The sequence below is a fragment of the Streptosporangium sp. NPDC001681 genome (assembly GCF_040298085.1).
In the GTDB taxonomy this organism is placed as follows: Bacteria; Actinomycetota; Actinomycetes; order Streptosporangiales; family Streptosporangiaceae; genus Streptosporangium.
The window spans coordinates 1-56,111 of record NZ_JBEOZN010000022.1 but is presented as its reverse complement, the minus strand read 5'-3'; the positions used below and the strand labels follow the sequence as shown (position 1 = coordinate 56,111).

General features: G+C 68.8%; 59 protein-coding genes (1 of these 59 running past the window's edge). 14 read left to right on the top strand and 45 right to left on the bottom strand.

Translation table 11 applies throughout. The features are described from left to right. Positions 1-577, top strand: the end of a protein-coding gene (locus ABT130_RS13280) for a pectate lyase-like domain-containing protein (RefSeq protein WP_350955413.1). The gene continues 1,922 nt to the left of window position 1, outside the view; only the last 577 of its 2,499 coding nucleotides appear in the window; the start codon falls outside the window, past its left edge; it ends in the stop codon at positions 575-577. Positions 578-813: 236 nt separating this feature from the next. On the opposite strand, the gene ABT130_RS13275 is transcribed toward ABT130_RS13280, so the two are convergent. Further along, the gene (locus tag ABT130_RS13275; protein WP_350955412.1) at positions 814-2,073 is read right to left on the bottom strand and encodes an RNA polymerase sigma factor; all 1,260 of its coding nucleotides are present in this window, start codon (positions 2,071-2,073) and stop codon (positions 814-816) included. A gap of 197 nt (positions 2,074-2,270) precedes the next feature. Here ABT130_RS13275 and ABT130_RS13270 point away from each other — a divergent pair, with 197 nt between their 5' ends. Both ABT130_RS13270 and ABT130_RS13265 read left to right on the top strand, forming a co-directional pair. Beyond that, positions 2,271-2,903, top strand: coding sequence for a TetR/AcrR family transcriptional regulator (locus tag ABT130_RS13270; RefSeq protein ID WP_350955411.1), 633 nt, complete (start codon positions 2,271-2,273; stop codon positions 2,901-2,903). Next, positions 2,900-3,580, top strand: a complete 681-nt coding sequence (locus ABT130_RS13265) for a VC0807 family protein (protein WP_350955410.1) — start codon at positions 2,900-2,902, stop codon at positions 3,578-3,580. The genes ABT130_RS13270 and ABT130_RS13265 overlap by 4 nt, the downstream gene beginning before the upstream one ends. A 41-nt stretch (positions 3,581-3,621) precedes the next feature. Here the strand turns inward: ABT130_RS13265 and ABT130_RS13260 are convergent, their stop codons facing one another. The 4 genes from ABT130_RS13260 to ABT130_RS13245 all read right to left on the bottom strand — a co-directional run bounded on the left by ABT130_RS13260 (position 3,622) and on the right by ABT130_RS13245 (position 11,244). Then, positions 3,622-4,785 (bottom strand): FAD-dependent monooxygenase, encoded by a 1,164-nt coding sequence (locus ABT130_RS13260; RefSeq protein WP_350955408.1) that lies wholly within the window; start codon positions 4,783-4,785, stop codon positions 3,622-3,624. Between the two features lie 52 nt (positions 4,786-4,837). Next, positions 4,838-7,888, bottom strand: a complete 3,051-nt coding sequence (locus tag ABT130_RS13255) for an AfsR/SARP family transcriptional regulator (RefSeq protein WP_350955405.1) — start codon at positions 7,886-7,888, stop codon at positions 4,838-4,840. Positions 7,889-7,955: 67 nt separating this feature from the next. After that, positions 7,956-9,323, bottom strand: coding sequence for a PAS domain-containing protein (locus tag ABT130_RS13250; protein ID WP_350955403.1), 1,368 nt, complete (start codon positions 9,321-9,323; stop codon positions 7,956-7,958). A 364-nt stretch (positions 9,324-9,687) separates the two neighbouring features. Continuing rightward, positions 9,688-11,244, bottom strand: coding sequence for a hypothetical protein (locus ABT130_RS13245; protein ID WP_350918367.1), 1,557 nt, complete (start codon positions 11,242-11,244; stop codon positions 9,688-9,690). Positions 11,245-11,449: 205 nt separating this feature from the next. Between ABT130_RS13245 and ABT130_RS13240 the strand changes: the two genes are divergently transcribed. Further along, positions 11,450-12,250 carry an AfsR/SARP family transcriptional regulator gene (locus ABT130_RS13240; protein WP_350918370.1) on the top strand — a complete coding sequence of 267 codons (801 nt, stop codon included), beginning with the start codon at positions 11,450-11,452 and terminating at the stop codon, positions 12,248-12,250. 229 nt (positions 12,251-12,479) lie between these two features. Here the strand turns inward: ABT130_RS13240 and ABT130_RS13235 are convergent, their stop codons facing one another. Both ABT130_RS13235 and ABT130_RS13230 read right to left on the bottom strand, forming a co-directional pair. Next, complete coding sequence (locus tag ABT130_RS13235; RefSeq protein ID WP_350918373.1) at positions 12,480-12,854, bottom strand: YciI family protein; 375 nt, start codon at positions 12,852-12,854, stop codon at positions 12,480-12,482. A gap of 56 nt (positions 12,855-12,910) precedes the next feature. After that, positions 12,911-13,603, bottom strand: a complete 693-nt coding sequence (locus tag ABT130_RS13230; RefSeq protein ID WP_350955401.1) for a DUF998 domain-containing protein — start codon at positions 13,601-13,603, stop codon at positions 12,911-12,913. Between the two features lie 267 nt (positions 13,604-13,870). Here ABT130_RS13230 and ABT130_RS13225 point away from each other — a divergent pair, with 267 nt between their 5' ends. Beyond that, entirely contained in the window at positions 13,871-15,010 is a 1,140-nt protein-coding gene (locus ABT130_RS13225) for a sensor histidine kinase (protein WP_350955399.1), read from the top strand. Then, a complete protein-coding gene (locus ABT130_RS13220) occupies positions 15,007-15,663 on the top strand; it encodes a response regulator (protein ID WP_350918382.1) in 657 nt (218 codons plus the stop codon). Before ABT130_RS13225 ends, ABT130_RS13220 begins: the two co-directional genes overlap by 4 nt. Positions 15,664-15,851: 188 nt before the next feature. Here ABT130_RS13220 and ABT130_RS13215 read toward each other — a convergent pair whose 3' ends face one another. Next, a complete protein-coding gene (locus ABT130_RS13215; RefSeq protein ID WP_350955397.1) occupies positions 15,852-16,493 on the bottom strand; it encodes a DUF2306 domain-containing protein in 642 nt (213 codons plus the stop codon). A gap of 386 nt (positions 16,494-16,879) precedes the next feature. On the opposite strand from ABT130_RS13215, the gene ABT130_RS13210 reads away from it, so the two are divergent. Continuing rightward, entirely contained in the window at positions 16,880-17,866 is a 987-nt protein-coding gene (locus ABT130_RS13210; protein WP_350955395.1) for an NAD(P)-dependent alcohol dehydrogenase, read from the top strand. A 184-nt stretch (positions 17,867-18,050) separates the two neighbouring features. Here the strand turns inward: ABT130_RS13210 and ABT130_RS13205 are convergent, their stop codons facing one another. Next, on the bottom strand, positions 18,051-18,593 hold the full coding sequence (locus ABT130_RS13205) for a CGNR zinc finger domain-containing protein (protein ID WP_350918397.1): 543 nt from the start codon (positions 18,591-18,593) through the stop codon (positions 18,051-18,053). A gap of 25 nt (positions 18,594-18,618) precedes the next feature. Here ABT130_RS13205 and ABT130_RS13200 point away from each other — a divergent pair, with 25 nt between their 5' ends. Continuing rightward, positions 18,619-18,807: a hypothetical protein gene (locus ABT130_RS13200; protein ID WP_350955394.1), complete on the top strand. Its 189-nt coding sequence runs from the start codon at positions 18,619-18,621 to the stop codon at positions 18,805-18,807. A 560-nt stretch (positions 18,808-19,367) separates the two neighbouring features. Here the strand turns inward: ABT130_RS13200 and ABT130_RS13195 are convergent. From ABT130_RS13195 to ABT130_RS13165, 7 genes are all read right to left on the bottom strand, one after another. Then, positions 19,368-19,724, bottom strand: a complete 357-nt coding sequence (locus ABT130_RS13195) for a hypothetical protein (RefSeq protein ID WP_350955393.1) — start codon at positions 19,722-19,724, stop codon at positions 19,368-19,370. After that, positions 19,721-20,191, bottom strand: a complete 471-nt coding sequence (locus ABT130_RS13190) for a hypothetical protein (protein ID WP_350955391.1) — start codon at positions 20,189-20,191, stop codon at positions 19,721-19,723. Before ABT130_RS13190 ends, ABT130_RS13195 begins: the two co-directional genes overlap by 4 nt. Positions 20,192-20,728: 537 nt before the next feature. Then, the gene (locus ABT130_RS13185; protein WP_350955389.1) at positions 20,729-21,607 is read right to left on the bottom strand and encodes an SDR family NAD(P)-dependent oxidoreductase; all 879 of its coding nucleotides are present in this window, start codon (positions 21,605-21,607) and stop codon (positions 20,729-20,731) included. Positions 21,608-21,747: 140 nt separating this feature from the next. Continuing rightward, positions 21,748-22,326 carry a TetR/AcrR family transcriptional regulator gene (locus tag ABT130_RS13180; RefSeq protein ID WP_350955387.1) on the bottom strand — a complete coding sequence of 193 codons (579 nt, stop codon included), beginning with the start codon at positions 22,324-22,326 and terminating at the stop codon, positions 21,748-21,750. Positions 22,327-22,390: 64 nt separating this feature from the next. Next, the gene (locus tag ABT130_RS13175; protein WP_350955385.1) at positions 22,391-22,654 is read right to left on the bottom strand and encodes a GNAT family N-acetyltransferase; all 264 of its coding nucleotides are present in this window, start codon (positions 22,652-22,654) and stop codon (positions 22,391-22,393) included. Further along, positions 22,651-23,025: a hypothetical protein gene (locus tag ABT130_RS13170; protein ID WP_350955383.1), complete on the bottom strand. Its 375-nt coding sequence runs from the start codon at positions 23,023-23,025 to the stop codon at positions 22,651-22,653. The genes ABT130_RS13175 and ABT130_RS13170 overlap by 4 nt, the downstream gene beginning before the upstream one ends. A gap of 440 nt (positions 23,026-23,465) precedes the next feature. After that, positions 23,466-23,795: a helix-turn-helix domain-containing protein gene (locus ABT130_RS13165; RefSeq protein WP_350955381.1), complete on the bottom strand. Its 330-nt coding sequence runs from the start codon at positions 23,793-23,795 to the stop codon at positions 23,466-23,468. Positions 23,796-23,858: 63 nt separating this feature from the next. On the opposite strand from ABT130_RS13165, the gene map reads away from it, so the two are divergent. Continuing rightward, on the top strand, positions 23,859-24,641 hold the full coding sequence (map, locus tag ABT130_RS13160) for a type I methionyl aminopeptidase (protein ID WP_350955379.1): 783 nt from the start codon (positions 23,859-23,861) through the stop codon (positions 24,639-24,641). Positions 24,642-24,751: 110 nt separating this feature from the next. Here map and ABT130_RS13155 read toward each other — a convergent pair whose 3' ends face one another. Next, the gene (locus ABT130_RS13155; RefSeq protein ID WP_350955377.1) at positions 24,752-25,237 is read right to left on the bottom strand and encodes a hypothetical protein; all 486 of its coding nucleotides are present in this window, start codon (positions 25,235-25,237) and stop codon (positions 24,752-24,754) included. A gap of 145 nt (positions 25,238-25,382) precedes the next feature. Continuing rightward, entirely contained in the window at positions 25,383-26,045 is a 663-nt protein-coding gene (gene msrA, locus ABT130_RS13150) for a peptide-methionine (S)-S-oxide reductase MsrA (protein ID WP_350955376.1), read from the bottom strand. 136 nt (positions 26,046-26,181) lie between these two features. On the opposite strand from msrA, the gene rarD reads away from it, so the two are divergent. Next, entirely contained in the window at positions 26,182-27,099 is a 918-nt protein-coding gene (gene rarD / locus ABT130_RS13145; protein ID WP_350955375.1) for an EamA family transporter RarD, read from the top strand. A 3-nt stretch (positions 27,100-27,102) separates the two neighbouring features. Here rarD and ABT130_RS13140 read toward each other — a convergent pair whose 3' ends face one another. The 19 genes from ABT130_RS13140 to ABT130_RS13050 all read right to left on the bottom strand — a co-directional run bounded on the left by ABT130_RS13140 (position 27,103) and on the right by ABT130_RS13050 (position 46,613). After that, positions 27,103-27,504 (bottom strand): MarR family winged helix-turn-helix transcriptional regulator, encoded by a 402-nt coding sequence (locus ABT130_RS13140; RefSeq protein ID WP_350918442.1) that lies wholly within the window; start codon positions 27,502-27,504, stop codon positions 27,103-27,105. A 150-nt stretch (positions 27,505-27,654) separates the two neighbouring features. Further along, entirely contained in the window at positions 27,655-28,650 is a 996-nt protein-coding gene (locus ABT130_RS13135) for a polyprenyl synthetase family protein (RefSeq protein ID WP_350918445.1), read from the bottom strand. Positions 28,651-28,664: 14 nt separating this feature from the next. After that, positions 28,665-30,215 carry an NADH-quinone oxidoreductase subunit NuoN gene (gene nuoN / locus ABT130_RS13130; RefSeq protein WP_355615097.1) on the bottom strand — a complete coding sequence of 517 codons (1,551 nt, stop codon included), beginning with the start codon at positions 30,213-30,215 and terminating at the stop codon, positions 28,665-28,667. Beyond that, the gene (locus tag ABT130_RS13125; RefSeq protein ID WP_350918448.1) at positions 30,212-31,741 is read right to left on the bottom strand and encodes an NADH-quinone oxidoreductase subunit M; all 1,530 of its coding nucleotides are present in this window, start codon (positions 31,739-31,741) and stop codon (positions 30,212-30,214) included. The genes nuoN and ABT130_RS13125 overlap by 4 nt, the downstream gene beginning before the upstream one ends. Beyond that, positions 31,741-33,603 (bottom strand): NADH-quinone oxidoreductase subunit L, encoded by a 1,863-nt coding sequence (gene nuoL, locus ABT130_RS13120; protein ID WP_350955460.1) that lies wholly within the window; start codon positions 33,601-33,603, stop codon positions 31,741-31,743. The genes ABT130_RS13125 and nuoL overlap by 1 nt, the downstream gene beginning before the upstream one ends. A gap of 66 nt (positions 33,604-33,669) precedes the next feature. Continuing rightward, a complete protein-coding gene (nuoK, locus tag ABT130_RS13115; protein ID WP_350918451.1) occupies positions 33,670-33,966 on the bottom strand; it encodes an NADH-quinone oxidoreductase subunit NuoK in 297 nt (98 codons plus the stop codon). Further along, the gene (locus ABT130_RS13110) at positions 33,963-34,799 is read right to left on the bottom strand and encodes an NADH-quinone oxidoreductase subunit J (protein WP_350955374.1); all 837 of its coding nucleotides are present in this window, start codon (positions 34,797-34,799) and stop codon (positions 33,963-33,965) included. Before ABT130_RS13110 ends, nuoK begins: the two co-directional genes overlap by 4 nt. Continuing rightward, complete coding sequence (gene nuoI / locus ABT130_RS13105; protein ID WP_350955372.1) at positions 34,792-35,307, bottom strand: NADH-quinone oxidoreductase subunit NuoI; 516 nt, start codon at positions 35,305-35,307, stop codon at positions 34,792-34,794. Before nuoI ends, ABT130_RS13110 begins: the two co-directional genes overlap by 8 nt. Next, complete coding sequence (gene nuoH, locus ABT130_RS13100) at positions 35,294-36,643, bottom strand: NADH-quinone oxidoreductase subunit NuoH (RefSeq protein WP_350918459.1); 1,350 nt, start codon at positions 36,641-36,643, stop codon at positions 35,294-35,296. Before nuoH ends, nuoI begins: the two co-directional genes overlap by 14 nt. Further along, positions 36,643-39,126, bottom strand: a complete 2,484-nt coding sequence (locus tag ABT130_RS13095; RefSeq protein WP_350918462.1) for an NADH-quinone oxidoreductase subunit G — start codon at positions 39,124-39,126, stop codon at positions 36,643-36,645. Before ABT130_RS13095 ends, nuoH begins: the two co-directional genes overlap by 1 nt. 67 nt (positions 39,127-39,193) lie before the next feature. Continuing rightward, complete coding sequence (gene nuoF / locus ABT130_RS13090; RefSeq protein WP_350918465.1) at positions 39,194-40,480, bottom strand: NADH-quinone oxidoreductase subunit NuoF; 1,287 nt, start codon at positions 40,478-40,480, stop codon at positions 39,194-39,196. 115 nt (positions 40,481-40,595) lie between these two features. After that, positions 40,596-41,258: an NADH-quinone oxidoreductase subunit NuoE gene (nuoE, locus tag ABT130_RS13085; RefSeq protein WP_350955458.1), complete on the bottom strand. Its 663-nt coding sequence runs from the start codon at positions 41,256-41,258 to the stop codon at positions 40,596-40,598. An 86-nt stretch (positions 41,259-41,344) separates the two neighbouring features. Next, entirely contained in the window at positions 41,345-42,601 is a 1,257-nt protein-coding gene (locus ABT130_RS13080) for an NADH-quinone oxidoreductase subunit D (RefSeq protein WP_350918691.1), read from the bottom strand. Positions 42,602-42,666: 65 nt separating this feature from the next. Further along, positions 42,667-43,344 carry an NADH-quinone oxidoreductase subunit C gene (locus ABT130_RS13075; protein WP_350955370.1) on the bottom strand — a complete coding sequence of 226 codons (678 nt, stop codon included), beginning with the start codon at positions 43,342-43,344 and terminating at the stop codon, positions 42,667-42,669. Positions 43,345-43,423: 79 nt separating this feature from the next. Further along, positions 43,424-43,975 (bottom strand): NuoB/complex I 20 kDa subunit family protein, encoded by a 552-nt coding sequence (locus ABT130_RS13070; protein WP_030916695.1) that lies wholly within the window; start codon positions 43,973-43,975, stop codon positions 43,424-43,426. A 2-nt stretch (positions 43,976-43,977) separates the two neighbouring features. Further along, positions 43,978-44,337, bottom strand: coding sequence for an NADH-quinone oxidoreductase subunit A (locus tag ABT130_RS13065; protein ID WP_350918475.1), 360 nt, complete (start codon positions 44,335-44,337; stop codon positions 43,978-43,980). A gap of 2 nt (positions 44,338-44,339) precedes the next feature. Continuing rightward, entirely contained in the window at positions 44,340-44,462 is a 123-nt protein-coding gene (locus ABT130_RS13060; protein ID WP_350955369.1) for a hypothetical protein, read from the bottom strand. Beyond that, complete coding sequence (locus ABT130_RS13055; protein ID WP_350918481.1) at positions 44,459-45,736, bottom strand: geranylgeranyl reductase family protein; 1,278 nt, start codon at positions 45,734-45,736, stop codon at positions 44,459-44,461. The genes ABT130_RS13060 and ABT130_RS13055 overlap by 4 nt, the downstream gene beginning before the upstream one ends. 151 nt (positions 45,737-45,887) lie before the next feature. Further along, positions 45,888-46,613, bottom strand: a complete 726-nt coding sequence (locus tag ABT130_RS13050) for a demethylmenaquinone methyltransferase (protein WP_350955367.1) — start codon at positions 46,611-46,613, stop codon at positions 45,888-45,890. Between the two features lie 78 nt (positions 46,614-46,691). Here ABT130_RS13050 and ABT130_RS13045 point away from each other — a divergent pair, with 78 nt between their 5' ends. Beyond that, positions 46,692-47,957 (top strand): delta-60 repeat domain-containing protein, encoded by a 1,266-nt coding sequence (locus tag ABT130_RS13045; protein WP_350955366.1) that lies wholly within the window; start codon positions 46,692-46,694, stop codon positions 47,955-47,957. Here the strand turns inward: ABT130_RS13045 and ABT130_RS13040 are convergent. Further along, positions 47,941-48,138, bottom strand: a complete 198-nt coding sequence (locus ABT130_RS13040) for a DUF4229 domain-containing protein (protein WP_350918490.1) — start codon at positions 48,136-48,138, stop codon at positions 47,941-47,943. The two genes, ABT130_RS13045 and ABT130_RS13040, sit on opposite strands and share 17 nt — an antisense overlap. A 267-nt stretch (positions 48,139-48,405) precedes the next feature. Between ABT130_RS13040 and ABT130_RS13035 the strand changes: the two genes are divergently transcribed. Then, complete coding sequence (locus ABT130_RS13035; protein ID WP_012887349.1) at positions 48,406-48,645, top strand: BldC family transcriptional regulator; 240 nt, start codon at positions 48,406-48,408, stop codon at positions 48,643-48,645. A gap of 122 nt (positions 48,646-48,767) precedes the next feature. On the opposite strand, the gene ABT130_RS13030 is transcribed toward ABT130_RS13035, so the two are convergent. Beyond that, positions 48,768-49,007 (bottom strand): hypothetical protein, encoded by a 240-nt coding sequence (locus ABT130_RS13030; RefSeq protein WP_350918495.1) that lies wholly within the window; start codon positions 49,005-49,007, stop codon positions 48,768-48,770. Between the two features lie 10 nt (positions 49,008-49,017). Continuing rightward, entirely contained in the window at positions 49,018-49,800 is a 783-nt protein-coding gene (locus ABT130_RS13025; RefSeq protein WP_350918498.1) for a hypothetical protein, read from the bottom strand. Positions 49,801-49,991: 191 nt separating this feature from the next. Here ABT130_RS13025 and ABT130_RS13020 point away from each other — a divergent pair, with 191 nt between their 5' ends. After that, a complete protein-coding gene (locus ABT130_RS13020) occupies positions 49,992-50,291 on the top strand; it encodes a PLDc N-terminal domain-containing protein (protein WP_350955364.1) in 300 nt (99 codons plus the stop codon). 59 nt (positions 50,292-50,350) lie between these two features. On the opposite strand, the gene ccsA is transcribed toward ABT130_RS13020, so the two are convergent. Genes ccsA through ABT130_RS12995 form a run of 5 tightly spaced genes read right to left on the bottom strand, consistent with a single transcriptional unit; the run spans position 50,351 to position 55,020 of the window. Continuing rightward, entirely contained in the window at positions 50,351-51,337 is a 987-nt protein-coding gene (gene ccsA / locus ABT130_RS13015; protein ID WP_350955362.1) for a cytochrome c biogenesis protein CcsA, read from the bottom strand. After that, positions 51,327-52,994, bottom strand: a complete 1,668-nt coding sequence (gene resB / locus ABT130_RS13010; RefSeq protein ID WP_350955360.1) for a cytochrome c biogenesis protein ResB — start codon at positions 52,992-52,994, stop codon at positions 51,327-51,329. Before resB ends, ccsA begins: the two co-directional genes overlap by 11 nt. Continuing rightward, positions 52,994-53,728, bottom strand: a complete 735-nt coding sequence (locus ABT130_RS13005; protein WP_350918510.1) for a cytochrome c biogenesis CcdA family protein — start codon at positions 53,726-53,728, stop codon at positions 52,994-52,996. Before ABT130_RS13005 ends, resB begins: the two co-directional genes overlap by 1 nt. 27 nt (positions 53,729-53,755) lie before the next feature. Next, a complete protein-coding gene (locus ABT130_RS13000) occupies positions 53,756-54,325 on the bottom strand; it encodes a TlpA family protein disulfide reductase (RefSeq protein ID WP_350955358.1) in 570 nt (189 codons plus the stop codon). Positions 54,326-54,381: 56 nt separating this feature from the next. After that, positions 54,382-55,020: a histidine phosphatase family protein gene (locus ABT130_RS12995; RefSeq protein WP_350918516.1), complete on the bottom strand. Its 639-nt coding sequence runs from the start codon at positions 55,018-55,020 to the stop codon at positions 54,382-54,384. Positions 55,021-55,155: 135 nt separating this feature from the next. On the opposite strand from ABT130_RS12995, the gene ABT130_RS12990 reads away from it, so the two are divergent. Further along, positions 55,156-56,022: an EamA family transporter gene (locus ABT130_RS12990; RefSeq protein ID WP_350918519.1), complete on the top strand. Its 867-nt coding sequence runs from the start codon at positions 55,156-55,158 to the stop codon at positions 56,020-56,022. Positions 56,023-56,111: the final 89 nt, after the last annotated feature.

The window sequence follows — 56,111 nt, the reverse complement described above, 5'->3', positions numbered from 1 at the left end:
CGTGTTCGTCCGGATCGGCGGCGCCTTCGCCGGCAACGCCACCACCAGCGTGGTCGTCAACAGCGACGATGTGATCATCGACCACACCTGGCTGTGGCGCGGTGACCACGGCGACGGCATCGGCTGGAACGTCAACACCGCCGAGACCGGCCTGATCGTCAACGGCGACGACGTCCTGGCGACCGGCCTGTTCGTCGAGCACTACCGCAAGTACGACGTCGAGTGGTACGGCGAGCGCGGCCGGACGATCTTCTTCCAGAACGAGAAGGCGTACGACCCGCCGAACCAGGCGGCCTACATGAACGGCAGCACCAAGGGCTGGGCCGCCTACAAGGTCGGCCCCGCGGTCAACACCCATGAGGGCTGGGGCCTCGGCAGCTACGTCTACTTCAACGTCGACCCGACGATCGAGGTGGAGAACGCGTTCGAGACCCCGGTGAAGCCCGGCGTCAAGTTCCACAGCCTGCTCACCGTCTCCCTCGGCGGCAACGGGCGGATCAACCACGTGATCAACGGCACCGGCGGCCCCGCCTTCGGCACGGCCACGATCCCGTCCAAGCTCGTCTCCTACCCCTGAGGCACTCTGAGCCCGCCTGATCAGCGGTGGTCAACGCGCTCTCCTCGCTGATCAGGCGTTTCACCCCACGCCGTGGGTCTCCGCTGTCGCAGGGAGGCCCACGGCCTCGGCGTGGGCGGCGGTGCCGAGGAGGTCAGGCCGGAGCAGGGCCCGGCGACTACCTTCGCCACCTGGCTGGAGCGGGTTCGAGGTCACGGACCGCCCCTGACATCGTCCGACGGGGGTGCCGCTTTCGTTCACCCGTGGGTGGCGGCCGCCCGGGTGAGGAAGAGGGTCCGCTCGCGCTCGTTGCGGGTGAGTTCGGCGGCCCGTTCGAACTCCTCGCGCGCCTCGTCGAGACGGCCCAGTCTCACGAGCAGATCACCCCGTACGGCGGGCAGTTGCGGATAGCCCCTCAGCGCACGCTCCGCCGCCAGCCCGTCCACGATCTCCAGGCCCCGCGCCGGGCCGTACGCCCTGCTCACCGCGACCGCGCGGTTCAACTCCACCACGGGTGAGGGGGCGAGGTGGGCGAGCACCCGGTAGAGGGCGGCCATCCGTTCCCAGTCGGTGTCGTCGGTGGACCGCGCGCGGGCGTGGCAGGCCGCGATCGCGGCCTGCAGGCCGTAGGGACCGAGCGTGCCGAGCGCCTCGGCACGTTCGAGCGCCTCCAGCCCCCGGCGGATCAGTAGCCGGTCCCACAGCCCCCGGTCCTGGTCGGGAATCAGGACCGGCTCACCGTCCGGCCCCGTCCTGGCCCGGAGGCGCGACGCCTGGATCTCCATCAGGGCGACGAGGCCGTGCACCTCGGCCTCCCGCGGCATCAGACCCGCCAGGATCCGGCCCAGGCGCAGCGCCTCCTCGCAGAGCGAGGGGCGCATCCAGTCGTCACCGGCGGTCGCCGAGTAGCCCTCGTTGAAGATGAGATAGACGACCTCCAGCACCGATGCGAGACGCTCGCCCAGCTCGGCCGGGGCGGGCAGCTCGATGCGCACCCGCTTCTCGGCGAGGGTGCGCTTGGCCCGGAAGATCCGCTGCCCGACCGTCGGTTCCGGCACCAGGAAGGCACGCGCGATCTCCTCGGTGGTCAGGCCGCCGAGCAGGCGCAGGGTGAGCGCCAGGCGCCCCTCGGTGGACAGCACCGGATGGCAGGCGGTGAAGAGCAGGCGCAGCACGTCGTCACCGATGTGGTCGTCGAGGGCGTCGTCCAGCTCGGCCTCGGCCTCCTCCTGACGGATCTCCATGTCCCGGCCGACCTCTTCGAGCTTGTGCTCGTAGCGGGTCCTGCGGCGGAGCAGGTCGATCGCCCGGTGCTTGGCGGTCAGCATGAGCCAGGCCCCTGGATTATCCGGTACGCCGGATTTCGGCCACTGCTCAAGCGCCAGGACCAGGGCGTCCTGCGCGAGCTCCTCGGCCAGGCCGACATCGCGCACCATCCGGGCAAGCCCCGCGATCACCCGCGCGGACTCGATCCGCCAGACCGCCTCGACCACCCGATGAGGATCACCAACCGCCATGCCTCCCGATCCAACCATCCCGCCCGCACTCGCGACACCTTTCGATCCCGTCGCCCGAGGGCCCGGACACGACGCGGGCGCGCACGGACCGCGTGCCGCTCACCGGCCGGCGAGCGGCACGCGAATCGGACGGGACAGCCGGCCTTACCGGGCCCGGCACGCTTGCCTGCATTACTCATATGACGTATTTTTTACTCATGCAAGTAAGTCAGGGCAGGGAAACATCCGCCGAGCGCTCCTTCACCGGCGCGGCCAGGCGCGCCCAGATCATCGCGGCGACCATCGAGACGATCGCCGAGCTCGGCTACGGCCAGGCGTCCTTCGCCCGGATCGCCGAACGGGCGGGGCTGAGCAGCACCCGCCTGATCTCGTACCACTTCGCCGGCAAGGACGAGCTGATGAGCGCGGCCGTCGCCGAGTTCTACGATCACATCGGGCGGTTCATGGCCGGGCGGATGGCCGGCGTGACCTGTGCCCGTGACGCGCTGCGCACCTACATCACCGCGCTGGTCGCGTATATCGCGGACAACCGCCCACGGATGCGGGCGATGATGGAGATCTTCCTCAACTTCCGCGACGAGGGCGGAGCGAGCCGCTCCTACGACGAGGGCGACGAGAACGAGGTCCTCGGCCACCTCCAGCGCATCCTGCGCGACGGGCAGCGCGGCGGCGAGTTCCGCGACTTCGACACCTTCGTCATGGCGGCGACCGTGCAGCGCGCCCTGGACGGCCTGCCGTTCCTGCTGGAGGCCAGACCCGATCTCGACCTCACCGCCTGCGCCGAGGAACTGGTGACGCTGTTCGACCTGGCGACCAGGAGCGGGTCGTGAGCGCCCCGAGCAGGCGGCGCACGCTGCTGCGCCTGCTGGTCGACCTGCTCGTACCGGCCGCCCTGTACTACGTGCTGCGCTCGGCCGGGATGAGCGTCTACCTGTCCCTGCTCGTCACGAGCGTGGTGCCCGCGGCCATGGGCACCTACACGCTGGTCAGGGAGCGCAGGGTCGACGGGCTCTCCGTTTTCATGACGGCCATGATGGTGCTGGGCGTGGGGGCGTCGCTGATCAGCGGCAGCGAGCGGTTCCTGCTCGCCAGGGAAGGGTGGCTGACGGCCGCCGTCGGGCTCTGGTTCCTGGCCAGCCTGCGGGTCGGGATGCCGCTCACCTTCCTGTTCAGCCGGCCGCTGCTGGAGCACAGGTTCCCGGTCCGCGGCACCGGCGAGACGTGGGACGTGCTGTGGGAGCGGATCCCCCGCTTCCGCAGGGCCTGGCGGGTCACGACCGTCCTGTGGGGCGCCGGCACCCTCCTCGACTCCGCGGCGCGCGTGGTCATGGCCTACACGCTGCCGGTCGACGCCGTCCCCGCGCTCGGCACCGCTCTGTACGCCGGCACGTCGATCACGCTCATGGTGATCGCCAACGTCTACTTCGTCACGGTGGGACTCTTCGACAGGCGGAGCGCGATGTACGCGCCACTCGACCGCGAGGGCTCCCCGACACCCTCCACCTGAAGGAGCCCGCCGATGACCGGCGGGTCCTGACCCGCGCCGGGTCAGCGGCGCACCATCGACGGGTAGTCCTTGAGGGTTATGTTGGTCGCGAACCTGTCGGTCAGCCTCAGCATCAGCTTCAGCAGGAATCCGTAGCGGAAAATCCAGTTGCGCATCCGGATCCGGCCCGGGGTGCCGGGGGCGAGGAAGGGACCGGCGTTGCCGTTCCTGGCGATCCTGGCGTAGCCGCGGACCCCCTCCTCATAGCGCCGGAAGGCGACCTGATGGTCCCCGTCCGCCGCCGCGAGCTCTCCGGCCAGGACGTACGCGCCGACCATGGCCAGGCCGGTGCCGAAACCGCCCAGCGTGTTGCCGTAGGCGGCGTCGCCGAGCAGCACGACGCGGCCCCTGGCATAGCGTTCCATCCGGACCTGGCTGATCGAGTCGAGGTAGAAGTCGTCCGCCTGCCGTACCGCGTCGAGGACCGCGGGGGTCTGCCAGCCCATCCCGGCATAGGCGTCGATCACGATCCGCTTCATCGCCTCCACGTCGTAGCGGTCGTAGTCGAGCGGCGGCGAGGCGAAGGCGAAGAAGGCATCGGCTCCGGGCCCCCCGATGGCGACCAGCCTGCCGGGCTCGTTGTACATTTTCGCGATCTTCCCGAAGCGCTGCGGAAGGTCGGCCAGGGCGTAGTAGTGGCCGAGGAAGCGGACATGGTCGGCCTCGGGGCCGAAGGCCAGCCGGCGAACGTTGGAGTGGATGCCGTCCGCGCCCACCACCAGGTCGAAGACCTGCGGAGCGCCGTGCTCGAACGTGACATGGACGCCGCCCTCGGTCTCGGTGAGCGAGGTGATGGAGTCGCCGAAGACGTACCGGCACCCGGCGGTGAGCGTCCTGTCGTACAGCAGCCGGGACAACTCCCCGCGCGGGATCTCCAGATCGCCACCGGTGAACTCGCCGGGCATCACCGCCAGCCTGCGGCCGTTCGCGTCGACGATCTCCTGGTCGGTCCCGCCGGTCTGCAACCGCCGTACGTCCTCCAGGATGCCCATCCGCTCCAGCACCGACAGGTGGGTCTCGCCTTTGAAGTCGACCGCCTGGCCTCCGAGGCGCAGGGCGGGGGCCTTCTCGACCACGGTCACGGTGTGGCCGTAGCGGTTGAGCCAGTAGGCGAGAGCGGGGCCGCCGATACTGGCGCCGGAGATCAGGACGTTGCTGTTCCTCATGTCCCCGAGCCTCACCGGGAGCGCTGACAGGCCGGTGACAACCGGCTGACAGTCAGGAGATGGCTGTCAGCGCATCGTCCCGGCTCAGCGCGGCGCCCCTGGCGAACTCCGCGGCGAAGGCCTCCGCGCCGATGAGCTCCGTGGCGCCCGCGGCGACCCTCGCGACGTCAGGGTCGCCGGTGACGGCCGCACCGCGCAACGCCACCCCCACACCGAGCAGGAACGCGGCTCGCTCCGCCGCGCCTTCGAGCAGGGCAAGCCCCGCGTACCCCTCGGTGACCTGGGCGAGATCCATCGTCACCGCCGGTGACGTGCGCACCAGCGCGAGCGCCTCGCCGTGACGGCGCCCGGCCTCCGCGTGGTCGCCCTCTGCCTCGGCCAGCCGTCCCAGCGCGGTGAGCACGAGCGACGCGATGCTCTCGGTGACGTAACCGCCTGGGCCGGCGGCGTCCAGCGCCGCCGCGTAGTGTTCGCGCGCCCGTGCGTGATCGCGGCACAGCCGGGCGAGTTCACCCCAGCCCAGCTCGATCGGCGACCGGTGCGACGCGCTCGTCCCGCGCGCCAGCTCGGTGGCGCGCCGCAGGTCGGCGCGGGCCGCGGGAACATCGCCCTCGCGCAGCAGCCCGTCGGCCCTCCGGCAGAGCACGTCCACCATCTCGTCCAGAGCGCCGAGCTGTTCGTGCAGATCCAGGGCCTCCCCCCACAGCCGCCTGGCCCGCGCCCAGTCCCCCCGCCAGCCGGCGATCACTCCCAGCCATTCGAGCCCCTGCGCCATCCCCCAGCGCTCGCCCACGGAGCGGAAGCTCGCCAGTGTCGACTCCAGCTCTCCCTCGGCATCGGCCACGTGGCCGTCAAGCAGGTGCATCAGGGACACCCCGAGCATGACCACGGCCCGGCTCCACGGGTCGGAGCCGAGCAGCCGCTCCCGCATCAGGCCGGCCCCGGGAGCCGGTGGCCCCGCGACCATGCCCCACAGAACGGACGTGAAGGGGTAGCGCAGCTCCCGGTCCAGCGACCGCATGATCTCCTCGGCCCGCGCCCACTGCATCGGCAGGACATGCGGTACGGCCTGCAACACGCACAGGACGTACTCCTCCTCCAGCCCTTCGGGCGGCTCGGTGCCGAACCGTTCGAGCAGCCGGCGCGCCGACGAGACCGCCTGTTCCCGCCGCCCGCTCAGCCACTGGTACGCCGCCAGGGCCGCGATCAGCCGCAGCGCCGTCTCAGGGTCATCCGGTACGGCATGGCCCAGCGCGGCCCGCAGGTTGCTCTGCTCGGCGGAGAGCAGGGCCAGCCATTCGAGCTGCTCGGCCCGGCGCAACCACGGGTCGGCGCGCTGTGCCAGCTCCAGGAAGTAGGCGGCGTACCCGGCACGCACCCGCTCCCGCTCCCCCGCCTCGGCCAGCCGCTCCGCACAGAACAGGCGGATCGTGTCGAGCATCCGGTAGCGGCCGTCGCCTGCCTCGATGAGTGACTTGTCCACCAGGCCGGCCAGCACCTCGCCGGATCCGCAGATCCGTTCGACGGCCTCCAGGGACGAGCTGCCCGAGAACACCGAGAACCGCGCGGCCAGCGCCTGCTCCTCGGGGCTGAGCAGGCTCCAGCTCCAGTCCACCACCGCGTACAGCGTCCGATGCCGTGCCGCCGCGGTGCGATCACCACGGGACAGCAGCGTGAACCGGCCGTACTCCCTCAGGCGCGCGACGATCTCCTCGACGGTGAACGACCTCAGCCTCGCCGCCGCCAGCTCGATGGCCAGCGGCAGCCCGTCCAGCATGCCGCAGATCTCGGCGACCTCGGCTCTCATGACGGAGCCGGGACGTACGGCGGCGGCTCGCTCCATGAACAGCCGCACCGAGGGATAGCCGAGTGCGTCGTCAAGATCCGTGCCGGGGGGCGGTACGGCCAGCGGCGAGAGCGGGACGAGCATCTCGCCGGTGAGCCCGAGCGGCTCGCGGCTGGTGGCCAGCACGGCCAGTTCCGGGCAGGCGTCGAGCAGCCGCCGGACGAGCGCCGCGGCCGGAGCGATCACGTGCTCGCAGTTGTCCAGGACGAGCAGGAGCTCCTGGTCTGCCAGGGCCGCCACGAGCCGGCCCGTGGGGTCGAGCCGGCCCGGCACCGGTGACCGCAGCCTCGCCTCGCGCAGACCGAGCGCGCCGAGCACCGCCAGGGGGATCTGACCTCCGTCGTCGAGCGGGGACAGATCGACGAAGCACACGTCCCGCGTCCGGCGGCGGGCCGCCTCGATGGCCAGCCTCGTCTTGCCGGTGCCGCCCGTACCGGTCAGGGTGATCAGACGGGAGTCCCGCAGCGAGTCGATCCGGTCCAGCTCGGCCTCGCGGCCCACGAAGCCGGTGAGCTGCGCGGGCAGCCGATGCCGTACCGTCCCGGCCCTCTCCGCGCCACGCAGGATCGCCAGGTGAAGCGCCGCCAGTTCTGGCGACGGGTCGGCACCGAGCTCGTCCGCCAGCAGCCGCCTGACCTCGTCGAAGACGGCCAGCGCCGCGGCCTGCTGCCCGGAGGCGTGCAGCGCCCGCATGAGCTGGCCCCACAGCCGCTCGCGCAACGGGTTCTCGGCCGCCAACTGCCGCAACTCGGCTATCGAGGTGCCCTCCGGGAGCGCGAGTTCGGCCTCGACCAGGTCCTCCCGCGCCGCCAGCCGTAGCTCTTCCAGCCGGGCCGCCTGCGGCATGCCGGTCGGCGCGGGCCCTCGCCACAGCGCCAGTCCTTCGCTGAGCACCCTCGCGGCATGCTCATACCGGCCTGCGGTCAGCAGCCGGTGCCCCTCGCGCGCGAGCCGCTCGAACCGGTGCGCGTCGACGTCATCGGGGTCGACCGCGAGCCGGTATCCGGCCCGGTGAAACGTGATCAGGCCGGGCGGCAGGCCGCGGCGGAGCCGGGACACCTGGGCCTGGATCGCGTTGGCCGCACCGGCCGGAGGATCGTCACCGTACTGCCCGTCTATCAACCGGTCCACGCTGACCAGCCGGCCCGCGTCAAGCAGGAGCAGCACCAGCAGGGCACGCGACCGGGGGCCGCCGACGGAGACGGGTTCCCCCTCCTCCGTCCGCACCTCCAACGGCCCCAGGATCCCGAACTGCACGAGACCGATTGTGGCCTATGCGCCCTACTTCATGAGGATCAGCGCGAACCTCGCGGCCGGACCCGGCTCAGAACGCGTCGCGGTACTCGGTGGCCGCGGCCCTGACCCGGTCCACCTGCGCCTCCAGCTCCCGGACATCAAACGGCACGGCCGAGGCCTCGAACTCCCTGCCCAGCGCGTGCAGCATGTCCAGGCCGTCCCAGATCGCGGCGAACTCGTCGTCGATCGGCCGCACCAGATCACCGAGTGCGCCCTCGACCCGGTGACGCAGGACGAGCATCCGCCACTTCCCGAGGAACCAGCGGAACTCCGTGAGCCGCTCGCCCGCCTCGGCGATCTCGGAGACGACCTCGCGCAGTGTCTGGTTCACCTGCTGTGCCCTGGCCGACATCTCCAGCACGCTCTCCTGCACGGCATCGCAGAGCTGGGGCACCTCGCTCAGCGAGGTGCGCGGCGCGAGACCGTCCGCGACCTCGGCGGCGAACGCGGCGACCATGTCGTTGTGCAGGCTCGCCAGCACGATCCGGAAGCGCAGGTCCGTGACGTACGAGCGCAGCGCGGCGAGCCTGGGCACCAGCCGCTCCAGCGTGCCCATCGCGGTGCGCGTCGGCGTGGCCATCACCTGGGCGACGTTGCTCAGCACCGGTACGGTGTCGGCGACCGTCTCGGAGGCGACCTGGGCTCCGGCGACCACCTCGTCGAGCCGGCGGGCGACGTCGAGCACCTGGGTGGACGACCGCATGAGCCGGTCGCTGAACACCCGATAGCTCTCCAGCCGCTCCACCAGGCCGGTCAGCAGCGTTTCCAGCGCTCCGACCCCGGCCAGCACCTCCGCGATCGGTCCCCGCGCCCAGGACCGGGCACAGGTCGCGGAAGCCAACCGGCCGCGTGCCGCGACCTCGGCGGTCAGCGCCTCGGTGAGGAAGTCGTCATGCGAGCCGAATCCGCGCTCTCCCAGCAGCTGTTCGATCTGTTCCCTACCGAACAGCGCCACGTCACGCCGGTTCATCCGACCGCGCTCGGCCGCCTCGGTCTCGACGTCGGCGACATACTTGTATATGCGCTTGACCTCCTCGAACAGCTCGGACCGCGGCGCCATCCGAACCGACAGGAAACCCTCCGCCGAGGGCGTCATGGTGGCGAAAACCCAGTAGTGGCTGCCGTCCTTGGCCAGGTTCCGCACGTAGGCTCCCGCCGGACGCCCGGAGAGCAGGCGGTCCCACAGCAACCGGAAGACCCCGGCAGGCATGTCGGGGTGGCGCACGATGTTGTGCGATGCCCCGGTGAGCTCGTCCAGGGAGAACCTGGAGGTCCGGACGAAGACGGAGTTCCCGCTGCGGATCAACCCGTGCCGATCCGTCGTGGAGAAGAAGAGCTCCTCCGGACCGATGACCTGTTCCAATCCATTGGGCACGATCGACCCGCCAAACCCCATCGTCCACCTTTCTGATCTTGGAAGACGATACCAACCGCACCCCACGGCCCTCAAAGGAAGGTCACGGCCGTCCACCCGAGGAGCCGTGCATTCCTTCTCTGGGGACGCCCGATCTGACTCACCGTTGGCGCCGACAATCCCGTGAAAGACAGCCGGCTGACAGCCAGGAGAGGGCTGTCAGCGCCTGCTGTCGACTCAGCGCGGCGCCCTCGGCGAACTCCGCGGCGGAGGCCGCCACGCCGATGAGTTCCGTGACGCCTGCGGCGACCCCGGCGCGACGGTCGGCTGGCGGACGCCACGGATCCAGAGCTGATCCGCCGACTTTCCGTGCGACCCGCGTCCCGGGGACGCGGGTCGCACGGAGTCAGCCCGTCTTCACCTCGAACGAGTAGCTGGTAGTCCAGACCACTGTGCCGTCGCGATCCAGGGCATCGACGTAGACGGTGTTCCAGTCGGTCGTGGGAGTGATCGTCGCCTTTGCCAGCCCGTTTTCGACTGGAGCCTCCTCCGTCGGAGCATCGTTGTAGGAGTAACGGAAGACCATGACGATGTCCCTCAGATCTCCGGAGTCGAACACGAACTCGCCCGGAATCCCGACGCCGCCACCCGGCTCGCCCTCGCCACCGAATTCGGGATATGTGCTGGAGGAGACAGTGGGCGGGTGCTCCAGCCAGTTGACCTCGAAGCAGTATTCGGCATCGGGGCTGAAGTTGCCCGCCCGGTCGATACCTCGCACCTTGAGGCAGTTGTCGAAGTCGCGAGTCGGTTTCACCGTGACGGTGACAGAGCCGTCCGCGGCCGCCGGCGTGTGCTTGTACTCTCCGTCAAGGCCGTATACGTAAGCCACGATGTCATCGGCGCCGTTGGGTGTGAAGGTGAACGCGCCCGGCAGATAGACGTGCCCGCTCGGCACGTCCTTTGGATAGTCGGTGGAGGACACCAGCGGCGGCTGCGCAGGGGCGGTCAGGTCGACGGTGAACTCCTGCCACGGGGCCCACTCGCCGATGTCATAGTGCAGTTCGCCATCCTCCATGTACGGGTCCTCAGCTCGGACCCGCCAACGATACGACGAGTCGGCGACGAGCTGCCCGGCGGGCACCATCACGCAGTGCCGGGTGCCGGAGTACTCCGTGTCGGTGACCTTCTCCCCCAGTTTGGTCCCGTCCTGGGTCGCCCACTCGAAACGACCCCTTACGACCTGCGGATAGGAATTCCTGTCCGGGTCGGACAGTTTGGCCCCCAGCCAAGGCGTGATCGAATTCACGTACCGCCCGGTCTGCGAGAAGGTACGGCAAGATTCATGGTCCGACGTCACCGAGGTCTCAGCAGGAAGGTCGGGCCGGTCATTGTGGTCGACCCCCAGGCCGCCGTCGTTCCACAGTTCGTGTCTGATCTCCGGGTTGGTCTCGTCGATCGACTTGAGGCCCAGTGTGATGTGATCTTTTCCGGCGGCCACCGCTTCCCGGACAGCCGCGGTGATCCGAAAGTGCAGCCGATCGAGGCAGGTACCGCCCGGAGCGGCCAGGAGCAGTCGCTCCCATTTGGGCTGGTTCTTCCAGCTAGTCGAGGAGTCGATGTCCCCGGTCTCCCAGAGTTCGACATCTCGGCGTCTGCACTCCCAGGAATTGGCCCGCCCCACGCCGAACCAGGCTGTGGTGACCCGCTCGACGTCGGCGATCGGAGTCAGGTCCATCTGGAAGAACGCCCGGGTGATGTCCTTGGGCTTCTCCTGGAAACCGACGAAGACCCGGTCCTCCTGCCAGTGCGTCCTGTTCTGATGCTTGGAGGAGACGTAGGTCCAGTGGGACCGAGGGATGGTCGTGCCCCCTTCGGCCTCCGCCGTCGCCGGGATCACGAGCACCGGCAGCACCGCCATCAGCGCCACGAGGGCGGCCCGTAGTCGTGAGTGTTTCAAAAGCATTCTCTCCCCTGAACAGCGCCTGCGACCCGCCCCCGGTTCCTCCGGAGACGCCCCTGTGATCGCCGCGCATGCTCATGCTGACCGCACCCCGTTGCGGGAACCGTATATTGCCCGCATAAGTTCACCGTGGAAACTTTTCTTATCAGCAATCCGTTATTACCAGGCGCTGGGGGGCTGGCAGAAACATTCACAGGGGGAGCCGGGAGTGGAGTTTCGCGTACTGGGTCGGCTTGAGATACGGCGTGACGGATGGTGCATCGACATCTCGGCGCCCAAACAGCGAGTGCTTCTCGCGACACTGCTGTGCCATGCCAACGAGACGGTCTCACGCGACCACCTCGTCGACGCCCTGTGGGGAGATCGCCCACCCCGCTCGGCCGGCGACAACCTCCGGATCTACGTGTATCACCTGCGGCGGCTACTGGGCGACGAGGGCAGAATCGTCCGGCGCACGTATGGCTACACCCTCGACGTCCGGTCCGGAGAGCTGGATGCCGACAACTTCGGGGAGATGGCCGATCGCGGACTGGTGGCCGGTGCCGCCGACGATCAGGCCGCCGCGAGCCGTCTGTTCGGCGGCGCACTGGCGCTGTGGCGAGGCGACGCGTCGTTTGCGGAGGTACCGCGGCGCGGCGCGGTCAGCGTGATGGCCAATATGCTCGACGAGCGACGCGAGGTCGTAGCGGAGGCGCGGATAGAGGCCGAGCTTCTCCTTGGCCGCTCCGGTGAACTGGTCGGCGAACTACGCCATCTGGTGACTGCCAACCCGCTGCGGGAGAAGCCGTACGCCCAGCTCATGCTCGCCCTCTACCGCGCCGGCCGACGAGCTGAGGCACTCAAGGTCTACCGAAACGCCCGCCAGGTGTTGATCAAGGAACTCGGCCTCGAACCAGGGCCGGAACTGCGGGCCATGGAAGCCGCCGTACTCAACGGCGACTCGGCCCTGCTGCCGACACCGGACCCACGGCAGACGCGCTCTCCGGCAACCCCACTCAGAGCGACGTGACCGTCCCCACGGTGATACTCGTCAGTGGAAACGGCTCTGGCTCAAGATCGACGCCGGACACATCGGGCGATCAAGAGCCAGGACCTGGCTGAAACCTCAGGTCCACGCACCATCCGAGATCAGGCCGACCGGGCATGAGGCCCGAGGCGATTCGATGCGAAAGTGCCGGGAAACGTGTACGGCTCCCGGCCAGGAACTCTGGCCGGGAGCCGTACACACGGTGATCAGATCAGGCGGGGGCGGCGAAGTCCTCGGGGCCGAAGACGCGCAGCACGTCGGCCTCGCCCTCCCAGCCCGCCCAGTGATCCCGGTGGATCTTCAGGAAGCGGGAGGTCCACTCGACGGCCTCCTCCTTCGAGCGGACCTGGTAGAGCGCGTAGCTGATCAGCTCCTTCGCCTCGGCGAACGGGCCGTCGGTGACGCTCAGTCTGTCCCCGGTGATCGCGACCCGCGCGCCCTGCGCGCTCGGGGCCAGCCCGGCGGTGTCCAGCAACGCCCCGGCTGCGGTGGCCTCTCCGCCGAGCTTGGCGATGGCCTCCATCAGCTCTGCCGGCGGCGGGGTGGTGGGCTGGTTGGTGACCCTAAGAATGATCATGTATCGCATCGGATGTCTCCTTCGATCTTGTTTTCTTGACGGTGTGGTGCGGGGATCGGGTGCGCTCAGGCGTGCTGGGGGGTGATGTGCCGGTACAGGTGCAGGGACAGGGCCGAGAGCCAGGCCCAGATGATCACGACCCCGGAGACGAAGACAAGGTTGGCCCACGGGGCACCCGCACTGGTCGCGATGGCGGCGAAGGCCGCGAGGAACAACCCGCCGGTGAGCCGGGAGTAAAGCGCCCACCCGGTACGGCCCGCGGCGGCGAACCGGCGGCCGATGACGAAGCAGGCCACGATCACGCACAGGAAACCCACCGCGCCGCAGGCGAAGTGGAGCGTCCCGGACAGGCTCACCGCCCCGGGCCCCTCCGGCGTCCCCACCGGGAAGCCCATCGCCGGATCCGCCCGGAAGATCCCCGCGCCGATCAGGCTCACCCCGTACATCCCGACGAGCCGGGGAGCCCAGGTCGCGCCCCGCCCGCCGGCCAGGGCCCGGCCCAGGCCGACCGCGCAGGCGATGACCATCAGCCCGGCGGCGACGAAGTTGGTGATCTGGATCCAGCCGAGGCCGCCGTTGGCCAGCAGGCTCCATGCGTGGCGGGAGAGGTCGAATCCCTCCCGGGTCAGCGCCTGGGCCAGGGACACCACGACGTACACCGGCCCGGCGATGATCCCGTAGCCCAGCAGCGACCTGGTGACACTGGTACGCGGGTCGCAGGTCACCGGGTGCGCGGTCCTCGTCGTCTGCTGGGTCATTGGCCGTTCTCCTCACGAGTCACGGGCCGGCTCTCGGGTGTTCCTCTCGGCCCTCTGACCACGCTTCGAACGAGACCACCCCGATTCGACAGCCCGCTCAAATCTTTTTCAAGATCTTTTAGCGCCACTGTGCGGCGCTTCGTCAGAGCGGCGCGGTACGGCCGCACCGCCACACGCGCTCCCACATGTCGGGGCCGCGCGACAGTGAAATGTTCGTCTTGTACTTTGGGCCGCCCCGAGCCGCGTGGGCTTTCGTACCATGGTCATGTGCTCCCCCTTCTTCGCTCCGTGTGGGACGAGCCCCGCCCCCCCAACCCGCCGTCGCGGGCTTGGCGGGACTGGGCACTCGTGGGAGTACTCGTGGCGGTCGCGGTGCTCGAAGGAGTTCTGCGGCCCGATCTTCCATGGCGGGCCGTCTCGGTGACCGTCACCGTCGGGCTGGTGCCCACGCTGTTGTGGCGCCGGACCAGGCCGCTGCTGATGGTCGTGATCGTCTTCGCCACCACGAGCCTGGCCCCGCTGCTGACGGACGGCGACGCCCTGGAGACGTACACGATGGTGTACGTGCTGGTCCTGCTGTACTCGTTGTTCCGGTGGGGGTCGGGACGCGAGGTCGCGATCGGTTTGACGATCACGCTCGTCACGGTCTCCCTCTCGCTGTTCTTCGGCCGCCTCACCCCCGGCGACACGGTCGGCGCGTTCGCCGTCACGCTCTCGGCCATCGCCCTGGGCGGGACGTTCCGCTACCGGGCCGGGGCGAGAATGCGCGAGCTCGACCAGATCAAGCTGCTCGAACGCGAACGGCTGGCCCGCGACCTGCACGACACCGTCGCCCATCACATCTCGGCGATGGCGATCCGAGCGCAGGCGGGCATCGCCACCTCGGCGTCGCGGCCCAACTCCGCGACCGAGGCACTCCACGTGATCGAGGCCGAGGCGGCACGCGCCCTCGACGAGATGCGCGCCCTGGTCCGCCTCCTGCGCCGGGACCAACCCGCGGAGTCGGCGCCCGGCCGTCGCATCACCGACCTCGAACAGCTCGCGAGCCCAGGCCGCTCCGGCCCGTCCGTCGACGTGGAGATCTCCGACGACATCGGTGACCTTCCCCTGCCGGTCGAGGCTGCGATCTACCGCATCGCCCAGGAGTCGGTCACCAACGCTCGACGGCACGCCCGTCATGCCACCCGCATCGAGGTTCGCGTCGCCGCCGACGACACATCGGTGCGCCTGCGGGTGAGCGACGACGGCGACAGCGGCCTGGTACGCCCGGCCGGGTCACCGGGATACGGGCTCATCGGCATGATCGAACGTGCTGACCTGCTGGGCGGCACCTGCGAAGCCGGCCCCGCCCCGGATCGGGGCTGGACCGTGACCGCCGTACTGCCCCGGACCGGAGCGGTGACATGAGCATCCGGGTGCTCGTCGCCGACGACCAGGAGATCGTCCGTACCGGGCTCACCATGATCCTCGACGCCCAGCCGGACATCGAGGTCGTCGGCGAAGCCGCCGACGGGTGGCGGGCCGTCCAGCTCGCGCGGCGCCTACGCCCTGACGTGTGCCTGTTCGACATCCGCATGCCCGGCCTCGACGGCATCGGAGCCACCCGCTCCCTCGCCGGGCCGGGCATCGAGGATCCCCTCGCCGTCGTCGTCATCACCACCTTCGACCTCGACGAGTACGTCTACGCCGCGCTGCGAGCCGGTGCCCGGGGTTTTCTGCTCAAGAACGCCGGAGCCGACCTGCTCTCCCAGGCCGTCCACGCCGCCGCGAACGGCGACGCGCTCATCGCCCCGAGCGTCACCGCCCGACTGCTGGGAACCTTCGCCCGCACCGTGCCCGCCACACCGCCGGTACACCCCATCGAGGCGCTCACGGCCCGGGAGGAACAGATCCTGGCCACCGTGGCACGTGGACGGACCAACAACGAGATCGCCGACGAGCTGCACATCTCTCTCAGCACGGTGAAGTCCCACATCGCCAGCCTGCTGGCCAAGCTGGGCGCCCGCAACCGCGTCGAGATCGCCATGTGGGCCTACGAGACCAACCGGGTCAGGAACTGAGCCGGCTACGGCGACGCCCCCTGTACCGTGACGGATCCCTCGCCGCGACGGGTCGGTGCGGCTCCGCTCCCGCCGTGGCGGGAGCGGGCCGGGTTTCACCCACCGCCTCCACGACGCCCCCTTACTCCCGGTGACGGGTCCCCGTTCCTCCGCGGCCCGGGAATCCGACTGGGGCGCAGGTGTCCCGGTCACCCACCCATAAGACCCGCCCGCGGAGCGGGGGTACGGGGTGGACGGACCGGCCGCCTGCGGATGAACCACTCGGCCACCGCGAGGTTGATCACCCACCCGGCGCCCACGAGCAGGGCTCTGGGGAACTCCCCAGGTGTGCCGAGGAACAGGAACCAGAACAGATGGGTCAGCGCCTGCGTGCCCGCGCCCAGACCGATCGCGTAACCGCGGATCATCCAGGCGCGGTGCCTGGCGACGTCCCGTCGCCGGATCGCGGCGAGGCCGAGGAGAATGGACAGGACCATGGCCGTGCCGAACACGAGCCGGAACCCGGCGAGGAGATCGCCGTCGCCGACGGGGCGGGGATAGAACAGGGTCATCCACAGCCCCGAAAGCGCTGCGACGAGTCCACATGGGACCAAAACCCGCCCGGCGACGCGGTGCCAGGTGGGCCTCCGGCGGCGGAAACCGGGGGCGAACTGAAAGGCCCCCAGAACGCTGTACAGGACGACGCTGAGGATGTGCAGCACCACAGGCAGGGGCGCCGCGAAGAACCGTGCGTTCTCCGGTGTGATTTCCGCGCCGCCCGTCAGCTCGGTCAGGCGGACGGCTCCGGCGGCCATCGGAACAGCGCTGAGCACGACCAGCGCAGCGGGCACGAGCCAGTCCGCCCTGGCGGAGAAGGCTACGGCGGAAGTCCCTGCTGTGTTCCGGTCACCCGCCGACCGGCCGTTTCGCGGTGACTGTGGAGACGGAAGGTGTCCTGTCAGGCTCTCATCGGTCATGACCTGATCGTGACGACTGAGACAGTGGCGGCTCATCGGTAGAACGGCCTGGTCTGAGCCAGCCGATCATCCGCCAATCAGGCGTACTTTCGGCCGATGAGCCCTTTGTAGCAGCCTTTTACGCTGATTCTCGGTGGCTCGAGACACGCTTGTCGCCATCCGGCCGGCGATGCCTCCGACCCATCGATACGGGCCACAGCGTCGATCACGAATCTGCGGCACGGCTGACACCCGCACCCGCGATGGATAAGGAGAATGTGATGAAAGCGTTCGTCCTACGTTCGTACGGCTCACCCGACGTACTGGATCTCACCGACATCGACAAGCCCGTGCCCGGCGACGACGAGGTGCTGGTCCGGGTGCGGGCCACCTCCGTCCAGCCCTATGACTGGCACTTCATGAGAGGGGAGCCGTACGTCTCGCGGCTGATGAGCGGCGGCCTCGGGCTGCGCAAGTCGAGGATCGACATCTTGGGCGCCGACATGGCGGGACAGGTCGAGGCGGTCGGCAAGGACGTGACGGAGTTCCGCCCCGGCGACGAGGTGTTCGCGATGCCCAAGCAGGGCGGCTTCGCCGAATACGTGTGCGTCCGGGAAGACGAACTGGCGCCGAAACCGAAGAACCTGTCGTATGAGCAGGCGGCGGCGGTACCGCTGGCCGCCAACACCGCCCTGCTGGGCCTGCGCGACAAGGGACGAGTCCAGCCGGGACAGAAGGTCCTCGTCAACGGCGCTTCGGGAGGTGTGGGGACGTTCGCCGTGCAGATCGCCCGGGCGATCGGCGCGGAGGTCACCGGCGTCTGCAGCACGCGGAACGTGGGCCTGGTCCGATCGATCGGCGCGGATGAGGTCATCGACTACACCAAAGAGGACTTCACGCGGAATGGACAGCGCTACGATCTCCTGCTGGACATCGCGGGAGGCCTCTCGACGTCGGCATGCCGGCGGGTGTTGGCCCCCAGAGGGGCCCGCGTCATCATCGGTGGGCAGGCCGGCCGGTGGCTGCAACCCGTTGGCCACATGTTCTCGGCGCTCATCATGTCGCGGTTCATGTCCCAAAGGACGATCATGGCGGACGTGGTCGGATGCACGGAGAACAAACAGAACTTGATGACGCTGACCGAGCTCATCGAGGGCGGAAAAATCACTCCGGTCATCGACCGGTGTTACCCATTCGAAGAGATCCCGGCGGCCATCGGATATGTGGAAGAGGGACACGCTCCGGGAAAGGTCGTCGTCACGGTTTGAGGCACCACCGGATCCGCCACGCGCACGACGCTCGGCCGGGCCGAGTCCCGCCTGCGGAGGACCCCTTGATCGTCCACAAGGGGTCTCCGTGTCCGGTCACTCCTCCGAAGAACTCGTCAGCCCCACCGGGCAGGAGACACCGGTGCCACTAAGGCCGCAGTAGTCGGTGGCCGCCCGCAGAGGTTCACTGTCGATTCACCGGAGAAGGAGGAGCGTGCCGGGCACGGTGCCGCCGCACCGCGTCCCGGTTGGCACAGCGCGGCGAGCAGTAGCGTTGCCGGCCGCTCCGCGAGACGTCCGCGTAAACCAGCCCGCAGCCGTCGCGTGCGCAGCGCGCCAGCCGCGACATGCCGCGCCCCGTCAGATGCAGGGCGGTGCCCACCGCGACCAGCGCGCGCAGCACGCCGCCGAGCGACAGGCCCGCGTCGCGATAGTGCAGGTGCCAGCCGGTTCCGGCGTGGTCAGTGACGCGGGGATACGCCGCCGAGGTGGCCAGCAGGTCGTTGAGCAGCGCGACCCGTGCGCGCTCGTCGCGGATGTCGACGATCTCGCACCACTGCTCGGCCAGGTTGAGCGCGGCAGCTAGATCCGCCTCCCCCGGGGGGCGGTCGATGACGAGGCCGGCGTCCGCGCACCGTTTCACCAGGTCGTCGAGGGATGCGGGCGGGAAGTTGGCCAGGTCCGCCATCAGAAGGACCGCGTCCGCCCCGTAAGGGTTGAGATGCACAATGCCATTACAGCACGCTGGACCCATGAACGACCACGACGGACATGACTGGCACACCCGCTCCCACCACCACACCAGTGAAGGACTGGTGCGCTACCAGACCTGCCGCTGCGGCACCTGGCGGGTGCTGTGCGGGGCCCTTAACCCGCCCGCCGCGGCGGTGGTGACATGGAGCGCCCGGCGGAGCGCACCGTCCGGCCAGGCGTGCCGCTGACCGGCGCATTCTTTTCAACCTGGCCGCGGACCCCCGGCAGTAGGAGCGATGCGTGGCGGGTGAACCCTGTAATGAAACTCCTCGCCGAAAACGACACCGGTCCCAAATCAACACCGGACGGACCGGGCCGACCTAGGCCAAGTTTCGGCTGTCTTCGCAGGTCTACGCGTCGCCGGAGGTCAGTCTCACGGGGCACGCAACCCCGGTCCCACCGATATCGCAGCAACCCAGCACCGAATGGCGCTCGCCGTGCACAGTTCCAACCCGTGAACGGCGACTACGGGCTAACGTGGCCCCGCGCGAAACTCCGCCCAGAGATCAACTGCTTCCTCCAGGTCGAGTGCCGCCACATCCTCACGGGCCATAAAGATCGGCGCAGCCCATGGGCAGCACGCGAAGAGCTACTTCTCAGTGGGGAGCAGGCCAGTCTGGCAGGCTCCCCACTCGGACGGGTCACCCAGCTTGACGTTGGTGCCGCCGAGGCTGCGGTATCCACCGAGAGTCGAGAAGCCACCTCGGTTCGGACGAGAGATCACTTGATTGGATTCTCGCCTCCGGTTTCAGTCGTCGGTGTCTTTCGGGTGACGAGGTGAGGCGTAAACAATCCAGACGGTACGAGTGGCGTCATCGATGACATAACGGACGCGCCCGCCGCTGGTGACCTCGAATTCCCATTGCTCCAGGTCCTTGCCGTTATGACGATGAGTCGCGAGGTCGCCGCGTAGGCGATGTTGACGCTCATGATCCGCCCGTGAGCGTGGATCAACGCGTAGCGCCTCGAAACATCGGCGTGTGTTGCCCAGGGCGTGACGGCACAACTCCTCCCATCCTTTGACCGCGTCACTGATACCGAACCGGATATCCCATTCGTCATCCGGAGGCGGGACCGTGACCCGGTCACCACGCTTCGGACTCACGCCGAAACCTCTACCGGCCCGAAGTCGCCGCTTGTGGCCTTGCGAGCCTGGGCGTAGTGCGCGGGATCGGCCTTGATCCGAGCGGTCGCCCGCCAGCCTGCGATGACTTCCTGTGTGGTGACATCGACATCCAGTTCCGCAGCATCAGAGAGCGCCTCTACCAGTTCGAGGGTGAAGGCACGTAGTTCGGCGGAGGTGAGGTGGCGAACCCAGGGGAAGACTTCGGGCATGGCGATGACCAGCGCGCGGGCGGTCGGATCGTGTTTGATGAGGGCGAGGAACAGACGGGATGCCGTAGCCAACGTCTGCCCGCGCTGATCCTCACGATCGGCGGCGGTCAGGTAGAAGTCCGGGGCGTCGCGGTGGGTGACACGTACTCGACCGAGGCGCGCGGCGCGCTCTGCGACGGCTCGGGGGTTTCTCGACAGGTCCGAGAAGGTGACGGCGTCGGCGTTGCTGGTGCTCACCCTGCCATCGTAAGTCAGAACACATTCTGAAGTCGGCGAACTGTGGCAAGGAGCGCCACACCATCACCTGTCAGCAAGCCGGGCAGGCCGAGTCGTCAGACGACTCGCACCGCGAAGAACAGCCATGAATCGTGCAGCAAGCCTTGGGAGGTTGCCCTCGATCAGTTTCTCCTTCGATGAAGGAGCGACGGCGAAGCCGCACAGACGGACACGGCTCACGACCAGGAATCGGGCGCGAGCCGCACAGGTAAAACCCGGAGAACTACTCCTCGGTCGAAACCAGGCCCGTCTGGCAGGCGGCCCATTCGGACGGGTCACCCAGCTTGACGTTGGTGCCGCCGATGGCGCGGTGACCTTCAGTGCCTGGGCGCGGCCGCGCACCTCAGAGGGCGGGATCCGAAGCCCTCGGAGCTCCAGAACCACAGGACCGGCACCAGGCCGGGGTCTCCGGGAGTACGGGGCCCGTGCGGCGGATTTCACCTCCATCTGGCCGGCGCCGCAGATCCCACGGCTGGGCCGTTCCCTCTCGCGTGAAGGTCAGGTCGAGGTGAGCGGGGCCAGCCGCCGGCTGAGCCGGAGGACGGCCTCGGCCATTCGGGAGTCGGTGACGGGACGGAAGGGCGCGACGGGACGAGCCTCGGGTCCGATGACCAGGCCGGTCCGCCCGTCCAGTGAGGCGTCGGCCGCCGCGAGGACCGACGACCGTGCGGCCAGTGACGCGGAGCCGGACGTGGCGCGTTCGAAGGTACGCCGGACCAGCGGCCAAAGCAGCCGCAGCCCCGGCGAGACGATCTTCGGCGACCGCATGGTGCCGTCGGTCATCGCGGTGGCCGCGCCGCCGGGATCGGCCGCGAAAACCGAGATGCCCGTGCCTCGCAGCCGCTCCGCCAGATCCAGCGTGTAAGCGAGGTTGGCGAGCTTCGCTCGGCCGTACCAGTGAAAGCCGTAGTAGCCGCCCGGCGGCTCGACGGTGTCGAAGGAGCGTTTGGCCGCCCGGACCGCGCCCGAGGTGACATTCACGATCCGGCTCGGTCCTCCGGCCCGGAGCGGCTCCAGCAACAGTTCGGTCAGCAGGTACGGGGAAAGGTGGTTGACGGCGAACGACGCCTCGATCCCGTCCACCGTCTGCTGCCGATCTGCGAACATCGCCCCGACATTGTTGACCAGGACGTTCAGCGGGCCCTCTCCCGCGAGCCGGGCGGCCAGCCCTCGGACGGAGTCGAGCGATGCGAGGTCGGCGGCGACGAACCTCGCCCCCTGCCCTGTCGCCACCGCGTCGATTCTCTCGACCGCGCGAGCACCCCGCTCGGCGTTCCGGCCGATCACGGTCACCGCGTGACCTGTCGCCGCCAGCCCCATCGCGGTCTCCAGGCCGATTCCTCCGGTCCCCGCCGTCACCACGGCCCGTTTGCCCATGGTCCCGCCCTCCACTGGTCGAACGCTACCGGATAGCCATCCGTTTCATGGCTCACACCGTAGCATAAACGGATGACTATCCGTTTAGCGGAGGCGGGCGGGCGGCAACGAACTCCCAAGCTGCGGGTTCCAGGCTGCCGTCAGCGCGGGGGGCGCAGGCCCTCAAGGAGGACGTCGAGGTAGATCTCGGCCTGCTCGGCGTCGTTGCCGCCGGAGCGGACCGCGTGCTCGATGCCGCAGAGCAGACGACGGACATCGTCCGCCTCGATGCCCCGCCGGATGGCGCCCGCGCGGCAGGCACGGTCGAGCAGCTCCGCGACGGCACGGTCCAGCTCGACCTTCATCGCCGAGGTCTGCGCATCGGCGTCGCTGGCGGATTCGAGCACCGCTGCGAACCCGGCGTCGTCCAGCATGCGTCCGAGAGTGAAACGCAGAAGACGGTGCAGACCTGAAAGGGCGTCCTCGTCGGCCGCCGCGGCCTGCGCCTCGTCGACGAGCTGCTGGAAGCGTTCCGCCAGCAGCGCCTCCAGCAGCGCGTGCCGGTTGGGGAAATGCCGGTACACGGTCCCGACGCCCACTCCCGCGAGCCGGGCGATGGTGTTCAGCATGAGCGAGTCGTCGCCCATGGCCAACTGCTCGCGGGCGACCTTCAACACCCGTGCGCGGTTGCGTGCGGCGTCCGCGCGCAACGCCGTCCCCCGCTCAGCACTGGGTGTCACGGGCACAGCCTAACGGCTTGCCGGTCAAGAGCCGCGAGGCGCCGATTCGAGCGCGGGCCGGCGGTCAGTGCTTCATGAGAAGGCTGATCTGCGAGCCGAACTCCCGGAAACCGAGAGCTCGGGCGACTCGTCGCGACGGCTCCGGACGCGCTCTCCACTGCGGCAGCAACCCGTTGACCAGAGCGTCAGCCACCGCCGCCGAGGCCACCAAGCGAGCCAGGCCACGGCCGCGATACTTCGCGGCGGTCAACACGGACAGCTGCGCCGCTGTATTCAACCATGGGCGATACCCGGCGGCGGCGATCACATTCCGGCCTTCACGGATCATCCAGCCGCCGAAGCGACCTCCTCCATCCCGCTTTCATCGGCATCCTCCTTGCCCACCGAGGCCACCAGGCCGTCGATATCGCGATGCCCTGCTGACAGACGTTCGACTTCAGCGTCGACGCGGGCCGCAGCGAAGTCATCGGCATCGAGGTACGCAAGCGTTGCCGGGCCCAGGGCGTCGAGGACCGGAAGCCGGGCGGGGAGCCGCGAAAGATCAATGCCGGTTTCGTGGAGATCGCTGAGCAGGACGTCACGCAACGGCTCGATCAAACCGGCGTCGGGCACCGTGACCAGAGCGGCCCCGTCCAACGTGACGATGCCCGTCCATCCCGACGGACACAACCACGACTCGGGAGAGACGACCACGGTCACGTCTCCACGCACGGGGAACGTGACAGGGACACGGGCCAAGCTCGCCCACAGCCGACACGCGCGATCCAAGGAACTCCGCGACACTCCTCCATAATCCCGACGGCGAGGCCCCTGGCCAACCTGTTCACCTCGGCCGGCACCCCGATGTGACGTGTAGTTCTCCGGTCGTAACCGTCCCAACCACTGCTGGTCACCTTCGGGGGATACCGCCCCCGAGGCCACCCCACCACTTGGGCCGCTTGAGCGTGACCATGCGCCCCCAGTGGCGTGCCTACCGCCACCGTCCGTTCGACCGCCCACGTACTCAGCCCACCGGTTCCCCGCAGGAACCCCCGCGCCCGTGCGCTCTGCCCCCAAAAGCGCCGCTCATGCCCCAGCAACTCTTCCAGCACATCCCGCACATCGACGTGGGCGTGAGCCGTACGGCAAGATCCGAAGAGCTATTCCTCGGTCGGAACCAGGACCGTCCGGCGGGCCGACCACTCACGTGTGTTGCGACCGGACCTGGTCGGTTCGACACCACGTTCGGGCTGGTTGATCTCGGCCCACACCGCATCGAGGGAGAGACCGAGGACATCGGCGATCGCAGCGATGGTCGGGAAGGCAGGGGTCGCCACGCGGCCCGACTCGATCTTTCGGAGGGTCTCCGGTGAGACACGTGCACCGAGCGCGATCTCGAGCATCGAGCGCTCTCCCCTGGCGCGACGCAACAGGGCACCGAGGCGCTGTCCGCGCTCGACCTCTGCGGGAGTGAGCGGCAACCTGACCATGGCTCCGAGTGTACCGGGATAATATGGCCGGGATAGTTATTGGTTGCGCGAGAGAGACGCTGCATGATCGAGATCCTGAACCCCACCGAACTGGCCCGAGCAAAGGACACAGGCGCCCTGGTCGCTGACATTCTGCAGACCCTGAAGAGCCGTAGCACGGTCGGCACGAACCTCCTGGACATCGACCGGTGGACCGAGACCATGATCGTCGAGGCCGGAGCGCAGTCCTGCTACGTCGACTACGAGCCGTCCTTCGGGCGCGGGCCGTTCGGCCACTACATCTGCACGGCCGTCAACGACGCCGTGCTCCACGGAATGCCACACGACTACACGCTTGCCGACGGCGACCTGCTGACACTCGACCTCGCCGTCTCCAAAGGCGGAGTCGCCGCAGACTCTGCCATCAGCTTCATCGTGGGCGAATCAAAGCCCCCGGAGAGCGTCGCGATGATCAGCGCAACCGAACGCGCACTGAGCGCGGGGATAGCCGCTGCCGGACCCGGAGCCCGCATCGGCGACATCTCCCATGCCATCGGCTCCGTCCTCAGCGAGGCTGGGTACCCGATCAACACCGAGTTCGGAGGTCATGGCATCGGATCAACGATGCACCAGGGCCCGCACGTTTCAAACACCGGACGGCCTGGCCGTGGATACAGGCTGCGCCCTGGCCTGCTGCTGGCACTGGAGCCGTGGGTCATGGCGGACACCGCTGAACTTGTCACCGATGCCGACGGGTGGACGCTCCGAAGTGCGACAGGCTGCCGGACAGCACACAGTGAGCACACGATCGCCATCACCAACGATGGAGCCGAAATCCTGACCTTGCCGAAGCAGGCGCACTCGTGAGGTCGGAGCCACGTCCCCGGTCAGTACAAGTGCCAGGTTGGTCTAGGTAGAGGGTTCCGACCGGATTGTGGCGGCGTTCTCAGCGGATCCAGGCGCCGGCCGGCGAAGGCTTATCGGAGCCGCCACAGGCCCTCGTCCACGCGGACCTCGGGTAGGCCCGGCACTGGCGCTGTGGCCGCGTAGAGCACATACCGGTTGTCTTCCTCATCCATCGCGGCGCGAAGGCGGGTACCATCCGCAAAGATCACCGTCCACAGTCCCGGTGGTTCGGTGTCGCCATACAGCACGTACGTATCGAAGTGGGCGGCGAACCGTTCGGCGAACTCCCGGCGGCCGACTCGCTCGGCCGACCGGCCCTCGACGCCGACGTCGAAGCCCATCGCGAAGTGGCCGAAGACCTGCCGGTACGTGCAGAACACGGAGAACACCACGTCCTGTGGGATGTCCCGCAACCGCTCGGCGACCCGATCGTCATGGCCCACGAACAACTCACACTCGGCGATCTCAAAACAGTCCAGCAGGAATGTCCGCAGCTCGCTCTCCGGAACCAGACGAGACGACAGGCAGTCATAGCCCGTGGCCTCTGTTTCCGTCACGACACCACCCTACGCACCCACTGGCCCACATCCCGCGCACTCCACGAGCAGCCGTTAAGCCACCCGGAGGTGTACAGCTCTGGCCCATGATCGACCCTGGGCACGCCGGGCGATCACGAGCCAGGTGCTGACCATCTCCGCAGGTCTACGCCTCACCGGAGGTGAGGCCGACCGGGCATGCGACCCCGGTGCCGCCGATGCCGCAGTAGCCGCCGGGGTTCTTGTAGAGGTACTGCTGGTGATATTGCTCGGCGAAGTGGTAGTCGCCGGCGGGGGCGATCTCGGTGGTGATGGCGCCGTAGCCGGAGTCGGTGAGGACCTTCTGGTAGGCGTCACGCGAGGTCAGGGCGGCCTTCTCCTGCTCGGGTGAGTGGAAGTAGATCGCCGAGCGGTACTGCGTGCCGACGTCGTTGCCCTGGCGCATGCCCTGGGTGGGGTTGTGCGACTCCCAGAAGACGCGCAGCAGTTCCTCGTAGGACACCCGGGCCGGGTCGAAGACGACGCGGACGAGTTCGGTGTGACCGGTCTGGCCGGTGCAGACCTCCTCGTAGGTCGGGTTCGGGGTGTAGCCGCCCCCGTAGCCGACGGAGGTGGAGACCACACCCGGGGTCTGCCAGAAAATGCGCTCGGCGCCCCAGAAACAGCCGAGGCCGAAGTCCGCGATCTCACTCCCCTCGGGGTACGGCGGAGCCAGCGGGGCGTCGAGAACCTCATGACGCCCGGGCACCGCCATCCTGGTGGCACGGCCCGGCAGCGCGTTCTCCGGGGACACCATGGAAGTCTTGTCCTTGCCGAACAGCCAGCCCATTGCGAACCTCCTCCTGACACGTTCTCACCAGGAAGCAACCGAGGGCGCCTCCCCCGTGTTCCCACAAGCGTTTCTTAACTGATCGAAAAGCACAGCTAAATTGTGTTAAATCAAGTAAGGAGTAAAGATAGGGGTCATGCCTGAAACACGCCGTGGAGTTCTCTACGGGATCGCCGCCTACGCAATGTGGGGCCTGTTCCCGCTCTACTGGCCGCTCCTGAAGCCCTCCGGCGCCCTGGAGATCCTGGCCCACCGCATGGCCTGGTCCCTGGTCGCCGTCGTCGCCATCCTGGCGGTGCGGCGCCACTGGTCCTGGTTCCGCGAGCTGCTGCGCACCCCGAGAAAGGTCGGCCTTCTCCTCCTGGCCGCAGTGCTCATCACGATCAACTGGGGCGTCTACATCTACGCCGTCAACACCGGGCACGTGGTCGAGAGCTCGTTCGGCTACTTCATCAACCCCCTGGTCAGCGTGCTCTTCGGCGTCCTGCTGCTGAAGGAGCGGCTGCGGCCGTGGCAGTGGGCCGCGGTGGGGCTGGGGGCGGTGGCCGTGATCGTCCTGGCCGTCGACTACGGGCGGCCGCCGTGGATCGCGCTGGCGCTGGCCGCCAGTTTCGGCACCTACGGCCTGGTCAAGAAGATCGCCGGGGTGGGTGCGGCGGAAAGCATGACGGTCGAGACGCTGGTGTTGCTGCTCCCCGCGCTGGGTTACCTGACCTACCTGGGGCAGCAGGGGACGAGCACGTTCGGCAACTGGGGGGCGGGCCACGCGCTCCTGCTGGCCGGAGCGGGTGTGGTCACCGCCGTTCCGATGCTCTGCTTCACCGCCGCCACGCTTCGGGTACCTCTCACCACGATCGGCCTGCTGCAGTACATCGCCCCGATCCTGCAGTTCCTGTGCGGGGTGGTCGTCATACGCGAGGTCATGCCGCCCAGCCGCTGGGTGGGGTTCGCCATCATCTGGCTGGCGCTGTCGGTCTTCACCTGGGACAGCCTCAGGACGGCCACTCAGGCCCGCCGCGCACCCAAGCAGGTAGCCGTACAGAACGCCTCATAAGCCTCAGGAGCCGCGTACGGCGAGGACCAGGGGGGTGAAGACCGGGTCGACGCCCGCCTGCTCCAGCGCGGCGCTCAGGGAGCGCTCGTAGGTGGGCCTGGCACCGGCCAGTCGGATGCGCCCCTCGTCGGTGATCACCGAGTAGACGCCGCGCCGATCGTCCGAGCAGAGGTTGCGCCGGGTCATCCCGGCCTCTTCGAGACGGGCGACAAGGCGGGTCACCGAGCTCTGGTTGAGCCCCACCGCCTCGGCGAGTTCCTGCATGCGCATGGAGCCGTCGGGGACGGCGGCGAGCTGGATCAGTGCGCGGTACTCCGACAACCCCAGGCCGTGACCGCGCTGGAGTGCCTTGGCCAACTCCGCCTCCACGCGTGCGTGCAAGAGAGCGAAACGGTCCCACGACATGGTGATTCCTCCTGGAGTGTGCTATCCGGCAGGAGTCTACATGCACATACATTATTTGCTTTGACCTGCAAATAATATCGTGGAAGAAACACGAAAAACCCGGCTCGGCGCTGTCGCCGGGCCGGGCTGGGTCCTGTCCTGGACCGGCGCTCAGCCGGAGCGCTCGACGACGTAGTCGCAGAGGGCCAGGTAGGCGGCGCGGGCCGGGATGTCGGGAAGGCCCGCGAGGTCCTCGCGGGCACGGTCGACCCAGTCGAGCAGCTCGGCGCGGGCATGTCCCATGGCGGGGTCGGCGCGGAGCAGACGCAGGGCCTCCTCGATGTCCTCCTCGGCCACCGGACCGGCCAGCAACTCGCGCAGCCGGACGTTCTCGGGGTTGTCCGACGCCAGGACGTAGAGCACGGGCAGGGTCCGGATGCCCTCGCGCAGGTCGGTGCCCGGCGTCTTGCCCGACTCGGCCGTCTCCGAGGCGACGTCCAGCAGGTCGTCGCCGAGCTGCCAGGCGACCCCGATGGCCTCGCAGGCCCGGGTCAGTCGCTCGACCACCTCGGGCGTGGCACCGCTGAGCATGGCGCCGAACCGGCCGGAGGTGGCGATCAGCGAGCCGGTCTTGTCGGCCAGCACCCCGATGTAGTGGGCCACCGGGTCCTCGCCGGAGCGGGGGCCGATGGTCTCGCGGATCTGGCCGCGGACCAGCCGGGAGAACGTCTGCGCCTGGATCCTGATGACGTCGGAGCCAAGGTCGGCGAGGATCTCCGAGGCCTGGGCGAACAGGTAGTCGCCGGTCAGGATGGCCACGGTGTTGTCCCAGCGGGCGTTGGCCGACGGAGAGCCCCGGCGGACCGGGGCCTCGTCCATCACGTCGTCGTGGTAGAGCGTCGCCAGGTGGGTCAGCTCGATCACCACGGCCCCGGGCACCACTCCCGCCGCCGCGGGTGAGCCGAACTGGGCGGCGAGCAGGACCAGCATGGCCCGGAACCTCTTGCCGCCCGCCTCGATGAGGTGCTTGGACGCCTCCGTGACGAAGGCGTCCTCACTCTCCACCGAGGATCGCAGCAGTTTCTCGACCTCGGCCAGTCCGGTAGCGAGGTCCTGCGCCAACCGTTCGTCGACGAACGGAAGATCAACAACCGGTGGCGCAGCCATGAACCGTTACTCCTCTAGCGAATGAACAGCGCGGACGCAGCCTGATCCGCGAGATCGAGCACCGGCTGCGGGAAAACCCCTAGCACTACCGTAGCCGCTGCCGCGAGGGCGACCACAGCCGAGGTGCCCACGGTGGGCGTCGCGATGGACGGTCCGTCGACGGCGGGCTCGTTGAAGAACATCAGCACGATCACCCGGACGTAGAAGAACGCGGCGATCGCCGAGCTGACCACACCCACGATGACCAGCGGCAGCGCGTCTCCGGCGACCGCCGCCGAGAAAACGGCGTACTTGCCGAAGAAGCCGCTCGTGAGCGGAATGCCGGCGAAGGCCAGCAGGAAGAAGGCGAAAATACCCGCGAGAACGGGGGAACGCTTGCCCAGACCGGCCCAGCGGGACAGATGCCCGGCCTCGCCTCCCGCGTCACGGACCATGGTGACGACCGCGAAGGCGCCGACCGTGGTGAAGCCGTACGCGGCCAGGTAGAACAGGATGGCCGACAGGGCGTGCTTGTTCTGCTCGGCGGCGCCGATCGCGACGACGCCGGTGAGCAGGAAGCCCGCGTGCGCGATCGAGGAGTAGGCGAGCATCCGCTTGATCTCGGTCTGGGTGATGGCCAGGATCGCACCGACGATCATCGTCAGGATCGCGATGCCCCACATGACCGGCTTCCAGTCCCACTCCAGGCCGCCCAGGGCGACCCAGAAGACCCTCAGCACCGCGCCGAAGGCCGCCACGAGCACCGTGGAGGCCATCAGAGCGGTGACCGCGGTGGGCGCTCCCTGGTAGACGTCAGGCTTCCACGCCTGGAACGGCGCGGCTCCGACCTTGAAGAGCAGGCCGACACCGAGCAGCGCGAGGCCGAGCAGCAGCAGCGTCTCCTGGCCGCTGACCTTGGTGAGCGCGGCGCTGATGACCTTCAGGTCCACCGACCCGGCGTAGCCGTAGACCAGGGCCATGCCGTACAGGAAGAAGGCCGAGGAGAACGCGCCGAGCAGGAAGTACTTGACCGAGGCCTCCTGCGAGAGCAGGCGGCGGTGGCGGGCCAGACCGCAGAGCAGATACAGCGGCAGGGACATGACCTCAAGGCCGACGAACATGGCCAGCAGGTCGTTGGCGGAGGCGAAGAGCAGCATGCCGCCGACCGAGAACAGCAGCAGCGGGTAGACCTCGGTCTGGGCGTGTCCGCTGAGGATCGCCTCCTCCTCGTCCGGGCTTCCCGGTACCGCCGCCGCCTGCGCGACGAACTGGTCCTCGTCGTTGATCAGGAGCGTGCTGACCAGCGCCAGGACGAGGATGATGCCCCAGATGAACAGGGAGGGGCCGTCCACCGCGATCGACCCCATGGCCGCCGGCGCGTCCGGCAGGCCGTTGAGGGCAGACAGGACGGTCATGACGAACCCGCCGAGCAGGGCGAGCAGCGTGAGCGGCATCTGGATCGACTTGCGCAGGTAGCGGGGCGCGAACGCCTCGACCAGCACCCCGATGATCGCCGCACCGAACACCAGCAGCATCGGCGAGAGCAGCGCGTACTCGATTGTCGGGGCTTGGATGGTGCCGTTCACTGGCCGGCCCCCTTCTTCTCTGCCACGGCGGGCGTGAACGGTTCGATGTGGACGCTGGAGATCGTCTTGTCGACCGCGGGATTGATCACGTCAAGCACCGGCTTGGGGAAGAAGCCCATGGCGATGATCACCGCGATCAGCGGGCCCATCACCCAGATCTCGCGCCAGTTGAGGTCGGGCATGACGTGGGCCGACTCCTTCGAGGGGCCGGTCATCGTGCGCTGGTACATCCACAGGATGTAGACGGCCGCCAGGACGACGCCGCTCGTCGCGATGATCGCCGCGACCGGGTAGCGCTCGAAGGTGCCGATCAGGACCATGAACTCGCTGACGAACGTGGACAGTCCTGGCAGGGAGAGCCCGGACAGGCCGGCGATCAGGAAGGTGCCGGCCAGCAGCGGGGCGACCTTCTGCACGCCTCCGTAGTCGGCGATCTGGCTGGAACCCCGGCGGTAGATCAGGAAACCGGCGACCAGGAAGAGCGCACCGGTCGAGAAGCCGTGGTTGACCATGTAGAGGGTGGCGCCCGCGCCCGCGTCCCTGGTCATCGCGAAGACGCCCAGCGCGATGAAGCCGAAGTGCGAGATCGAGGTGTAGGCGATCAGGCGCTTCATGTCGGTCTGGCCGATGGCCACGATCGCACCGTAGACGATGCCCACCACCGCCAGCACGATCACCAGCGGGGTGAAGAACTTCGACGCGTCCGGGAAGAGCTCCAGGCAGAAGCGGAGCATGCCGTACGTGCCGACCTTGTCCAGCACGCCCACCAGCAGCACCGCGGCGCCGGCCGGGGCCTGCGCGGCGGCGTCGGGCAGCCAGGTGTGGAACGGCCAGAGCGGCGCCTTGACCGCGAACGCGATGAAGAAGCCCGCGAAGAGCCACTTCTGCGTGGTCGGGTCCTGGATGACGCCGATCAGCTCGGGGAACATGAAGGTGCCCTTGTCGGCGATCACGTAGAGCGCGATCACCGCGACCAGCATGAGCAGGCCGCCGAAGAGCGAGTACAGCAGGAACTTCACGGCCGCGTAGGACCGCTGGGCTCCGCCGTACGACCCGATCATGAAGTACATCGGGATGAGCATGGCTTCGAAGAAGACGTAGAAGAGGAAGACGTCGGTCGCCGCGAAGACGCCGATCATCATCGCTTCCAGCACCAGCAGCAGCGCGAAGTAGGTCTTCACCGAGCGCTTGGGCGGAGCCGCGGCCCCGGTTCCGTCGGCGTCGTGCCAGGAGGCGAGGATCACGATCGGCACGAGCACCGCCGACAGCGCGATCAGCACCAGGGCGATGCCGTCCACGCCGACGCCGTAGTGGACGCCGAACCGCGGGATCCACTCGTAGACCTCGGCGAACTGGAAGCGCGTCTCGGAGGCCGGTTCGAACAGGTACGCGAGGGCGCCGGTGAGCGCCAGCACGACCAGTGAGACCGCCAGCGCCAGCTGCTTCGCGAGCTTGTCACTCTTGACAAGGGAGACACCCACCGCGCCCAGAACGGGCACGGCAATCAGGGTCGAGAGCCAGGGCATCACATGTTCCCTACGTAGAGCAGCGCGCCAACGACCACGGCGGCACCGAAGAGGATGGACAACGCGTAGGACCGTACGTAGCCGGTCTGGATGCGGCGCAGCCGCCCGGAGGTCCCGCCGATCCCCGCCGCCAGGCCGTTGACCAGGCCGTCGATGCCGCGGTTGTCGAAGAACACCGCGAACCGGGCCAGCCACTGGCCGGGGCGCATGAACAGCGCCTCGTTCAGGGCGTCGCCGTACAGGTCACGGCGGGCGAAGGTGGTGAGGAACGAGCCGCGCGGGGCGAGCCGGGGCACCTCGGCGGCACCGTAGCGGAACCAGGCGTAGACGACGCCGACGGCGACCAGCGCGAGCGTGGTCAGACCGGGGACGCTGAAGGGGTGGAATCCGGGCAGGTGCTCGGGCAGGCCGACCGCCGGGGCGAGGAATCTCATGAGCCGGTTGTCCAGGATCAGGAAGGCGCCCAGGAAGACCGAACCGATCGACAGCAGGATCAGCGGCACGGTCATCACGGAGGGCGACTCGTGCGGGTGCGCGTCGTCGGCCCAGCGCCGCTTGCCGAAGAAGGTCATGAAGACCATCCGCGACATGTAGAAGCCGGTGATGCCGGCACCGACGACCGCGAGCCAGCCGAGGATCTGGTTGTGCTCCATGGCCGTCTCGATGATGCCGTCCTTGGTGAAGTAACCGGACAGCAGCGGGAACCCGATGATCGCGAGATAGCCGATCATGAAGGTGGCCGCGGTGACCTTCATCACCGAGAACAGGCCACCGTACTTGCGCATGTCGACCTCGTCGTTCATGGCGTGCATGACCGAGCCCGCCCCGAGGAACATGTTGGCCTTGAAGAAGCCGTGCGCGATCAGGTGCGCGATGGCGAAGGCGTAGCCCACCGGGCCGAGGCCCGCACCGAGCATCATGTAGCCGATCTGCGACATCGTCGAACCGGCGAGGCCCTTCTTGATGTCGTCCTTGGCGCAACCGATGATCGCACCGGCGAGCAGGGTGGCCACACCGACGATCGTCACGACGAGCTGCGCGGTCGGGGCGGCCTCGAAGAACGCGCCGGAGCGGACGACCAGGTAGACGCCCGCGGTGACCATGGTCGCGGCGTGGATGAGTGCCGAGACCGGGGTCGGGCCCTCCATCGCGTCCAGCAGCCACGACTGCAGCGGCAGCTGGGCCGACTTGCCGCAGGCACCGAGGAGCAGCAGCAGGCCGACCGCGGTGATCGTGCCCTGGGAGGCCGCGCCGGAGGAGATCGCTCCGCCGACCGCCCCTCCGGTGAGCTCGTTGAAGGCGACCGAGCCGAACGTCGTCCAGATCGTGAAGATCGCGATCAGCAGGCCGAAGTCGCCGACGCGGTTGACGATGAACGCCTTCTTGGCCGCGGCCGCCGCCGTGGGCTTGAACTGCCAGAAGCCGATCAGCAGGTACGAGGCGAGGCCCACACCCTCCCAGCCGACGAACAGCACGACGTAGTTGTCGGCCAGCACCAGCAGGAGCATCGCGGCGACGAACAGGTTCAGGTACGCGAAGAACCGGCGTCGGCCCGGGTCGTGCGACATGTAGCCGATCGAGTAGATGTGGATCAGCGATCCCACACCGGTGATCAGCAGGGCGAAGCTGATCGACAGCGGGTCGATCAGCAGCCCCATGTCGGCGAGGCCGGGGATGAACTCGTAGAGCCTGACCCCCTGGCGACGCTGGGCCTCGGGCAGCCCGAGCAGCTGGACGAAGGCGGCGACCGCCACCGCGAACGCGCCCAGGGACATCACGACACCGAGGAGGTGACCCCAGCGGTCGGTGCGGCGCCCGAACAGCAGCAGGATCGCGGCACCGAGCAGCGGGAGCGCGACCATGAGCCAGGAGACTCCGATCACACCCCCGGAATGCTGGATGATCTCAGCGGGTTCCACGGCCACCTCTTAGTACTTCAGCAGGTTCGCGTCGTCCACCGACGCGGACCTGCGGGTTCGGAAGATCATCACGATGATGGCGAGGCCGACGACGACCTCGGCCGCGGCCACCACCATCACGAAGAACGCGATGATCTGGCCGTCCAGGTTGCCCTGCTGCCTGGCGAAGGCGACGAACGCGAGGTTGCAGGCGTTGAGCATGAGCTCCACGCACATGAACACCACGATCGCGTTGCGCCGTACCAGCACGCCGATGGCGCCGATCGCGAACAGCAGCGCGGAGAGCACCAGGTAGTGAGTGGTCACTTGCCGTCCTCCTGCTGGGGCGCCGCGTCCTCCGCCTGGACGGGCTTGTCGCCTGAGTCGGAATCGCGATCCTGCGCCGCGTCCCGCTCCAGGACCTGCTTGATGAGCGCCGCCTTCACCGGGTCGGTCGGCGCGAAGCCGCCCTCCATCTCGTGCCTGGCGAGCACCCGGTTGATGGACTTGTCGGCGACCGTGCCGTCGGGCAGCAGGGCCGGCATGTCGATCGCGTTGTGCAGCGCGTAGGTGCCGGGTCCCGGCAGCGGCGAAGGCTGCGGGCCGTTGAACCGGGCGCGGGCCAGGTCACGCTGGGTGGCCTTGGGCCGGATGCGCTCGCGGTGCGCCAGCACCATCGCGCCGAGCGCGGCGGTGATCAGCAGCGCCGAGGTGACCTCGAAGGCGAAGACGTACCGCGTGAAGATCAGCTGTGCCAGGGAGGGCACGTTGCCGCCCGCGGCCTTCGTGGCCTCGGCCAGGCCGGTGGGCGCGGCGAAGGTGGCGTTGCCGACCCCCAGGGCGAGCAGGAAGGCGAAGCCCAGGCCCGCGATCGCCGCCCAGACGCGCTGCCCCTTGATCGTCTCGACCAGCGAGTCGGCCGAGTCGACGCCGACGAGCATCAGGACGAACAGGAAGAGCATCATGACCGCGCCGGTGTAGACGATGATCTGCACCGCGGCGAGGAAGGGGGCGTCCTGTACCGCATAAAGCACGGCCAGGGAGAGCATGACGACGCCCAGCATCAGGGCCGAGTAGACGGCCTTGCGGCTGAAGACGAGCCCGAGGGCGGCCGACACCGAGACGACCGCCAGGATCCAGAACGTGATGGTCTCACCCATTGTTGCGTCCCAGCCGGTAGTAGTCCTCTTCGGTCTCGCCGAGACGCATGGGGTGCGGCGGGACCTCCATGCCGGGACCGAGCGGTGCGAGCAGCATTTCCTTGGTGTAGATCAGGCTCTCACGGCTGGTGTCGGCGAGCTCGTACTCGTTGGTCATCGTCAGCGCCCGTGTCGGGCAGGCTTCGATGCACAGGCCGCACAGGATGCACCGCAGATAGTTGATCTGGTAGGTGCGCCCGTAGCGCTCACCGGGTGAGAACCGTGCCTCGTCGGTGTTGTCGGCCCCCTCGACGAAGATCGCGTCGGCCGGGCAGGCCCAGGCGCACAGCTCGCAGCCGACGCACTTCTCCAGGCCGTCGGGCCAGCGGTTGAGCTGGTGCCGGCCGTGGAAGCGCGGCGCCGTGGGCCGCTTCTCCTCGGGGTAGTTGACCGTCTCGACCTTCTTGAACATCGTGTGGAAGGTCACGCCGAATCCCTTGATGGGATTCAGCCAATCAGTTGCTCCCACTGGGAACCTCCTTGCGCTCTACCCCGTGGTAGTGCGGCAGGTCGAGCGGCGGCACAGGGAAGCCACCCGCGGTCGGCTCGGCTTGGAGTTGCTCGAACTCGGCTTCGACCAGTGCGGCCTTGGCCTCCTTGCGCTTCTGCAGCACGCTGTCGAAGCGCCACCAGATCCCGAGGCAGCCGATCATCACGATCGCGGCCAGGATGAGCACGAGCGACCGGTTGACGTTTTCGAGCTGCAGGGCCCTGACCGTGGCCACGAGCAGGATCCACGCCAGGTTGATCGGGATGAGGACCTTCCAGCCGAGGGCCATGAGCTGGTCGTACCTGACGCGCGGCAGCGAGGCGCGGCACCAGACGAAGAAGCCGAAGACCAGCACCATCTTGGCGAAGAACCAGAGCAGCGGCCACCAGCCGGTGTTCGCGCCGTCCCACATGGAGATCGGCCACGGGGCACGCCAGCCGCCCATGAACAGGGTGATGGACACCGCGGAGACCACGAAGACGTTGACGTACTCCGCGAGCATGATGACCGCGAACTTCAGCGAGTTGGAGTACTCGGTCTGGAAGCCGCCGACCAGCTCGCCCTCACCCTCGGGCAGGTCGAAGGGGACCCGGTTGGTCTCGCCCAGCATCGTGACGATGTAGATCAGGAAGGACGGGATCAGCAGGATCATGTACCAGGAGGGCATCGGGATCTCCAGGCCGCCCAGCGTGAACACCCCGCCCTTGGCCTGTGCCGCGACGATCTCCGAGGTGGAGAGCGTCCCGGCGAACAGGAACACGCCCACGAACGACAGGCCCATCGCGATCTCGTACGAGACCACCTGGGCGCTGGCCCGCAGGCCGCCGAGGATCGAGTACGGGGAGCGTGAGCCCCAGCCCGCCAGCACGATGCCGTACACGCCGATCGAGGCCATCGCCAGCACCAGCAGCACCGCGACCGGGAGGTCGGTGAGCTGCAGCGGCGTCTGGACACCGAACATCGACACCATCGGGCCCATCGGGATGACGGAGAAGGCCAGGAAGGCCGGTACCGCCAGGACGACCGGGGCGATGAAGTAGATCGCCTTGTCGACGGTCCGGGGCATCAGGTCTTCCTTGAGCCCCATCTTCAGGCCGTCGGCCACCGACTGGAGCAGCCCGAACTTGCCCGCCCGGTTGGGACCGTACCGGTTCTGCATGCGGGAGATGAGCTTGCGCTCGAACCACACGCCGAACAGCACGCCCAGCATCAGGACTATGAAGATGACGACGGCCTTGATGATGCTGATCCAGAGCGGGTCCTTGCCGAAGTCGGCAAGGGTCGGATCGGCCGCTAGAAGAGTCCGGGCATTCATTACCGCTCCTCGTTAGCTTCGCCGGCGGCGCTTACCTCGCCGGCCGTGGTGCTCTCGGCGGTGTTCACCGCGCCGACCCTGACCACATCGCCGGCGACGGCGTGCAGGTCACGGGTGACCGAGCGACCTTCGGAGTTGGCCGGCAGCCACACCACCCGGTCGGGCAGGTCCGCGATCCGCACGGGCAGGCTCAGTGAGCCGTGCTCGGTGCCGACGACCACCTCGCCACCGTCGACCAGGCCGCACTCGGCGGCGGTGGCCTCGGACACCAGCGCCACGCCGGGGCGGGCGGTGCCCGCCAGGTACGGCTCGCCCGCCTGCAGGCGGCCGTCGTCGAGCAGCAGGTGCCAGCTGGCCAGGACGGCCTCCCCCGCCCGCGGCCCGGCGGCGAGAGAGCCGCTCGCCTGGGGGGCCGCGGCCCTGGGGCCACGCCACGCGCCGATCGAGCCGATCTCGCGGCGGGCGGCGGCGGGGTCGGGCAGGCCGAGGTGCACGTCCATGGCGTCGGCGATCGCGGAGACGACCCGCAGGTCACTCATGATCCCCGGAACCCCGAGCGCCTCCTCGAAGGAGCGCCCGCGCCCCTCCCAGTCGACGAAGGTGCCCGACTTCTCGGCCACCACGGCGACGGGGAACACCACGTCGGCGCGGTCGGTGACCGCGCTGGCGCGCTGCTCCAGGCTCACGATGAACGGGGTGTTCTCCAGAGCCAGCAGGGCCGCCTGCGGCGCGGCCAGGTCGTAGGGGTCGACACCCGCGACGACCAGGGCGTCGAGTTCTCCGTCGAGCGCCGCCGCCAGCATGGCGGTGGTGTCGCGGCCCTCGCCCTCGGGCAGCGAGGTGACGTCCCAGGCCCTGGCCACCTCGGCGCGGGCGGTCTCGTCCGCGACCGGGCGGCCGATGGGCAGCAGGTTCGGCAGCGCCCCGGCCTCGACGGCCCCGCGCTCACCGGCGCGGCGCGGGATCCAGGCCAGGCGGGCACCGCTGGAGTCGGCGAGGCGCAGCAGCGCCGACAGCGCGCCCGGCACGGTGGCGAGTCGCTCACCGGCCAGGATGATCGCTCCCGGCTGCCTGATCGCCTCGGCGGCCGTCACGTCGGCGGCGGCCAGGTCGTCCAGGACGGCGGTCTCGGTGCCCGGCACCGCCGGGATCAGCGTGCCGCCCATCTTGGCCAGCCCGGGGCCGGCGAACGGCGCGACGGAGAAGACCTTCAGGCCCTTCTTGCGCCATGCCTTGCGCAGGCGCAGGAAGACGATCGGCGACTCCTCGTCGGGCTCGAAGCCCGCCAGGAGCACCGCCGGCGCCTTCTCCAGGTCGGCGTAGCGGACCTCGATGCCCTTGCCGGCGACGGCGTGCGCCAGGAAGCGCGCCTCCTCCTCGGAGTGCGGCCTGGCGCGGAAGTCGATGTCGTTCGTCCCGAGCGCGATCCGGGCGAACTTCGAGTACGCGTACGCCTCCTCGACGGTGACGCGACCGCCGACGAGCACGCCTGCGCGCCCGCGCGCCGCGGACAGGCCCTTGGCGGCGGCGGCGAACGCCTCCGGCCAGGAGGCCGGCACCAGGCGACCCTCCTCGTCACGGACGAGGGGGGTCTTCAGCCGGTCGGGCTGGGTCGCGTAGGTGAAGGCCCAGCGACCCTTGTCGCAGTTCCACTCCTCGTTGACCTCGGGGTCGTCCCCGGCCAGGCGGCGGGTGATCTTGCCGCGCCGGTGGTCGGCGCGCAGGGAGCAGCCGCTGGCGCAGTGCTCACAGGCGCTGGGCGTGGAGACCAGGTCGAACGGGCGGGCCTGGAAGCGGTAGGCGGCACCGGTCAGCGCGCCCACCGGGCAGATCTGCACCGTGTTGCCGGAGAAGTAGGACTCGAACGGGCGGCCGTCCGCGGCTCCGACCTGCTCCTTGGCCCCGCGCTCGAAGAAGTCGATGAGCGGGTCGCCGGCGATCTCGTCGGAGAAGCGGATGCAGCGCGCGCACTGGACGCAGCGCTCGCGGTCGAGCAGCACCTCCGAGGAGAGCGCGACCGGCTTTTCGAAGGTCCGCTTCTTCTCCACGAAGCGGCTCTCGCCCTGGCCGTTGGACATGGCCTGGTTCTGCAGGGGGCACTCGCCGCCCTTGTCGCAGACCGGGCAGTCCAGCGGGTGGTTCAGGAGCAGCAGCTCCATGACGCCGCGCTGCGCCTTCTCCGCGACCGGCGAGGTGAGCTGGGTCTGGACGACCATGCCCTCGGCGACCTCGATCGCGCAGGAGGGCTGCGGCTTGGGGAACCCCCGGCCGTTGCCCGCGTCGGGGATGTCCACCAGGCACTGGCGGCAGTTGGCGGCCGGATCCAGCAGCGGGTGGTCGCAGAACCGGGGGATCTGGATGCCGAGCAACTCGGCCGCCCGGATGATCAGCGTGCCCTTCGGGACGCTCACCTGGAAGCCGTCGATGGTGACGGTGACCAGGTTCACCGGCGCCTGCGCCGGGGTGGTGGCTTCGACGGTCATGGCGTCTCCTCCGTCGGCCTGGCGACCGAGACGGTGCTGTGCTTGCCGGTGGCCTTCCTGCGCGCGCTCACTTCGCCCCCCACACCGTGGACGGGGCGTGATCGAACGGGCAGCCGCCGATCTCGAAGTGCTTGAGGTATTCGTCGCGGAAGTACTTCACCGACGAGTGGATGGGGCTGGTGGCACCGTCACCCAGGGCGCAGAAGGAGCGGCCCAGGATGTTGTCGGCGATGTCGGTGATCGTGGTCAGGTCCTCTTCGGTGCCCTGCCCCTTCTCCAGCCGCTTGAGCACCTGCTTGAGCCAGTAGGTGCCCTCCCGGCAGGGGGTGCACTTGCCGCAGGACTCGTGCGCGTAGAACTCGGTCCAGCGGAGCACGGCGCGCACCACGCAGGTGGTCTCGTCGAAGATCTGCAGGGCCCGGGTGCCGAGCATCGAGCCCTTGGCGCCCACGGACTCGAAGTCCAGCGGGACGTCCAGGTGCTCGTCCGTGAAGATCGGGGTGCTCGACCCGCCCGGGGTCCAGAACTTGAGCCGGTGGCCCTCCCTGATCCCGCCGGACATCTCCAGCAGCTCGCGCAGCGTGATGCCGAGCGGAGCCTCGTACTGGCCGGGCCGGGTCACGTGGCCGCTCAGCGAGAAGATGCCGAAGCCCTTGGACTTCTCGGTGCCCATCCCGGCGAACCACTCGGCGCCGTTGGCGATGATCGAGGGAACACTCGCGACCGACTCGACGTTGTTGACCACGGTGGGCGAGGCGTAGAGACCCGCCACGGCGGGGAAGGGGGGCTTGAGCCGAGGTTGGCCGCGATGACCCTCCAGCGAGTCGAGCAGCGCCGTCTCCTCGCCACAGATGTAGGCGCCCGCCCCGCTGTGCACGACGAGCTCCAGGTTGAAGCCGGTGCCGAAGAGGTCGGTGCCGAGGTAGCCCTTGGCGTACGCCTCGGCCACCGCCGCCTGCAGGCGGCGGATGACGTGCAGCACCTCGCCGCGCACGTAGATGAAGGCGTGGTTGGCCCGGATCGCGTACGCGGTGATGATGATGCCCTCGACCAGCGCGTGCGGGTTGGCCATCATCGTCGGGATGTCCTTGCACGTGCCGGGCTCGGACTCGTCGGCGTTGACCACCAGGTAGTGCGGCTTGCCGTCCCCCTGGGGGATGAAGCCCCACTTCATGCCGGTGGGGAAGCCCGCGCCGCCTCGGCCGCGCAGCCCGGAGTCCTTGACGACCTGGATGACCGCGTCGGGGTCCATGCCCAGCGCCTTCTTGGCCGCCGAGTAGTCGCCGTAGCCCTCCAGCGTGAAGGAGTTCGGCTGGTCCCAGTTCGCGGTGAGAACCGGGGTGAGAGTGGTCACTTCGTCTCCTCGCCTGGCAGCCCGTCGCTCCGTGACGAGACCGCGCCGTGCCTGCCTGCTCGCCCGCCGCGCCCGCACGCGCCGGCTCGCCCGATCATGTTGACCTCGCGCCCGTTCACGCCTCGGGAGCCTTCCATCCGTTGGCCTTAGCGATCTTCAGGCCCTCCAGGGAGGGACCCACCGCCGAGGGGCCGTCACCGGCCAGGCCGTCGGGCAGGCCCGAGAGCACCCGCGAGGCCTCCTTGAACGTGCAGAGTTTCTTCGGGCCGCGGGTCGGCGAGGGCTCCTTGCCGTCCCTGAGGTCGTCGACGAGCTGCTTGGCCGAGTCCGGGGTCTGGTTGTCGAAGAACTCCCAGTTGACCATCATCACCGGGGCGAAGTCGCAGGCGGCGTTGCACTCCAGCCGCTCCAGCGAGATCTTTCCGTCCGGGGTCGCCTCGTCGTGACCGACACCGACGTGCTCGGAGAGCTCGTCCCAGATCTGGTCGCCGCCCATGACCGCGCAGAGCGTGTTGACGCACACGCCCACGTGGTACTGGCCCATCGGCCTGCGCTTGTACATCGTGTAGAAGGTGGAGACGCCCACGACCTCGGCCTTGCTCAGCCCGAGCATCTCGGCGCAGAACTCGTGGCCGTCGTCGGAGACGTAGCCGTCCTCGGACTGCACCAGGTGCAGCAGGGGAAGCAGCGCCGACCGCGGCCTGGGGTAGCGGCCGATGATCTCCTTGGCGTCGCGCTCCAGGCGCTCGCGCACTTCCGGCGCGTACCCCTTGGTCATGGTCGCGCTCACCTCCTCGTTGCTCGACGGGGTGCTCTGCCCACCCACCGGCTCACCGCCGGCAACCGCTCTCTCGTCGGGCGCGCTCATCGGTCGACACCCCCCATCACCGGGTCGATCGAGGCCACCGCCGAGATGACGTCGGCGACCATGCCGCCCTCGCACGTCGCGGGCATGGCCTGCAGGTTCGTGAAGGACGGATCGCGGAAGTGTACGCGGTAGGGGCGGGTGCCACCGTCGCTGACCACGTGGGCGCCGAGCTCGCCGCGGGGCGACTCGACCGAGGCGTACGCCTGCCCCGCCGGGACCCTGAAGCCCTCGGTCACCAGCTTGAAGTGGTGGATCAGCGCCTCCATCGAGCCGCTCATGATGTGCGCGATGTGGTCGGGCGAGTTGCCCAGCCCGTCGGGGCCGAGCGCGAGCTGCGCGGGCCAGCCGATCTTCTTGTCGTCGACCATCACCCGGCCGCCCTTGAGCGGCCCCGAGAGGCGGTCCAGAGCCTGCTCAATGATCTTGAGCGACTCCTCCATCTCGGCCACCCGTACCAGGTAGCGGCCGTAGACGTCGGCGCTCTTCGCCGTCGGGACGTCGAACTCGTAGGTCTCGTAGCCGCAGTAGGGCTGCGACTTGCGCAGGTCCCACGGCAGGCCCGCGGCCCGCAGCATCGGACCGGTGACGCCCAGCGCCATGCAGCCGGTGAGGTCGAGGTAGGCGACGTCCTTGGTGCGGGCCAGGTAGACCGGGTTCGCGTCGAGCATCTTGCGCATGTCCTTGATGCGCCCCGGCATGACCTTGAGCAGCTCGCCGACCTTGTCGACGGCGCCGGCCGGCAGGTCGACGGAGACACCGCCGGGCCGGACGTAGGCCATGTTCATCCGCAGGCCGGTGATGTACTCCATCACGTCGAGCACCATCTCGCGCTCGCGGGACCCAAAGAGGAACGGCGTGGTCGCGCCCAGCTCCATGCCGAAGGTGCCGATGGCCACCATGTGCGAGGAGATCCGGGTGAGCTCCATCATCATCACGCGGATGGCCTGGGCCCGCTCGGGGACCCGGTCGGTGATGCCGAGCAGCTTCTCGACGCCCATGCAGTAGGCGGTCTCGTTGAAGATCGGCGCCAGGTAGTCCATCCGGGTGACGAACGTCGTCCCCTGGGTCCACGTCCGGAATTCGAGGTTCTTCTCGATGCCGGTGTGCAGGTAGCCGATGACCGTGCGGGCCTCGGTGACCGTCTCGCCGTCCAGGTTCAGGATCAGGCGGAGCACGCCGTGCGTGGACGGGTGCTGGGGACCCATGTTGATGACGAGCTGCTCGTCCTGCTGGCCGGTGAGGGTCTCGAGCAGTTCCGACCAGTCGTTGCCGGAGACGGTGTAGACCGTGCCCTCGGTGGCCTCGTCGTCAAAGGTGCTCACGTGTAAGACCTCCTCTGGTCCGGCGCGGGAATCTCGGCGCCGCGGTACTCGACCGGGATGCCGCCGAGCGGGTAGTCCTTGCGCTGGGGGTGGCCGTCCCAGTCGTCGGGCATCATGATGCGGGTCAGCGCCGGGTGTCCGTCGAAGACGATGCCGAAGAAGTCCCAGGTCTCGCGCTCGTGCCAGTCGTGCGTCGGGTAGACAGAGACCGTGGAGGGAATGTGCCGGTCGTCGTCGGGGCAGGAGACCTCGACGCGCAGGCGGCGGTTGTGCGTGATCGAGCACAGGTGGATCACCGCGTGCAGTTCCTGGCCCGTCAGATGGGGGTAGTGCACGCCGGAGACACCGAGCGAGAGCTCGAAGCGCAGGGCGGCGTCGTCGCGCAGTGCCTTGACCACGTCGAGCAGGCGCTCGCGCCTGACGTGGAAGGTCAGCTCGCCGCGGTCGACGACCACGCGCTCGACGGCGTCGGCGAAGTCGCCGCCGAGGGCGCGCTCCAGCTCGTCGGCGACGGTGTCGAAGTACCCGCCGTACGGGCGGGGGGTGGAGAGCTCGGGCTTGCGCCGCACGACGAGGCGGCCGTAGCCCGAGGTGTCTCCGGTACCCGAGGTGCCGAACATGCCCAGGCGGGCGATGGGCTCCTCCGGGACCTCCGGGAGGTTTTCAGTGCTCATGTCTCGGTCGCCTACCGCTCCTCGTTCGCCGCGCGGGCCGCTGTGCATCCGCTTCGCGCCATCGGTCGCTCACCGCTTCTCATTTGGCGGTTCCCTGGTCGATCAGCGGCAACGTCCGCAGTGCCTGCAGTTCGAGCTCGTCGATCTGCTTGGCGCGATGCGCGCCGAACTTCGTGTTCTGGATCTTGTCGTGTAGCTTGACGATCGCGTCGATGAGCATCTCGGGCCTCGGCGGGCAACCGGGCAGGTAGATGTCGACGGGGACGACGTGGTCGACGCCCTGCACGATCGCGTAGTTGTTGAACATGCCGCCGCTGGAGGCGCAGACGCCCATGGCGATGACCCACTTGGGCTCGGCCATCTGGTCGTAGATCTGGCGCAGCACCGGGGCCATCTTCTGCGACAGCCGGCCCGCCACGATCATCAGGTCGGCCTGGCGCGGAGACGCCGAAGCGCGCTCCATGCCGAAGCGCGCCAGGTCGTGCTTGGGACCACCGGTGGACATCAGCTCGATGGCGCAACAGGCAAGACCGAAGGTGGCCGGCCAGACGGAGTTCTTACGTGCCCAGCCGGCGACCTGCTCGACCGTGCTGAGCATGAACCCGCTCGGAAGTTTCTCTTCAAGTCCCATATCTAGTCCCAGTCCAGACCCTTGCGGCGCCACACGTACGCGTAGGCCACGAGCACGGTGACGATGAACAGCACCATCTCGACCAGCCCGAACATCCCGAGCTGGTCGAACGCGACAGCCCACGGATAGAGGAAGATGATCTCGATGTCGAACACGATGAACAGCATCGCGGTGACCATGTACTTCAGCGGGAAACGACCTCCGCCCACGGGCTGGGGCGTCGGCTCGATACCGCATTCGTAGGCGTCGAGTTTCGCGCGGTTCCAGCGCTTGGGACCGGTGAAGGGGGCGATCGTCACCGAGAAGACCGCAAATCCCGCCGCGAGAACGGCGAGCACCAGGATGGGTGCGTACAGCTCCATCGCTACGCCTCCTCTCCCATCTCCACGCGCGCCGGCGCGTAGCTCTGCATGTTGGTGTATTTCGAAAGTCTAGGCAGGACGATCATCGCCCCGGGTCCCAGGTGTTCGGCGTTCGTTGAGCTCATGCCGGTGGCGCCACCTTCGACAGGGCGTTGATGATGCGATCCGACGCATCACCCCGCCGGTCGGTGAGATTAGCAAGGAGTTTGAGAGCGAACCTCATCAGGCGGGGGTGCGGCAGCGCGTGACGCGTGGCGAAGTTCATCACACCGCGGTGCCCGATGAGCTCGACGAAGCCCCGGCCGAGCGTGAAGTAACCACCATAGGCGTCCTTCAGCGTCTGCGGGTAGGCCCGCAGCACACGTTCCCGCTGGGCGGGGGTGACCCTGCCCAGTGCCTGGACGATCATCTCGGCCGCGACGTGGCCGCTCTCCATCGCGTACGCGATGCCCTCGCCGTTGAACGGGTTGATCATCCCGCCTGCGTCGCCCACCAGCACCAGACCCCGGGTGTAGTGCGGCTGGCGGTTGAAGGCCATCGGCAGCGCGGCGCCCCTGATCGGGGCCGTCATGTTCTCCTCGACGTAGCCCCACTCGGCGGGCATGCCCTTCACCCAGCGCTTGAGCAGGTCGCGGTAGTCCATGCCCTTGAAGGACTCGCTGGTGTTCAGCAACCCGAGGCCCACGTTGGAGGTGCCGTCGCCGACGCCGAAGATCCAGCCGTAGCCGGGCAGCAGGGTGTCGCCGTCCCACAGCTCCAGCCAGGTCTCCAGGTAGTCGTCGTCATGGCGGGGGCTCTCGAAGTACGTCCGCACCGCGACGCCCATCGGGCGGTCCTCGCGCTTGTGCAGCCCCATGGCCAGGGAGATCCGGGTGGAGTTCCCGTCGGCGGCGACCACCAGCCGGGAACGGTAGGTGACCTCCTCGCCGTTCTGCCTGGCGAGGACGCCGACGATGTGCCCGCTGCGGTCGTCCAGGACCGGGGCCGTGACGTTGACCCCCTGCAGCAGGCGGACGCCCGCCCTGACCGCGTTGCCGGCCAGGATCTCGTCGAAGTCCTGGCGGGTGCGGACCAGGCCGAAGTCGGGGTAGCTCGCCAGCTCAGGCCAGTCGAGCTCGAAGCGCATCCCGCCGCCGACCACGCGCAGGCCCTTGTTGCGGACCCAGCCGGGGGCGTCGATGTCGATCCCCATGGCGATGAGCTGCTTGACCGCTCGGGGCGTCAGCCCGTCGCCGCAGACTTTCTCGCGGGGGAAGGTGGTCTTCTCGAGCAGCAGGACGTCAAGTCCGGCCTGCGCGAGATGAAAAGCGGTTGTCGAACCGGCGGGCCCGGCGCCGACGACGATGACGTCGGCGTCAGCCTCAGCGACATTCCGCTGTCTGGCGGCTGGCACGGTCACGGGACCTGTCCTGTCCTACAAAATCTTTGGGGGCCTCGGGGTAAGGGGCCTTTCGATCCTTTGTGAAGGTCTTCACAAACTTGTCGGCCCGAAGTCTAACGCCTTTGCGGGGCAAAGTGTCAGGTGGGTACTGCTATCGCCTGCCAATCTTCTATGCGGGCTTATATCCGCGGTGGAGGGCCACGATGCCCAGCGTGAGATTGCGCCAGGCGACCCGTTCCCAGCCCGCTTCCTGAATGATCTTCGCCAGCCCCGCCTGGTCCGGCCAGGCCCTGATCGACTCCGCCAGATACTCGTAGGAGTCGTCGTTGGAACCGAAGAGCTTGGCCGCCTGCGGCATCAGCTTCATCAGGTACTGCGAGTATACGAGGTCGAAGGACCTCGGCGTCGGGTGTGAGAACTCCAGGATCACCAGGCGCGCACCCGGCTTGGCCACCCGATACATCTCGCGCAGCGCCTGGCCGGTGTCCTGCACGTTGCGCAGCGCCGTGGAGATCGTCACCGCGTCGAACACGTCGTCGGCGAAGGGCAGCCGCAGCGCGTCGCCCGCGATGAAGCTGACACCCCGCACTCCCCCTCCGGAAACGCCCGAGCCGCCCCTGCGCCTGACCCCGGTGCTCAGCATGCCGAGCGAGAAGTCCGAGGCGATCGCGCGGGCACCCAGCGAGGTGAACGAGTCGGTGGACGTGCCGGTGCCCGCACCGAGGTCGAGGACCAGCTCACCGGGGCCCGCGTCGACGGCCGCGGCGGTCGCCTTACGCCACAGCCGGACCTGGCCCAGGGAGATAACGTCGTTGACAAGGTCGTACCGCCGGGCCGTGCGATCGAACATCGCGGCGACCTCATGCGGCTGCTTGTCCAGAGAAGCGCGCGTCATGACACCAAGCCTAGGCCCGCCCCGACAATCCACAGAAAGTAGTCATTCAATTACTCGGAGCATGCTAAAAATTGTCAAATGTTTGCCAGAACCGCTTACCTGCCGGCCGCGGCCCTGATCCTGATGCTCCCCGGGACCGCCGTCGCCGGCACCACGGAGCACAGCAGGGTCGTCCTGACCGATCCGGTGGACACCACTCCCCACGTGCTCGACGGGATCGTCAACGCCATCGCGCTGGTGGGCGGCACGGTGGTGGTCGGAGGCTCGTTCAGCGAGGTACGCGAGGCCCGGGGCACGAGGGTGCTGTCGCGCGACAACCTCTTCGCCTACGACCTGGCCACCGGGCGGGTGCTGCCCGGTTTCGCACCACGCCTCGACCGCCCGGTCCAGGCCCTGGCGGCGGGGGTGCACGACACCGTCTACGCGGGCGGCCGGTTCACGACGACCGACGAGACGCAGACGCGGGGTCTGGCCCTGCTCCGACTGTCCGACGGGTCCCCGGTGGCCCGCTTCGGCGCCCAGGTCCGCGGCGGAACGGTCACCAGCCTGGCCAGACTGGGCCGCCACCTCTACGTCGGCGGCGACTTCACCCGTGTCGGCCCCGTCGCCCTTACCGCACTGGCCAGGCTGGACGCCGTCACCGGCTCGGTCGACCCGACCTTCGCGATCAGGCCGGACGAGCCCAGGGGCGGCAGGACCAGGGTCCACGCGCTCTCCCTGAGCCACGGCAGACTGGCGGTCGGCGGCGACTTCGCCACCCTCGACGGCCTGTCGCGTCCGCAGCTCGGCCTGATCGACGTCGCCGCGTCACCGGCCAAGGTCGCGCCCTGGCGGACCGGCGCCTACCGGGGCAGGTGCATGGCCGACTTTCCCAGCTACGTGCGGGGCCTGGACTTCGCCCCCGACGGGAGCTATCTCGCCGTCGTCACGACCGGCGGCCCCGGGGGGCGGGACAGGATGTGCGACACGGCCGCGCGCTTCGAGACCCGCGCCCGCGGCGAGGTACGACCCACCTGGGTGAACCACACCGGGGGCGACTCGTTGTACGCGGTGGCGGCGACGGGGGCGGCGGTCTACGTCGGCGGGCACCAGCGCTGGCTGGACAACCCGCTCGGCCACGACTCGGCGGGACCCGGAGCGGTGGCGCGTCCGGGAATCGGAGCGATCCACCCCCGCACCGGCAAGGCCCTGACATGGAACCCCACCCGGGAACGCGGAATCGGAGTCAAGGCATTCCTGGCACATCCTGGCGGATTACTCGTAGGTAGTGACACAACCCGGCTTGGTCACGAGTACCATGCCCGAGTCGGCATGTTCCCCTCGCCGCTCACTCCCGATTCTTAGTGATTCGCTCGCTTACCGCGTCCCGCTGCTTTGACAGCAGGACGTAGCTGGCCACACCGCTGACCAGGAATGCGGCGACAAGCAGGATCAGGGGCTGGCGCAGGCCGAGGATATAGAGCACTCCGAGGCTCACGGCGAGTAGACCGACCCGGGACGCGGTGTAAACGATGACGGGATGCACAACGTCGAGGCTACGTCACTCCGCTCATCGCCCAGGCATGACCCCGTGCTGACTGCGGGAGCGCCCTTCGCGTTGACTGCGAGCGCTGCTAGTGTTCACAACAGACCAGTTTCGTAAAGAAACACCCACGAGAGTCCCAAAGAGGCTCTATCATCTAACAATCGGGCAGGCAGTAGATAACAACCCGTGATCTTTGTTGAAAACCACGGATAAATCAGGCTTCGCTCGGCACACTGGTTACCTGTCCGCCCGCTGGCAGGAAGCGGGATGCGAGGGGGAGAGATTGTGGAGAGTAGCAGCGAGCGTCTGCTGACGCCCGGAGAGGTTGCCGCCCTCTTCCGGGTCGACCCAAAGACGGTTACACGCTGGGCCGCGGCAGGCCGTATCAGCAGCATCCGTACCCCCGGAGGGCACCGGCGTTTCCGCGAATCGGAAGTGCACGCCCTTCTGCGTGGAGAGGACGTCTTGACGGCCGAACGGCCTGCAGGCGAGTCCCCGCGCGTCTGACGACTTAGGACGTCACACCATCGGTGATCCTGCGCGCCTTACCCGGAAGCCGCAGGGTCACCGTGGAGTCGTGTGAAATGCCACACGACACGGACGGTGACCACACCCGTACCTGAACCGGCCTAGGTCTCCTGCTCGGCCTTGAAAGCCAGGAACTCCCGCTCCAGATCGTCGTTCTCCGCCAACCAGCGCCGCCGCCGCTCGGCCCACTCCTCCTCGGTGAGCGACTCGGCCAGCCAGCGGTCATAGTCGGGATCCCCCGGAGACACCTCGACATAGGCGTTGCCGATCAGACGCCCGTCATCGCCGGTCAGGGTCTGCGGAACGCGCAGAGTACCGTCAGCGAGCCTGACGACGTACATCCCAGATCACCTAGATTCCGTAGCGCCGGTTGAAGAACAACATGACGTTGAGCGCCATTCGCGTGTCGCCGCCCAGCATGTCGACCAGCGCGGGGCGCTGCCGGGAGACGATCGCGGCGAAGGCATCGGCGAAGAACTCCTTGCGGCCCAGGTCGCCCGGCTGGAGATGGAACCCCGAGGCCAGCACGGGAACGCACTGGGCGTAGAGGGCGGCGAACTCCGGGCAGTCGGAGACCCAGTCGCCGTGGGGGGCGTCCACATCGTCCAGGGCATGTCCGACCTCGTGCATCATCACGTCGGGGGTGGGCGAGGGCCGATCTCCCACCACGATCTTGCGGTCGCCGTACGCTCCCGCGCAGACGTCCCAGGTCGCCCGGCCCGAGGGCAGCGGCGCACCGCGCAGGTATCCCATGTCGTCCAGGTCGGGCACCCCGCCCGCGCCGACGTAGATGCCGTCGAGACCGTCGGCCAGCTTGTCCTTCAGCAGGTCGGGCAACCTGGCCAGGCTCTCCACCGCCCGCACGACCTCCGGGGGCGGGATCTCCCACCGCGAGTCCCACTGACGGTGCAGAATGCGCTCCAGGCGCCCGCAGTGGCGCAGGCCGTCACCCAGATCCGGGGTGTCCGGAGAGTTGGGCTGTGCCCGGGGACGCTCGTCGTCGAGCTCGAAGTCCTTCCAGGTGTACTGCGGGCGGTCGACCACCGGGGCCGTGACCGCCCCGACCCGGCGCTCCGCTTCGCGGGGAACCTCACGGGGAGCCTCGCGGGAAACCTCACGCGGAGCTTCCCGCACAGCACTCTCCGCACGCGCGGCCGGACCTCGCTGCCACCACCGCCGTCGATGGCGGCCCTTGTCGCCCGATTGTGCCATCACACCCCCTGGGGAAGTGTCAACGGGTTCTACGTTAACCGGGTGAGCCCTCGCCGGTCATCCGTACCGGAGGGCTGACCGCAACAGGGCTCACAATGGCTTACAGTTCGGGCATGCCCCTGCTTGTCGGTCTGGCGATATTCGCCTTCTGGCTCTACTGCCTGTTCGACGTCATCACCACGCCGGACGAGGAGTCCAGAAACCTGCCCAAGCTCCTCTGGGTGCTCATCGTGGTGCTGCTGCTGGCCGTCGGAGGGCTCTTCTGGCTGCTGCTCGGCCGACCGTACGGCCCCAGGGCGCCCCGCTCGCTCCTGGCGGAGGACATGCCACAGCGCCCCGAGGCCCCGAAGGGCCCCGACGACGACCCCGACTTCCTCAAGGACCTCGACCGCCGCCTGCGCGACGAGGACTGACCGGACGGACGACGACTGACCGGCCGACGCGGCCGGTCAGCCGGGGCTCGGCGCCGGGCTCAGGGAACCTCGGCGTAGGAGTGCAGGCCCCCGAAGAAGATGTTCACTCCGACCAGGTTGAACAGCAGGCAGGCGCAGGCGACGAGCTGCACGATCGTGGCGGCCTTGCCCTTCCAGCCCGCGGTGGCCCTGGCGTGCAGGTAGGCGGCGTAGACGACCCAGGTGATGAACGCCCAGACCTCCTTGGGGTCCCAGCCCCAGTAGCGGCCCCAGGCCTTGTCCGCCCAGAGCGCCCCGGCGATGACGGCGAAGGTCCAGATCGGGAAGCCGATCACGATGGCCCGGTGCGCGACCCGCTCCAGGTCCTGCCGGGACGGCAGGCGGACCGCCGTGTCCTTCCTGACCAGGTAGAGGATGCCGGAGACGCCGGCCACGATGAACAGACCCGCGGCGACGATCGCCGCCGACACGTGGATCACGACCCAGTAGGAGTTCAGCGCGGGAACCACGGGACCGGCCTGCACGTGCAGGTACCGTACGGCGAAACCGAGGCACAGGGCGGCTGCGACCGTGACGAACGCGCCCAGGAAGCGGACCCGGTAGCGGAGCTGCATGAACAGGAACGTGCCCACCGTCGCGAGGCACATCGCGACCACGAACTCGTACATGTTGGCCCACGGCCACCGGCCCACGGCCAGGCCGCGGGTGACGAGAGAGGCGAGGTTGGCGGCCCAGCCGAGCCAGCTCAGCCCGACGGCCACCATCCCCGCCCGCACCACCCAGGCGGGGGGCGTCCTGTCCTCGAGCCCCTCGGCCTGTGCCGGGGCGGATTCCGGTGCGGCCGGGGCGGCGCCGGCGGTGGCACCGACAGTGGCACCGACGGTGGCGAGCTCGGGCCGCTCCGCGGCACGGGCCGCCGCCCCCGCGGACCGGTTGAAGGCCAGGTCGAGGGCGTAGGCGATCATTGCGAAGACGTAGAGCAGCACCGTCGCCAAGATGAGCTGATCGCTCAGGGTGGCGAGGCCGGCATCGACCTCAACGGGCATCCTTAACTCCTGGGTTGGGAATTCCTGGGTTCAAAGCGGAGACGATCTCGGTGAACTCCTCGTCGAAATCGCCCCCCTCGGTACGCGTGAGACCGCCCACCTCGACCCGCCGGCTCTCGCCCTCGGGCCGACCGGCCTCGTCGCGGACCCGTACCCACACCCTGCGGCGGCGGACGGTCAGGGCCAGCACGAGGCCGACCACGGCGAGGACCGAGGCGACGAACGCCGGCATCCGGCCGGGATCGTAGGTGATCTGCAGGGCGATCCACTCCCTGACGCCGGTGAACTCGATGGAGCCCATACCGTCCGGGAGCGTGAGCTTCTCGTTGACCGCCAGCGGGTCCGCCTTCATGACCAGCGGCTTCATCTTCTTCAGGCTCTCCGGGTCGAGCTCGTAGACCGACTGCGGCCGGCCGTCCTTCAGGCCCAGATCACCGGCGAAGGCACCGTAGACCTGGGCCGTGGGGTTGGCGGCGCCGGGGAAGACCGACACCCACTCCGAGCCCACCGGGACCGTCGTCGGCAGGAAGCCGATCAGGAGGCCGAGCTGCTCCGGCTGCGCGTCCGGGACCTTGATCACGCACTCGGAGGTGAAGTTGGCGGGCTGGACGACCAGGCAGGGCACCGGCCCGTCGAAGGCGACCTGGCCCTTGCCGTCGGTGATCCTGAAGGTCGGCGCGTACCCGTGGTCGATCAGGTAGCTCTGCGTGCCGTTGACGTTCAGCGGCTCGTTGACCTTGAGGACGTAGTCGCGCGCGGGGGCGCCGGGGGCGTCCTCGACCTTGAGCCTGGCCTCGAAGTCGAGGGGCTGCCCGGTCTTCTCGCCCTTCGCGATGTAGCTCGCCTGGAAGTCCTCGACCGTGAAGGAGAACGGCTCCAGCGACTCGGCGTTCACCTGCTGCCCCGGCATGTAGCGGTCGTAGGCCGCGACCGTGTTGGCGAACCCCTCGCCCTCCACGACCAGCACGTTGCCCCGGTAGCCGTAGAGCGTGCCGATCCCGACCGCGAGCAGCAGGCCGAGCAGGGACACGTGGAACAGCAGGTTGCCGGTCTCGCGCAGGTAGCCCTTCTCCCCGGCGACCCAGCCGGGCCCCGTGATCACCCGGAACCGCTTGGCACGCAGCGTGGCGGCGGCCTCCTCGACGGTCAGCGGGGCCTCGAAGGAGGCGTGCTGCGGCAGCCTGCCCAGGTTGCGCGGCGCCGCGGGCGGCTTCCTGCGCAGCTCCCGCAGGTGGGTCATGGTACGGGGGAGCACGCAGCCGATCAGGGACAGGAAGAGCAGAAGGTAGATCGCGGCGAACCAGGGCGCCCTGAACACGTCGAACAGCCAGAACCTGTCCAGCCACTCGGCGAGCCGGGGGCTGTCCTCGAAGTACTGGAAGACCTTGGCGTCGGAGACACCGCGCTGCGGCCAGATCGAGCCGGGAATGGACGCCAGGGCGAACAGGAACAGCAGGATCAGCGCGATCCGCATCGAGGTGAGCGTCCGCCAGAACCAGCGCGCCCAGCCCACGAACCCGATTCCCACGGGCCGCCGTTCCTCGTTCCTCCCGTTCCTTCCGTTCTTCCCGTTGGCCTCGGGACTGCTCGCGGCCACCGTCTCCGTCTGCGGCTCGGCCACCGCTCGCTCTCCCGTCCCAGGGTCGATGTGCCCCATCAGATCACCGGCTCGAATCCGCCGACCCAGCCCTGGATCATCGCGACGAGCTGCTCCCAGAGCCCGGTGACGAGCAGGACGCCGACGACGACCAGCATGACGCCGCCCACCCGCGTGATCAGCTGTGAGTGCCGGCGTACCGCCTTGAAGGTCCTCAGGGCCCTGCTGTACGCCAGCCCGGCCGCCACGAACGGCAGGCCGAGGCCGAGCGCGTACGCGAAGGCGAGTATCGCGCCGCGGCCGGCGCTGCCCTCGTTCAGGCCGAGGGTGAGCACGACCCCGAGGGTGGGGCCGATGCAGGGGGTCCAGCCCAGGCCGAACACCAGGCCGAGCAGGGGCGCCCCCGCCAGGCCCGCGGCCGGGAGCCGGTGGATGCGGAAGTCGCGCTGCAGGCCGGGGATGACTCCCATGAAGGCCAGGCCGAGCACGATCGTGAGGACGCCCAGCACCCGCGTGATGATCCCGGCGTTGCCGAACAGCATCGCGCCGAGCCCGCCGAAGAGCGCCCCTCCGGCCACGAACACGGCGGCGAACCCGAGGACGAACAGCACGATGCCCGCGACCATGCGCCCCCGCCTGGGGTCAGCGCTCATGCCGGTCACGTACGACAGGTAGCCGGGCACGAGCGGCAGCACGCACGGCGACAGGAACGACACCAGCCCGGCCGCGACCGCTATCGGCAGCGCCAGCGCCAGCGAACCGCTCGCGACGGTGCTCACGAGGTCAGCGCTCATCGCGGGCCCAGCCATCGCCCGGGGCCGTCATCTCTCATTACCGACCTTGGTCACGGCGTCGAGGAGGTCGTTGTACTTGACCGCGCCGAGTGCCCTGGCGGCGATCCTGCCCTGGCGGTCGATGATCAGCGTGGAGGGGATGGCCGCGGGCGGGACCGTGCCCTGGAAGGAGAGCGCGACCTTGCCCGGCTGGTCGAAGATGCTCGGATAGCCGGGCTTTTGGCTCCGTTCGAAGGCGAGCGCGTCGGCCTTGCGGTCCTTGAAGTCGATGCCGAGGAACTCCACACCGTCCGCCTTCGTCTTGGCGGAGATGTCCTTGAGCACCGGCGCCTCAGCCCGGCAGGGCGCGCACCAGGAGGCCCAGAAGTTGAGCACCACGACCTTGCCCTTGTGTGCGGCGAGCGTCGCGGTGCCCCCGTCGAGGGTCTCCCCCTCAACAGGCGGCGCGACCTTGCGGTCGGCGGCCTGGAACAGGGTGATCTTGCCGTCGCCCGCGATGAACCGGGTGTCGCCGGTCTGCGGCTGCGCCCCCTGGTTTCCGGCGCATCCGGCCACGGCGATGAGCAGCGCGACGGCGGCAAAGGATTGTACGCGCATGGATGACGGAGGCTCCCTGTACTACAACCGGTAGAGCAATCACTGTACCGGCGGGGTCAGGCGCCCGGCACAGTGGGGCGTTTGACGAGTGCCGCCGCGGGCTCGCTGTACCCCACGCTGATCAGACGGTCCCCCTCGAAGGCGAAGCTGGTGAGGCTGGCCAGAGCGCACTGCCTGCGGCGCGGGTCGTGCGGCAGGCGCCTGCCCTCGGCGGCGAGCCGGATGATCCAGATCGGGAGCTGGTGGCTCACCATGATCGCCTCATGGCCGCGCGCCGCCCTGCGCGCGGCGTTGATCGCGCCGCTCATCCGGTTGACCAGGTGGATGTAGCGCTCTCCCCAGGAGGGACGGAGCGGGTTCCACAGGTAGCGGTAGAAGCGCGGGTTGCGGAAGACACCGTCTCCTCCGCCGACGGAGAGGCCCTCGAAGATGTTCTCGGCCTCGATCAGCCGCTCGTCGAGCGTGACGTCCAGGTGGAAGGTCGCGGCGAGCGGGGCGGCGGTCTCCTGGGCGCGCTCCAGCGGGGAGGAGAACAGCGCGACGACGTCGCGGCCGGCGACCGCCTTGGCCACCGTCTCGGCCATCTGCACGCCGTTGTCGGAGAGGTGGTAGTCGGGAAGCCTGCCGTACAGGACGTTAGCGGGATTGTGCACCTCACCGTGGCGCAGGAGGTGAACGACGGTGGTCTCAGCCATGGTTCCGCCAGCCTACCCACAGCTACCGGCCCACAGCCGGTCAGGTGGACCACTGGGAGCGCGTGGCGAAGGCGAGTAGGGTCTGGGGCGTTTGTGGCTAAGGTTCCGCGGTCCGGCGGTCCGGAAAGGTCCCCCGTGAGCCTGTTCGCCCTCGCCCTCATCCTCACCTCGGCCGTCGCCCACGCCTGCTGGAACCTGCTGAGCAAGCAGGCGGCCGACGCCGACGGCGTCGTCTTCGTCTGGATGGTGGCCGCCGCGTCCACGACGGTCTGGACCCCGGTCGCGCTCGGCTATCTCCTCCTCGGCGGCACCGGCCTCTCGTGGGCCGACCTCGCGGTGATCGCCGCGAGCACCACGCTGCACCTGGGCTACTTCATGTTCCTCCAGCGTGGCTACCGGCACGGCGACCTGTCGATGGTCTACCCGATCGCCCGAGGCACCGGACCGCTGCTGGCCAGCCTGGTCGCCGTCCTCTTCCTGGGCGAGCGACCCGGCCTGGCGGGCATCGCGGGGATCGGCCTGATCGGGGTGGGTGTCTTCCTGCTCAGCATGGCGCGCAGGCCCAGCCGCCGGGATCTGAGCGGCATCGGGTTCGGGCTGGCCACCGGAGTGTTCATCGCGGCGTACACCGTCTGGGACAAGCAGGTGGTGAGCGCCTTCGCGGTCGCGCCGATCCTGCTCAACTACTTCGGCGACCTCGGCCGCACCCTCGTGCTGACCGCACCGGTACTCGGCGGCCACCGCCGGAGCCTGGTCCTGCCCGTCTGGCGCGAGCACCGGACGCGGGTGCTGGGTGCGGCGGTGCTGATGCCGCTCTCCTACCTGCTGGCGCTGACCGCGTTCACCCTCTCGCCGATCAGCGCGGTGGCCCCGGTACGGGAGGTCAGCGTGCTCGTCGCGGTGCTGCTCGGCGGCAGGCTGCTGGCCGAGGGTGACCTGACCAGGCGGCTGCTGGCCGCCTGCGTCATCGTCGGCGGCGTGGTGACGATCGCCCTCAGCTAGGCCCTGTCCTGTGGATCTTGCCGTGGCGAGGATCGGTCAGGTGGTGTCTCGCAAGGCGGAGGAGGGAGCCGCAGCGTGCTGCGGTGACC

Coding starts and splice junctions, on each gene's coding strand:
- ABT130_RS13020 (WP_350955364.1), top strand. CDS start 49,992: ATGCCCCTGCTTGTCGGTCTGGCGATATTCGCCTTCTGGCTCTACTGC.
- ABT130_RS13110 (WP_350955374.1), bottom strand. CDS start 34,799: ATGGGTGAGACCATCACGTTCTGGATCCTGGCGGTCGTCTCGGTGTCG.
- ABT130_RS13065 (WP_350918475.1), bottom strand. CDS start 44,337: ATGGAGCTGTACGCACCCATCCTGGTGCTCGCCGTTCTCGCGGCGGGA.
- ABT130_RS13245 (WP_350918367.1), bottom strand. CDS start 11,244: ATGCTTTTGAAACACTCACGACTACGGGCCGCCCTCGTGGCGCTGATG.
- ABT130_RS13060 (WP_350955369.1), bottom strand. CDS start 44,462: ATGAGCTCAACGAACGCCGAACACCTGGGACCCGGGGCGATGATCGTC.
- ABT130_RS13230 (WP_350955401.1), bottom strand. CDS start 13,603: ATGACCCAGCAGACGACGAGGACCGCGCACCCGGTGACCTGCGACCCG.
- ABT130_RS13045 (WP_350955366.1), top strand. CDS start 46,692: ATGTTTGCCAGAACCGCTTACCTGCCGGCCGCGGCCCTGATCCTGATG.
- ABT130_RS13050 (WP_350955367.1), bottom strand. CDS start 46,613: ATGACGCGCGCTTCTCTGGACAAGCAGCCGCATGAGGTCGCCGCGATG.
- ABT130_RS13175 (WP_350955385.1), bottom strand. CDS start 22,654: ATGATCCGTGAAGGCCGGAATGTGATCGCCGCCGCCGGGTATCGCCCA.
- ABT130_RS13220 (WP_350918382.1), top strand. CDS start 15,007: ATGAGCATCCGGGTGCTCGTCGCCGACGACCAGGAGATCGTCCGTACC.
- nuoL (WP_350955460.1), bottom strand. CDS start 33,603: ATGGTCGCGCTCCCGCTGCTCGGTGCCGCGATCCTGCTGCTGTTCGGG.
- ABT130_RS13125 (WP_350918448.1), bottom strand. CDS start 31,741: ATGCCCTGGCTCTCGACCCTGATTGCCGTGCCCGTTCTGGGCGCGGTG.
- msrA (WP_350955376.1), bottom strand. CDS start 26,045: ATGGGCTGGCTGTTCGGCAAGGACAAGACTTCCATGGTGTCCCCGGAG.
- ABT130_RS13075 (WP_350955370.1), bottom strand. CDS start 43,344: ATGAGCACTGAAAACCTCCCGGAGGTCCCGGAGGAGCCCATCGCCCGC.
- ccsA (WP_350955362.1), bottom strand. CDS start 51,337: ATGCCCGTTGAGGTCGATGCCGGCCTCGCCACCCTGAGCGATCAGCTC.
- ABT130_RS13210 (WP_350955395.1), top strand. CDS start 16,880: ATGAAAGCGTTCGTCCTACGTTCGTACGGCTCACCCGACGTACTGGAT.
- ABT130_RS13165 (WP_350955381.1), bottom strand. CDS start 23,795: ATGGTCAGGTTGCCGCTCACTCCCGCAGAGGTCGAGCGCGGACAGCGC.
- ABT130_RS12995 (WP_350918516.1), bottom strand. CDS start 55,020: ATGGCTGAGACCACCGTCGTTCACCTCCTGCGCCACGGTGAGGTGCAC.
- ABT130_RS13005 (WP_350918510.1), bottom strand. CDS start 53,728: ATGAGCGCTGACCTCGTGAGCACCGTCGCGAGCGGTTCGCTGGCGCTG.
- map (WP_350955379.1), top strand. CDS start 23,859: ATGATCGAGATCCTGAACCCCACCGAACTGGCCCGAGCAAAGGACACA.
- ABT130_RS13035 (WP_012887349.1), top strand. CDS start 48,406: ATGCGAGGGGGAGAGATTGTGGAGAGTAGCAGCGAGCGTCTGCTGACG.
- rarD (WP_350955375.1), top strand. CDS start 26,182: ATGCCTGAAACACGCCGTGGAGTTCTCTACGGGATCGCCGCCTACGCA.
- ABT130_RS13030 (WP_350918495.1), bottom strand. CDS start 49,007: ATGTACGTCGTCAGGCTCGCTGACGGTACTCTGCGCGTTCCGCAGACC.
- ABT130_RS13070 (WP_030916695.1), bottom strand. CDS start 43,975: ATGGGACTTGAAGAGAAACTTCCGAGCGGGTTCATGCTCAGCACGGTC.
- ABT130_RS13140 (WP_350918442.1), bottom strand. CDS start 27,504: ATGTCGTGGGACCGTTTCGCTCTCTTGCACGCACGCGTGGAGGCGGAG.
- ABT130_RS13185 (WP_350955389.1), bottom strand. CDS start 21,607: ATGGGCAAACGGGCCGTGGTGACGGCGGGGACCGGAGGAATCGGCCTG.
- ABT130_RS13270 (WP_350955411.1), top strand. CDS start 2,271: ATGCAAGTAAGTCAGGGCAGGGAAACATCCGCCGAGCGCTCCTTCACC.
- ABT130_RS13260 (WP_350955408.1), bottom strand. CDS start 4,785: ATGAGGAACAGCAACGTCCTGATCTCCGGCGCCAGTATCGGCGGCCCC.
- nuoH (WP_350918459.1), bottom strand. CDS start 36,643: ATGAATGCCCGGACTCTTCTAGCGGCCGATCCGACCCTTGCCGACTTC.
- resB (WP_350955360.1), bottom strand. CDS start 52,994: ATGGGGCACATCGACCCTGGGACGGGAGAGCGAGCGGTGGCCGAGCCG.
- ABT130_RS13135 (WP_350918445.1), bottom strand. CDS start 28,650: ATGGCTGCGCCACCGGTTGTTGATCTTCCGTTCGTCGACGAACGGTTG.
- ABT130_RS13095 (WP_350918462.1), bottom strand. CDS start 39,126: ATGACCGTCGAAGCCACCACCCCGGCGCAGGCGCCGGTGAACCTGGTC.
- nuoE (WP_350955458.1), bottom strand. CDS start 41,258: ATGACCAAGGGGTACGCGCCGGAAGTGCGCGAGCGCCTGGAGCGCGAC.
- ABT130_RS13275 (WP_350955412.1), bottom strand. CDS start 2,073: ATGGCGGTTGGTGATCCTCATCGGGTGGTCGAGGCGGTCTGGCGGATC.
- ABT130_RS13000 (WP_350955358.1), bottom strand. CDS start 54,325: ATGCGCGTACAATCCTTTGCCGCCGTCGCGCTGCTCATCGCCGTGGCC.
- ABT130_RS13235 (WP_350918373.1), bottom strand. CDS start 12,854: ATGCGATACATGATCATTCTTAGGGTCACCAACCAGCCCACCACCCCG.
- ABT130_RS13250 (WP_350955403.1), bottom strand. CDS start 9,323: ATGGGGTTTGGCGGGTCGATCGTGCCCAATGGATTGGAACAGGTCATC.
- ABT130_RS13200 (WP_350955394.1), top strand. CDS start 18,619: ATGAACGACCACGACGGACATGACTGGCACACCCGCTCCCACCACCAC.